General features: G+C 57.5%; 50 protein-coding genes and 1 tRNA gene (2 of these 51 only partly in view). 28 read left to right on the forward strand and 23 right to left on the reverse strand.

What is annotated here, in order from left to right:
* Positions 1 to 536: the final stretch of a nicotinate phosphoribosyltransferase gene (locus AVI_RS00585; RefSeq protein WP_139192434.1), read on the forward strand. Its footprint begins 868 nt before the window's first position; 536 of the gene's 1,404 nt are visible here — the last part of the coding sequence; its start codon lies off the left edge, out of view; the stop codon is at positions 534 to 536.
* A gap of 53 nt (positions 537 to 589) precedes the next feature.
* Here the strand turns inward: AVI_RS00585 and AVI_RS00590 are convergent, their stop codons facing one another.
* Complete coding sequence (locus AVI_RS00590; protein ID WP_139191538.1) at positions 590 to 958, reverse strand: hypothetical protein; 369 nt, start codon at positions 956 to 958, stop codon at positions 590 to 592.
* A 346-nt stretch (positions 959 to 1,304) separates the two neighbouring features.
* On the opposite strand from AVI_RS00590, the gene AVI_RS00595 reads away from it, so the two are divergent.
* The 3 genes from AVI_RS00595 to AVI_RS00605 all read left to right on the forward strand — a co-directional run bounded on the left by AVI_RS00595 (position 1,305) and on the right by AVI_RS00605 (position 3,634).
* Positions 1,305 to 1,664: an ArsC family reductase gene (locus tag AVI_RS00595; RefSeq protein WP_012654606.1), complete on the forward strand. Its 360-nt coding sequence runs from the start codon at positions 1,305 to 1,307 to the stop codon at positions 1,662 to 1,664.
* 48 nt (positions 1,665 to 1,712) lie between these two features.
* On the forward strand, positions 1,713 to 2,186 hold the full coding sequence (gene ybaK, locus AVI_RS00600) for a Cys-tRNA(Pro) deacylase (RefSeq protein WP_012654607.1): 474 nt from the start codon (positions 1,713 to 1,715) through the stop codon (positions 2,184 to 2,186).
* Positions 2,187 to 2,383: 197 nt separating this feature from the next.
* Entirely contained in the window at positions 2,384 to 3,634 is a 1,251-nt protein-coding gene (locus AVI_RS00605) for an aminopeptidase (RefSeq protein WP_012654608.1), read from the forward strand.
* Between the two features lie 161 nt (positions 3,635 to 3,795).
* Here the strand turns inward: AVI_RS00605 and AVI_RS00610 are convergent, their stop codons facing one another.
* From AVI_RS00610 to xseA, 4 genes are all read right to left on the reverse strand, one after another.
* Positions 3,796 to 4,176, reverse strand: coding sequence for a DUF6481 family protein (locus tag AVI_RS00610; protein ID WP_041696065.1), 381 nt, complete (start codon positions 4,174 to 4,176; stop codon positions 3,796 to 3,798).
* Between the two features lie 33 nt (positions 4,177 to 4,209).
* Positions 4,210 to 4,434 (reverse strand): hypothetical protein, encoded by a 225-nt coding sequence (locus tag AVI_RS00615; RefSeq protein ID WP_041697321.1) that lies wholly within the window; start codon positions 4,432 to 4,434, stop codon positions 4,210 to 4,212.
* Between the two features lie 428 nt (positions 4,435 to 4,862).
* Positions 4,863 to 5,072 (reverse strand): cold-shock protein, encoded by a 210-nt coding sequence (locus AVI_RS00620; protein WP_025427963.1) that lies wholly within the window; start codon positions 5,070 to 5,072, stop codon positions 4,863 to 4,865.
* 324 nt (positions 5,073 to 5,396) lie between these two features.
* Complete coding sequence (xseA, locus tag AVI_RS00625; protein WP_012654612.1) at positions 5,397 to 7,028, reverse strand: exodeoxyribonuclease VII large subunit; 1,632 nt, start codon at positions 7,026 to 7,028, stop codon at positions 5,397 to 5,399.
* Positions 7,029 to 7,181: 153 nt separating this feature from the next.
* Here xseA and AVI_RS00630 point away from each other — a divergent pair, with 153 nt between their 5' ends.
* Positions 7,182 to 7,409 (forward strand): hypothetical protein, encoded by a 228-nt coding sequence (locus AVI_RS00630; protein ID WP_139192435.1) that lies wholly within the window; start codon positions 7,182 to 7,184, stop codon positions 7,407 to 7,409.
* A 30-nt stretch (positions 7,410 to 7,439) separates the two neighbouring features.
* Here the strand turns inward: AVI_RS00630 and AVI_RS00635 are convergent, their stop codons facing one another.
* A complete protein-coding gene (locus tag AVI_RS00635; protein WP_012654613.1) occupies positions 7,440 to 9,317 on the reverse strand; it encodes a hypothetical protein in 1,878 nt (625 codons plus the stop codon).
* Between the two features lie 160 nt (positions 9,318 to 9,477).
* Between AVI_RS00635 and AVI_RS00640 the strand changes: the two genes are divergently transcribed.
* Together AVI_RS00640 and AVI_RS00645 are read left to right on the forward strand one after the other, a co-directional pair.
* Positions 9,478 to 10,482 (forward strand): glycosyltransferase, encoded by a 1,005-nt coding sequence (locus tag AVI_RS00640; protein ID WP_012654614.1) that lies wholly within the window; start codon positions 9,478 to 9,480, stop codon positions 10,480 to 10,482.
* Positions 10,479 to 10,853 (forward strand): GtrA family protein, encoded by a 375-nt coding sequence (locus AVI_RS00645; RefSeq protein WP_012654615.1) that lies wholly within the window; start codon positions 10,479 to 10,481, stop codon positions 10,851 to 10,853. The genes AVI_RS00640 and AVI_RS00645 overlap by 4 nt, the downstream gene beginning before the upstream one ends.
* A 19-nt stretch (positions 10,854 to 10,872) precedes the next feature.
* Here the strand turns inward: AVI_RS00645 and AVI_RS00650 are convergent, their stop codons facing one another.
* Complete coding sequence (locus AVI_RS00650) at positions 10,873 to 11,859, reverse strand: Gfo/Idh/MocA family protein (RefSeq protein WP_012654616.1); 987 nt, start codon at positions 11,857 to 11,859, stop codon at positions 10,873 to 10,875.
* Positions 11,860 to 12,003: 144 nt separating this feature from the next.
* On the opposite strand from AVI_RS00650, the gene AVI_RS00655 reads away from it, so the two are divergent.
* Complete coding sequence (locus AVI_RS00655) at positions 12,004 to 12,957, forward strand: aldo/keto reductase (RefSeq protein WP_012654617.1); 954 nt, start codon at positions 12,004 to 12,006, stop codon at positions 12,955 to 12,957.
* Between the two features lie 46 nt (positions 12,958 to 13,003).
* Here the strand turns inward: AVI_RS00655 and AVI_RS00660 are convergent, their stop codons facing one another.
* Entirely contained in the window at positions 13,004 to 13,894 is an 891-nt protein-coding gene (locus AVI_RS00660) for a LysR family transcriptional regulator (RefSeq protein ID WP_012654618.1), read from the reverse strand.
* Positions 13,895 to 13,996: 102 nt separating this feature from the next.
* Here AVI_RS00660 and AVI_RS00665 point away from each other — a divergent pair, with 102 nt between their 5' ends.
* Positions 13,997 to 14,998 carry an aldo/keto reductase gene (locus AVI_RS00665; RefSeq protein WP_012654619.1) on the forward strand — a complete coding sequence of 334 codons (1,002 nt, stop codon included), beginning with the start codon at positions 13,997 to 13,999 and terminating at the stop codon, positions 14,996 to 14,998.
* Positions 14,999 to 15,072: 74 nt separating this feature from the next.
* Here AVI_RS00665 and AVI_RS00670 read toward each other — a convergent pair whose 3' ends face one another.
* Positions 15,073 to 15,630, reverse strand: a complete 558-nt coding sequence (locus AVI_RS00670; RefSeq protein WP_071202353.1) for a DUF992 domain-containing protein — start codon at positions 15,628 to 15,630, stop codon at positions 15,073 to 15,075.
* 179 nt (positions 15,631 to 15,809) lie between these two features.
* A complete protein-coding gene (locus AVI_RS00675) occupies positions 15,810 to 16,427 on the reverse strand; it encodes an MOSC domain-containing protein (RefSeq protein ID WP_012654621.1) in 618 nt (205 codons plus the stop codon).
* A gap of 56 nt (positions 16,428 to 16,483) precedes the next feature.
* Between AVI_RS00675 and recR the strand changes: the two genes are divergently transcribed.
* Both recR and AVI_RS00685 read left to right on the forward strand, forming a co-directional pair.
* Positions 16,484 to 17,089 (forward strand): recombination mediator RecR, encoded by a 606-nt coding sequence (recR, locus tag AVI_RS00680; RefSeq protein WP_012654622.1) that lies wholly within the window; start codon positions 16,484 to 16,486, stop codon positions 17,087 to 17,089.
* Positions 17,090 to 17,140: 51 nt separating this feature from the next.
* On the forward strand, positions 17,141 to 18,397 hold the full coding sequence (locus AVI_RS00685; RefSeq protein ID WP_012654623.1) for a lytic murein transglycosylase: 1,257 nt from the start codon (positions 17,141 to 17,143) through the stop codon (positions 18,395 to 18,397).
* A 42-nt stretch (positions 18,398 to 18,439) separates the two neighbouring features.
* On the opposite strand, the gene AVI_RS00690 is transcribed toward AVI_RS00685, so the two are convergent.
* A complete protein-coding gene (locus tag AVI_RS00690) occupies positions 18,440 to 21,877 on the reverse strand; it encodes a beta strand repeat-containing protein (protein WP_012654624.1) in 3,438 nt (1,145 codons plus the stop codon).
* Positions 21,878 to 22,001: 124 nt separating this feature from the next.
* Between AVI_RS00690 and AVI_RS29410 the strand changes: the two genes are divergently transcribed.
* Positions 22,002 to 22,184, forward strand: a complete 183-nt coding sequence (locus tag AVI_RS29410) for a glycosyltransferase family 61 protein (RefSeq protein WP_071204239.1) — start codon at positions 22,002 to 22,004, stop codon at positions 22,182 to 22,184.
* Positions 22,185 to 22,314: 130 nt separating this feature from the next.
* Here the strand turns inward: AVI_RS29410 and AVI_RS31360 are convergent, their stop codons facing one another.
* A complete protein-coding gene (locus tag AVI_RS31360; RefSeq protein ID WP_012654625.1) occupies positions 22,315 to 26,487 on the reverse strand; it encodes a beta strand repeat-containing protein in 4,173 nt (1,390 codons plus the stop codon).
* A gap of 317 nt (positions 26,488 to 26,804) precedes the next feature.
* On the opposite strand from AVI_RS31360, the gene AVI_RS00700 reads away from it, so the two are divergent.
* Positions 26,805 to 27,854, forward strand: coding sequence for a glycosyltransferase family 61 protein (locus AVI_RS00700; RefSeq protein WP_012654626.1), 1,050 nt, complete (start codon positions 26,805 to 26,807; stop codon positions 27,852 to 27,854).
* A 71-nt stretch (positions 27,855 to 27,925) separates the two neighbouring features.
* Here the strand turns inward: AVI_RS00700 and AVI_RS00705 are convergent, their stop codons facing one another.
* Both AVI_RS00705 and AVI_RS00710 read right to left on the reverse strand, forming a co-directional pair.
* Positions 27,926 to 30,427 (reverse strand): beta strand repeat-containing protein, encoded by a 2,502-nt coding sequence (locus AVI_RS00705; RefSeq protein ID WP_012654627.1) that lies wholly within the window; start codon positions 30,425 to 30,427, stop codon positions 27,926 to 27,928.
* An 83-nt stretch (positions 30,428 to 30,510) separates the two neighbouring features.
* Entirely contained in the window at positions 30,511 to 32,139 is a 1,629-nt protein-coding gene (locus tag AVI_RS00710) for an MFS transporter (RefSeq protein WP_012654628.1), read from the reverse strand.
* Between the two features lie 302 nt (positions 32,140 to 32,441).
* On the opposite strand from AVI_RS00710, the gene rimP reads away from it, so the two are divergent.
* The 9 genes from rimP to AVI_RS00760 all read left to right on the forward strand — a co-directional run bounded on the left by rimP (position 32,442) and on the right by AVI_RS00760 (position 44,054).
* Complete coding sequence (gene rimP, locus AVI_RS00715) at positions 32,442 to 33,056, forward strand: ribosome maturation factor RimP (protein ID WP_012654629.1); 615 nt, start codon at positions 32,442 to 32,444, stop codon at positions 33,054 to 33,056.
* A 58-nt stretch (positions 33,057 to 33,114) separates the two neighbouring features.
* Positions 33,115 to 34,731 (forward strand): transcription termination factor NusA, encoded by a 1,617-nt coding sequence (nusA, locus tag AVI_RS00720; protein WP_012654630.1) that lies wholly within the window; start codon positions 33,115 to 33,117, stop codon positions 34,729 to 34,731.
* Entirely contained in the window at positions 34,731 to 35,426 is a 696-nt protein-coding gene (locus AVI_RS00725; RefSeq protein ID WP_012654631.1) for an RNA-binding protein, read from the forward strand. Before nusA ends, AVI_RS00725 begins: the two co-directional genes overlap by 1 nt.
* 103 nt (positions 35,427 to 35,529) lie before the next feature.
* On the forward strand, positions 35,530 to 38,310 hold the full coding sequence (gene infB / locus AVI_RS00730; protein ID WP_012654632.1) for a translation initiation factor IF-2: 2,781 nt from the start codon (positions 35,530 to 35,532) through the stop codon (positions 38,308 to 38,310).
* A gap of 164 nt (positions 38,311 to 38,474) precedes the next feature.
* Complete coding sequence (rbfA, locus tag AVI_RS00735) at positions 38,475 to 38,888, forward strand: 30S ribosome-binding factor RbfA (RefSeq protein ID WP_012654633.1); 414 nt, start codon at positions 38,475 to 38,477, stop codon at positions 38,886 to 38,888.
* A gap of 4 nt (positions 38,889 to 38,892) precedes the next feature.
* Positions 38,893 to 39,822 (forward strand): tRNA pseudouridine(55) synthase TruB, encoded by a 930-nt coding sequence (gene truB, locus AVI_RS00740; RefSeq protein ID WP_012654634.1) that lies wholly within the window; start codon positions 38,893 to 38,895, stop codon positions 39,820 to 39,822.
* A gap of 204 nt (positions 39,823 to 40,026) precedes the next feature.
* A complete protein-coding gene (gene rpsO / locus AVI_RS00745) occupies positions 40,027 to 40,296 on the forward strand; it encodes a 30S ribosomal protein S15 (protein ID WP_012654635.1) in 270 nt (89 codons plus the stop codon).
* A gap of 423 nt (positions 40,297 to 40,719) precedes the next feature.
* Complete coding sequence (gene pnp, locus AVI_RS00755) at positions 40,720 to 42,864, forward strand: polyribonucleotide nucleotidyltransferase (protein ID WP_012654636.1); 2,145 nt, start codon at positions 40,720 to 40,722, stop codon at positions 42,862 to 42,864.
* 173 nt (positions 42,865 to 43,037) lie between these two features.
* The gene (locus tag AVI_RS00760) at positions 43,038 to 44,054 is read left to right on the forward strand and encodes a class I SAM-dependent methyltransferase (protein ID WP_012654637.1); all 1,017 of its coding nucleotides are present in this window, start codon (positions 43,038 to 43,040) and stop codon (positions 44,052 to 44,054) included.
* A 68-nt stretch (positions 44,055 to 44,122) separates the two neighbouring features.
* On the opposite strand, the gene fabI is transcribed toward AVI_RS00760, so the two are convergent.
* Genes fabI through fabA form a run of 3 tightly spaced genes read right to left on the reverse strand, consistent with a single transcriptional unit; the run spans position 44,123 to position 46,708 of the window.
* A complete protein-coding gene (gene fabI, locus AVI_RS00765) occupies positions 44,123 to 44,929 on the reverse strand; it encodes an enoyl-ACP reductase FabI (RefSeq protein WP_041697335.1) in 807 nt (268 codons plus the stop codon).
* A 5-nt stretch (positions 44,930 to 44,934) separates the two neighbouring features.
* Positions 44,935 to 46,158: a beta-ketoacyl-ACP synthase I gene (fabB, locus tag AVI_RS00770; RefSeq protein ID WP_012654639.1), complete on the reverse strand. Its 1,224-nt coding sequence runs from the start codon at positions 46,156 to 46,158 to the stop codon at positions 44,935 to 44,937.
* 34 nt (positions 46,159 to 46,192) lie between these two features.
* Positions 46,193 to 46,708, reverse strand: coding sequence for a 3-hydroxyacyl-[acyl-carrier-protein] dehydratase FabA (gene fabA / locus AVI_RS00775; RefSeq protein WP_012654640.1), 516 nt, complete (start codon positions 46,706 to 46,708; stop codon positions 46,193 to 46,195).
* 307 nt (positions 46,709 to 47,015) lie between these two features.
* Between fabA and irrA the strand changes: the two genes are divergently transcribed.
* Complete coding sequence (gene irrA / locus AVI_RS00780) at positions 47,016 to 47,432, forward strand: iron response transcriptional regulator IrrA (protein ID WP_012654641.1); 417 nt, start codon at positions 47,016 to 47,018, stop codon at positions 47,430 to 47,432.
* 64 nt (positions 47,433 to 47,496) lie between these two features.
* Here the strand turns inward: irrA and AVI_RS00785 are convergent, their stop codons facing one another.
* Positions 47,497 to 48,132, reverse strand: a complete 636-nt coding sequence (locus AVI_RS00785; protein ID WP_012654642.1) for a trimeric intracellular cation channel family protein — start codon at positions 48,130 to 48,132, stop codon at positions 47,497 to 47,499.
* A gap of 234 nt (positions 48,133 to 48,366) precedes the next feature.
* Here AVI_RS00785 and AVI_RS00790 point away from each other — a divergent pair, with 234 nt between their 5' ends.
* Positions 48,367 to 48,903, forward strand: coding sequence for a hypothetical protein (locus AVI_RS00790; protein ID WP_080516940.1), 537 nt, complete (start codon positions 48,367 to 48,369; stop codon positions 48,901 to 48,903).
* Between the two features lie 81 nt (positions 48,904 to 48,984).
* Here the strand turns inward: AVI_RS00790 and AVI_RS00795 are convergent, their stop codons facing one another.
* The 3 genes from AVI_RS00795 to AVI_RS00805 form a co-directional block, all read right to left on the reverse strand.
* The gene (locus tag AVI_RS00795; RefSeq protein ID WP_012654644.1) at positions 48,985 to 50,364 is read right to left on the reverse strand and encodes an MFS transporter; all 1,380 of its coding nucleotides are present in this window, start codon (positions 50,362 to 50,364) and stop codon (positions 48,985 to 48,987) included.
* 439 nt (positions 50,365 to 50,803) lie between these two features.
* A tRNA-Ala gene (locus AVI_RS00800) sits at positions 50,804 to 50,879 on the reverse strand.
* 151 nt (positions 50,880 to 51,030) lie between these two features.
* Positions 51,031 to 51,417, reverse strand: a complete 387-nt coding sequence (locus AVI_RS00805; RefSeq protein ID WP_012654645.1) for a TIGR02300 family protein — start codon at positions 51,415 to 51,417, stop codon at positions 51,031 to 51,033.
* Positions 51,418 to 51,696: 279 nt separating this feature from the next.
* Between AVI_RS00805 and cmk the strand changes: the two genes are divergently transcribed.
* The 3 genes from cmk to mbfA all read left to right on the forward strand — a co-directional run bounded on the left by cmk (position 51,697) and on the right by mbfA (position 55,358).
* Positions 51,697 to 52,341, forward strand: a complete 645-nt coding sequence (gene cmk / locus AVI_RS00810; RefSeq protein ID WP_041697339.1) for a (d)CMP kinase — start codon at positions 51,697 to 51,699, stop codon at positions 52,339 to 52,341.
* A gap of 168 nt (positions 52,342 to 52,509) precedes the next feature.
* Complete coding sequence (gene rpsA / locus AVI_RS00815; RefSeq protein ID WP_041696077.1) at positions 52,510 to 54,213, forward strand: 30S ribosomal protein S1; 1,704 nt, start codon at positions 52,510 to 52,512, stop codon at positions 54,211 to 54,213.
* Between the two features lie 161 nt (positions 54,214 to 54,374).
* On the forward strand, positions 54,375 to 55,358 hold the full coding sequence (mbfA, locus tag AVI_RS00820) for an iron exporter MbfA (RefSeq protein ID WP_012654648.1): 984 nt from the start codon (positions 54,375 to 54,377) through the stop codon (positions 55,356 to 55,358).
* A gap of 64 nt (positions 55,359 to 55,422) precedes the next feature.
* Here the strand turns inward: mbfA and AVI_RS00825 are convergent, their stop codons facing one another.
* Positions 55,423 to 56,037, reverse strand: a complete 615-nt coding sequence (locus AVI_RS00825) for a transglutaminase-like cysteine peptidase (protein WP_041696079.1) — start codon at positions 56,035 to 56,037, stop codon at positions 55,423 to 55,425.
* A gap of 174 nt (positions 56,038 to 56,211) precedes the next feature.
* Entirely contained in the window at positions 56,212 to 57,021 is an 810-nt protein-coding gene (locus AVI_RS00830; RefSeq protein ID WP_012654650.1) for an alpha/beta hydrolase, read from the reverse strand.
* Positions 57,022 to 57,224: 203 nt separating this feature from the next.
* On the opposite strand from AVI_RS00830, the gene infC reads away from it, so the two are divergent.
* A protein-coding gene (gene infC, locus AVI_RS00835) for a translation initiation factor IF-3 (protein WP_041696081.1) crosses the window boundary here: on the forward strand, positions 57,225 to 57,369 show its start. It continues 392 nt past the right edge of the window; only the first 145 of its 537 coding nucleotides appear in the window; the start codon lies at positions 57,225 to 57,227; its stop codon lies off the right edge, out of view.

Consider the following 57,369-nt stretch of genomic DNA (forward strand, 5'->3'; position numbering starts at 1 on the left):
TGATTGTGCGGCCAGATAGCGGCGATCCGATTGATGTTCCGGTTCAGACGGTGGCCCAGCTTGCCTACCAGTTCGGCACGCGGTTGAATGCCAAGGGCTATAAGGTTCTGGATGACAAGGTGCGGGTCTTGCAGGCGGACGGCGTGTCGCTGCGCGATATCACCATGATCCTTGGTCGGCTGGAAGCCATGGGCTTTTCGGCGGAAAATATTTCCTTCGGCATTGGTGCATCGCAATTGCAGAAGGTCAGCCGCTCGACCTATTCCTTCACGATGAAATGCAGTGCCATCATGGACGGGCAGGAGCGTTGGCGTCCCATTTCCCGCCGTCCGGTCACGATGCAGGAACGCATGCCGGAACCTGGGCGTCGCGCCGTCATCGTGGAAGGAGACGAGTTTGCCTCTATTGCTTTGGAGGATCTAGGCCGTCGCACCAATCATTTGCAGCCGGTTTGGGAAAATGGCCGCCTGCTGAAAGAATGGAGTTTCGACGAAATCAAAGCAAAGGCCAGGACGCCGCATCGCATGGATATGTGATGCGATGGCGTAAATCGGTGGTCAATTCTGAAGTGCTGTTTGGGGTTTCTGCTTCAAACGGTGTCGGGCAGGAACATGCGATAGAGACCATTGTCGTCGGCAAGGAAGCCCGAAGGACGCTCGATGACCGGTGATCCATCCTCCTCGCTTGAGGACATGGCATCGAGCCAATTGGCCGGTAGTCGCTCTTCTTCCTTGACGTCGTCTGCCTTGATCTCGGCAATTTCCTCGATCATTTCGGCAGAAAGAGGTGGAATTTCCTCCCTCGGCAGTTGGCGTTGAGGGGTGGAGAACAGGAACCCGATCTGCTGGCTGTCGTCATGTGCCGCTCCGAGCCGCACAGTCCGTTCCACAGGATAGGTCTGGGCGGAAGGCGCTGAGGAAAGCAAAACACCGTCTCTCGCAATTGATGCAGTATCCATCATGGTCACACAGGTCAGGCGCACATGGCTTCATCCATGGTCGCTATGGCTTCACTTTGAACGGGCAATGGCTTGGATGCGCACACATCGTTGCGCCCGGCCTGTCCCATCGATCTTTGGCAGCCGGCTCGAGCTTTCGTCCGTTCTGCTGCCAGGGCAAAAGCTAGGCCGAAATCTTTAAGGAAATACTGATGAAACCGGCATTGCCGGAAAGATATATTTTACCTTGACGGACGTCAGCCCTCGTTGAGATCGCACCCTTTGAGTGATGAAATCCAGGTGCTGCGGAGCTTGCAACAGCGCCCGTTTTTGATAGGCATGGGCCAACAAGGATGAGGTGGCACCCATGACGATCACGCTTTATGGCATCAAGAATTGCGACACGATGAAAAAGGCGCGGACCTGGCTGGAGACGGCGGGTATCGATTATGCCTTTCACGACTACAAGGCCAAGGGCATAGACCGCGCCAGCCTCCAGGCCTGGAGTGCCAAGCTTGGCTGGGAGGTGTTGCTGAACCGGGCGGGTACGACGTTCAAGAAGCTCCCTGATGAAGCCAAGATCGATATGAATGAAGAAAAGGCTCTGGATCTGATGTTGGCCCAACCGTCTATGATCAAGCGCCCGGTTCTGGACAAGGACGGGACGCTGACGGTGGGGTTCAAGCCGGAGCAATATCAGGCTGTTTTCGCAGGTACCGGGTTTTAAATTTCGGTCCGATGCTCCAGGGTCTACATCGCTGTAACGAGGCAAATAATGTCGAAATCGACCCGCGCCACGCTGGCAATGGAAAAGGCTGGCCTGGCCTTTACCGTGCATCACTACGATTACGATCCGAACGCCGAGCGTATCGGCCTTCAGGCGGCGGAAGCGATTGGCGAGGAGCCGCGCCGGGTGCTGAAAACCCTGATGGCGGAGGTGGATGGCAAGCCTGTCTGCGTCGTCCTGCCCTCCGATCAGGAGGTCAGCATGAAGAAACTGGCCGCCGCCATCGGCGGCAAGCATGCCGCGATGATGAAGCCCGCCGCTGCCGAAAAGCTCACCGGCTTCGTCGTCGGCGGCATCAGCCCTTTCGGTCAGAAAAAATCGGTGCCGACCGTGATCGAGCTCTCGGCGCTCAATGAGTCGCATGTCTATCTAAACGGTGGCCAGCGTGGCTTGCAGGTCCGGTTGGAGCCGAAGGCGGCGCAGGCCGCGCTCAATGCCATTGCAGCATCGGTTATTGCCTGAAGGTAGATTGTCTGGCGGTGTTTTTTGCCTTCAATTCTGTATGAAATGACCTATCTCTGTCTCGTGATCATGTGGGTCTTCAGCTCACCGCTGATCCGGTACCGGTGGGGACCGGATTGACGCAGCCGGAAGCCTCCGCGGCCTCTGCGCGATTGAAAAGCGTAGATGCTTTCGTTTCGAAAACCAGGAAAAAATCTATGACCCTGCCTGATGTCTCAAATTCCATCGATCCGGTAAAGCTCGACAAACTGGCCGAAGTGGCCGTCAAGGTTGGTCTACGGCTGGTGCCGGGCCAGGATCTGGTGATCACCGCACCGCTGAACGCGCTGCCGCTGGTGCGCAACATTACTCGTCATGCCTATATGGTCGGTGCCGGTCTTGTGACGACCTTCTATTCGGATGAAGAGACGACGCTGGCCCGTTATGCCCATGGCGCGGATGCCAGTTTCGACAGGGCTTCCGGCTGGCTTTACGAGGGCATGGCCAAGGCCTATGCGGGGGGTGCGGCGCGGTTGGCGATTTCCGGCGATAATCCCATGTTGCTTGCCAGTCAGGACCCCGCGAAGGTGGCGCGAGCCAACAAGGCCAATTCAATTGCCTTTAAGCCTGCCTTGGAGCCGATTTCCAATTTCGACATCAACTGGAATATCTCGTCCTATCCCAACCCATCTTGGGCCGCTCAGGTGTTTCCGGATCTGCCCCTGGATGAGGCGGTGAAAAAGCTGGCGGATGCGATTTTTGCTGCCTCCCGGGTCGATCAGCCCGATCCGGTCGCGGCCTGGATGGCTCATAATGGTGAGTTGGCCAAGCGTTCGGCCTGGTTGAATGGCGAGCGGTTCTCAAGTCTGCATTTCACCGGCCCCGGCACGGATCTGCGGGTTGGCCTGGCCGATGGCCACGAATGGCACGGCGGTGCCTCCACGGCCAAGAATGGCATTACCTGCAATCCGAATATCCCGACGGAAGAGGTGTTCACCACGCCACATGCGCTGAAAGTGGACGGCGTTGTCTCCTCCACCAAGCCGTTATCGCATCAGGGCACGCTGATCGACAATATCCAGGTGCGGTTCGAAGCGGGCCGGATCGTCGAGGCCAAGGCTTCGCGCGGCGAGGAAGTGCTCAATAAGGTCTTGGACACCGACGAGGGCGCCCGGCGTCTGGGAGAAGTGGCACTGGTGCCGCATTCATCGCCGATTTCGGCGTCCGGCATCCTGTTCTACAACACGCTGTTTGACGAAAACGCCTCGTGCCACATCGCGCTTGGCCAGTGCTATTCCAAATGCTTCCTGGACGGAGCATCGCTGACGCCGGAGCAGATCAAAGCCCAGGGCGGCAATTCGTCGTTGATCCATATCGACTGGATGATCGGTTCCGACAAGGTCGATATTGACGGCGTGAAAGCGGATGGCACAACGGTGCCCGTGATGCGCAAGGGCGAATGGGCCTGAAAATGCATTCGGCCTGCGTTTGATAAACGCAGGCCGGTTTCATCGAAATAGAGACCCGCGCACCAAATGTGGTGCGCGAAAGTCGTCATAAATTTTTAAATTTGTTGCATAATTTTCTCTTTAAGCCGGTTCCGGTCTAAAGAATTATGCAGTAAGGCCGATCAGCCCTGTCTGGCCTTACGGTTGGCATAACGCTGATCGCGTTGCGCCTTGCGGGTGGCTTCGTCTTCAAGCAGACGGGAAATTCTGGCTTTTTCAGCGGCGTCGCGGGCATCGGCTTCAGCTGTTGCTTCAGCGGCAAGTGCGGCTTCACGAGCAGCAGTCTCGGCTGCAAGCTGTTGCTGTTCCTGCAATTTTGTCTGTTCGCGCTCGGCGCGCCGTGCTTCTCTGGCCTCGGCTATCGCCTGGCGCTCTGCCTGGCGGGCGAGACGGGTTGGTTCCGACGCTTCCTGCGCGGCCTTATAGGCCTGAAGGAGAGCGGCCTTTGCGTCGGCAGCGGTTGTACGGCGGTCGACGACTTCATTTTTTCGGCTATTTTTCAAAGAGATGTTCCAGTTGTAGATAGGGCCTGCAAATCAGGCTTTTCGGGTCGTTTTGGCAGCAGTCGCGGCGTCAGCCATCTGCTGGTCCTGCAATTCCTTGGCAAGCCTTGCTTCGCGCAGCCTGAGGGTTTTTTCTTCACGGGCAAGCACGAGCGAATCCTGTTCTTCCACGGCACGACCGCGCGCGAAGAACTGCGACTGCTCCTTGTCAAAAGCGATTTCCGCCTGCTGACGTGATTTACTATAGTTTTCTGCCATGGGGTCGCGCCTTTCTGGGTGGCAGCGCCGCGTGCCGGGCATGGCGCGCAAAAAACGCTACGACATTCTGCGCCGTGTACATCAAGTGTACGTGAGGCCGCTGTGACACTTATTACGAAGGCTCAAAGATGCAGATCACATCCTTGCCCTGAAGACATTTCACATATCTCAAAGACAACAAGGACTTGAGATGTTTGCAAAAGGCATAGGAATTGCCATCTTCACGGTCTCTTCGCATACCATCTGCTGCATATTTCATGTGCGACCCGAACCGGGCGCAAGAGGTTATGCAACAGGAAATCGTGTGAGCGCGGTCTGCGACGGCGCGGCAGGCAATAAAAAAGGCCAGGCAAACTGCCTGACCTTGGTTGGATCATGCTCTCAACAATGCCAGTACATCCGTGGTCAAAGGAAAGCCGAACCTTATATTAAGCAGCCTGGAGATTGCAGGCCGACATCTTGCCGGACTTGTTGTCGCGTTCCATGTCGTAGGCGATCTTCTGGCCTTCGACGATTTCACGCATACCAGCGCGTTCAACAGCAGAGATATGCACGAATGCATCTGGGCCGCCATTGTCAGGCTGAATGAAGCCGAAGCCCTTAGTGGAATTAAACCATTTAACTGTGCCAGTGGTCATGATGAACCCTTTCATAGCATATTGAGTGACCACAGCGCATAACGCCGTGGATGAGGATAGCGATTTTTGAAAGGAAGGTTCGTTCAGGGCGCGGTGCTAATTGCGCGGTAACCAAAGCTCAGCAAGCAAATATCGATGACCAATAGATACCCCCTCAAGGCGGCCATGTCAACCAAAGCTTTGAATTTATTATGATCCGCCTTTTTCCCAAGCCATGGTCAAGGGGTCCAAAGCCTTGTATCCGCACCGTAATCTCTGTCTGTGCGGCACCGCGTTCAAACGTCCATTCTGTCGCTCGTGACTGTGCCGTTTGCACTCTTTTGGTTAGAAAAGACTACCCTGTCCGGCGGGTGGCTCCGACTTTTTCGGCGATTTGGGCAAGGGATTCGGCCTTCCCGGGGCTGGGGTTGTCGTTGCGGAAGCGGCTTGCGGTGGAGGTGACGCCTTATCACCCTCTCCGGTCACAGCGGAAACCCGGCCATCGGCAAATTCGATGGCGATGGCTCGTCCATCCTCAAGTCCCGCCGCACGCGACAGGGGCCGATCATCCTGCCCACGGATTACGGCATAGCCGCGCATCAGGACATTCTTGTAGGACAGCGATTGCAGCATCCGGTCATGGGCCGAGACCGTGGAGCGGGCGCGGCGCAGATCGTTGATAACAGCGCTGTCGGCCCGGCGCGAAAAGCTGTCCAGCCGGTCTCTCGAGCGTCCCGTTTGCGCTTTCAGCCGGGCCGGAACCGCCGTCAATGTTGCATCGATCCGTCCGAGATTGGCTTTTTGCCGCTCGATCAGCCGTTCGATAATCCGGTCAGAAAGGGCGGCGCGTTCGCTGACCCGCTGTCGGCGTTCCACCAGGCGGCGCACCAGCATATCCGGCGACAATTTGGCGGCGGCCCGCTCGAAGCTTTGCCGCTTGGTCATGGTGTTCAGTTCCAGGCTACGGCCAAGACCGCTGGCGGCTTCATCGAAACGGCGGCGCGGCAGCGCCAGCAATTGATCGAGAGAGGGCAGGGCGCGGGCCAGCGCCCGCAGGTTCTGGCGGCGATGATCCATCTGGCGGTTGACGGCGCCTGCCAGTCGGGCAGCAAGCCCGGCCAGTTGCGCTTCCAGATCCGCCTTGACCGGCACCGCCATTTCAGCCGCGCCTGTCGGTGTTGGTGCCCGGACATCGGCTGCATAGTCGATCAGTGTCCAGTCCGTTTCATGGCCGACCGCCGAAATCAGCGGAATGGCGCTGGCGGCGGCGGCGCGCACCACTGCTTCGTCGTTGAAGCTCCACAGGTCTTCAAGGCTGCCGCCACCGCGCGCAACGATCAGCACATCCGGCCTTGGGATGACACCATCAGGCTGAAAGGCATTGAAGCCGTTGATGGCGTTGGCAACTTCGTCGCCGGAGCCTTCACCCTGCACTTTGACGGGCCAGACCAGGACATGCACGGGAAAGCGGTCGGAAATCCGGTGAAGAATGTCGCGGATCACAGCGCCGGTGGGCGATGTGACGACGCCGATGACCTTTGGCATAAAGGGCAGCAATTGCTTGGTGGCCGGATCGAACAGGCCCTCCGCCGTAAAGCGACGTTTGCGCTCCTCGATCAGCGCCATCAGGGCTCCAGCGCCAGCCGGTTCCATCTGCTCGATGACGATCTGGTATTTGGACGAGCCGGGAAAGGTGGTGATGCGGCCCGTGGCGATCACTTCCATGCCCTCTTCGGGCCGGTATTTCAGCTTGGAAAACGAGCCCTTCCAGATCACCGCGTCGATCCGCGCCTTGTCGTCCTTAAGCGAAAAATAGGCATGGCCGGAGGAATGCTGGCCTCGAAAGCCGGAAATTTCGCCGCGCACCCGCACCTGGTCGAAGGCGGTTTCGATGGTGCGCTTGATCGATCCGGAAAGCTCCGAGACGGAAAATTCGGTCAGATTGCTGGGCTGGTCGTCGTCAAAGAAAGAGGCCATGACAGTGTTTTATCCAAGCTTGCAAAAAAACGCATCTTTTTTTGGAAAGACGTTAACAGGCTTTGTTCGGGCCAATTTCATGGGGCCAATCGTTAACTCTCGGATGGCAATATGCCAGACATCACGATTTGTCTGTCATACGGGATTGCATCCATGACCTTTCTCATCGCCATGGCAATTGGCATCGCCACCGGAATGACCCGAAGCATCATGGCGATTGTTGCGGTTTCCCTGGTGCTTTTGACGGCGGGGCTGGTCATGCTGGCTCTTTCGCCTGCGATGACGGCGATGGATCTGCTGACGGCGCTGATTGCCTATAATGTCGGGCTGATCGATTGCCTGATGGTCTCGCTTGCTCTGTCACAGCGCAAGATCGCCTGACCTCACTATTCGTTTGTAAACTCTACCCGTTCACGGCTGCGGTTTGACCAAAAAGATCCGCAGGCCGGACTGGCTGTCAGCGGCAAGCGGCTGAAGATAATCAGGCACCCTGTTGCGGTTCAGGTCGGCATAAAGCCCATCTGGCTTCAAGGCGATCAACTGGCGGGTTTGCGAATCGGAAGGGCAGAAGGCGAGAATGCCGACATGGGCGCCCACCAGAAAAGCACGGGCGTCCGGCGGGGTAGAGAGACCGATATGCAGTTCCGTCAACATGCCTGCCTGGTTGCGATGATAGGGTGCCGTCAATATCCGATGTGGGGTAAAGCGCAGGATGGAAGTGCCGCTTTCCGATGGGGCGGCAACCGTCGTCGGTGCTAAACTCGTCAATTGGACAAGAGCATTTTCAGATGAGCAATCGCGGCTGGCATCCTGGGATGCCGGGCCGGATCGACTCTGTGGTTTCAATCGTGCCGTTCCTTCCACGGCAAGGGTGCCTGCGATTGCCCACACGGAAGGGACCGACAGAAGAATGCTGGCGATATAGGCAAGGCTTGGGATCATGCGGGCTGGTCGCAGCATTGCGCGCCTGCGCAGATCGGCAACCAGCAGCGCGAGCGGCAGGATCGGGATCAGGTTGGAAAACATTGCGCCGCGCACCTGGATCAGCGCGACACCGAGGCTAACCGCCAGCAAGAGCGCTAGCGCCAGATGCGCCTCCACCTGGTTTTTCCGCCAGACCTGGATCAGGCAGACCAGCAGCCCGAACAGGCCGACGGCGTAAAAGCCGCCAAGAGTTCCCGGTTCCTGCTGTGCCATGGCAAAGATCGAGCGAGCCTCGCCGACATTGTTTAGCCAGAGTGTCACCAGCATCGGATCGAGGTTGGCGAGCGGATTGCCGAGGCATTGGGGCGCGACGATCAAGGCTGAGAAACCGACGCTGGCACCGATCACCAGCAGCAGGAACAGCCGAATACCGGCAGGGAACCGGCTGGCAAAGGCAGCAGCGGAAAACAGCAATCCGCCGCCAATGGCTGTCAGGGCGTAAAAGCCGAAGGAGAGATTGTCGCAAGTGACCGTGCGATAGGATTGCGGCGGCACGGTTGCCACAAACAGAAGTGTGACCGACAGCGCCAGGCTGAGAGAATAGGCCATGGCGCAGGCCCGCATAGCTTTGCCATGCCAGGCCCAGAGCAGGGCGACGATAGCGCAGGTCGTGGCAATCAGCGGGGTGGTCTCCGCGCCGATGGCCAGCGCCAGCGCCGCCGCCGCACCAGCCAACGCAAACAGTGTCGATGAGCGTGTCCCGGAGCGGGCGTCAGACTGAGTCGCTGGCGCAGCGGTTGAAAGCACGGCGGTCAGGAAAGCGATCAGGGCGATCTGGACATTGTGATGATCGATTGCGCCGGGCAGGAAACGGTTGGATGTCAGAAGATAAAGGGCGCTCAGGCAAAGCGCCAGATGCATGGTCACCCGGCCGCCCAGCGTCCATCCGGCAGCACCGAGCGACAGCATGACCGGCACGGTCCAGAGGAGCGGCCAAATGGCAAGGGCAACCGCTTCGGCTGTACGCGGCACAAACCAGATGCCCGCCAGCCGGATCAAGGCGGCAATCGGCCAATCGATCAACCGCGACCAATGCATCAGCGTGCCGGGTGCCAGGCCCAGCCGGTATTGCATCATGTCGAACCAGCCCTGACCGGCAAGATAATCCCTTACTTCGATCAGCCGCATGGCATCGTCATTGTCAGCGCCGACATAATCTTTTGCAAAGGGCAGCGTCGTTGCGCAGATGGCGACGATGACCAGCAGGCAATAGCCCAGCATGACCGGCAGGAGGCGCGCGGCGGTCCCGTGCGTCTTCACCAGACAAGTTGCAGAGAATACGGGAAGGGAAGACTTGGACGTCATCGGTATTTCCGGTTGTTCGGGGCCTCCCGTTTTGGAGGGATGCGACCAAGATTCTTCGATTGTTCGGCTTATCCGAAACCTAGCCTTAACCTTCTCAAGAAATAGTAAAATCTCCAGGAGCCGCGTTTCGGCTGCCCGAACATGTGTATCGAGTAAGTTCATGGGCCAGACACCAGTACCGGACGTGGCGGTCCTTATTCCCTGCTATAACGAGGCCAGCACCATTGCCTCCGTGGTGCGCGGTTTCCGTACCGCCCTGCCGCAGGCGCGGGTCTATGTCTATGACAATAATTCCACCGATGGTACGGCGCTGGCCGCCATGCTGGCCGGTGCCGAGGTGTTGCAGGAACGCAGGCAGGGCAAGGGGCATGTGGTGCGCCGGATGTTTGCCGATGTTGACGCCGATGTCTATCTGATGGCCGATGGCGATGGCACCTATGCGCCGCAGGATGCGAATGCGTTGATCCATCTGCTGATGGAAGAGCGCGCCGACATGGTGGTCGCCACGCGCCGCAATGTCCACAATGATGCCGGACGCCAGGGTCATGCGCTTGGCAATCGCCTGTTCAACGGGCTCTACCGCTTTCTGTTCGGGCCGGGCTTTAGCGATATCTTCTCCGGCTACCGTGCCTTTTCGCGCCGCTATGTCAAAACCTTTCCGGCGGTGTCGGCAGGTTTTGAAATCGAGACGGAAATGTCTGTTCATGCCTCGCGGCTGAAATTGCCGGTGGTGGAACTGGAACTGGACTACGGACGGCGGCCAGAAGGCTCCCATTCCAAGCTATCGACCCTGCGCGACGGCGCAAAAATCCTTTGGATGTTCGCCATGTTGTCCAAGGAGACGCGGCCCTTTGCGACGTTTTCGGCGCTGGCCGGGCTGGTCCTGGCGATAAGCCTCGGTTTCATGGTGCCGGTTCTGGGCGAATATTTCACCACCGGCCTCGTTTCTCGGCTGCCGACCTGGGTCCTGTCGGTGGCGCTGCTGTTGATGAGCCAGCTATTGTTTATTGCAGGGTTGATTCTGGATTCGCTGTCACGGGCGCGGGCCGAGCATTTGCGGCTTTCCTACGTCGCCTTGCCCGCCTTTGTCGCTCCTGAAAACGCTGCCTTGTCAGCGGCTGATTCCGCCATCGATCCGGCTCGGTCGGCTGCGGATGCTGCATGAAAAAGCTGGTCCGTTTTGCTCTGGTTGGCAGTACGGGTTTTGCCGTGGATGCCGGGCTTTTATGGCTGCTTCTGTCTTACAGCGCTCTCGGCCCCTTGGCGGCCCGGGCCCTTGCCATTCTGGTGGCCCTGCTCGTCACATGGCGGCTTAACCGGGCCTTCACCTTCGGGGCGTCCCGGCGAAGCCTCGCCGTCGAGGGCTTTCGCTATGGCTCGGTCGGGGTGGTCTCGGCGCTGGTCAATTACGGTCTTTATGCCGGGTTGTTGATCGTCATCCCGGCACTCAATCCTTTCGCGGCGCTGGTTTTCGCATCGCTTGCCGCGATGGCGTTCAGCTTTTTCGGCTATTCGCGGTTTGTGTTTCGCCGTTGAAGCACTGAAATCGGTTGGATCAAACCGGTTCCCAACCATCCTTTTCGCTGGCCCGGTAGATCGCATCGATGAAGCGCTGGTTGGCGCGGGAGTTTTCCAGCGTCACAACATCGCTCTCCTCACCCCGCGCCGCCTTGGCAAACGCCTCAGCCTCCAGACGATATTGGCGGCTGTCGGGAAAGCGGAAGATTTGCGATTCGCTGTGGTTGCGGTTGGTCAGTTCCAGCTCTTCCGCCCCCCAGCGGTCGGCATTGAACGGTGATTTCACCTCGATAAACCCTTCATCCCCATGAAACACCATGGTCTGGCGGGCGGCCATCTGCGTGGCGATGTAAAAGCTCATCTCGAAACTGCCGAAATCGGCTTTGACGCTGGAATAGATATCGGTGCCGAATTCAGCATCGCGTTGCGTCACCGCCTGCACCCGCACCGGCTCAAGGCCTGTCACGAAGCGGGCGGTGATGGTCGGATAGACGCCAATATCCGGCAGCGCGCCGCCGCCGAGTTCCGGGATATTGCGCATATTGCCGGGGTCGCGGTTAAAGTAACTGAAAGACCCCTGCACATGCCGCAGCTTGCCGATGGCGCCATCGGCCAGAAGGGCGCGCACCTTGTGCCAGACAGGCGCATAGGTGACCATGAAGGCTTCCGAAATCAGCACCTTGTTACGGTCGCGCGCGGCGATCAGGCTGTCGATGTCCTCTGCCTTCAGGGCAATCGGCTTTTCGCATAGCACATGCTTGCCCGCATCGGCGGCCTTGATTGTCCATTCCACATGCTGGGCGGTCGGCAGGGGAATATAGACGGCATCGATCAGGTCGGAAGCCAGCATCTCTTCATAGGAGCCGAAAGCATGCGGCACGGAAAAGCGGTCAGCCATCGCCCGGGCCTTGGCAAGGTCACGGCTGGCAATGGCACTGACCACGGCCCCTTCTGCATCCTGAATGGCGGGTACGACCAGTTCACGGCCGATTTTCGCCGTCGATAAAATTCCAAACCGCAGCATGTCCTATCTCCTCCGCAAATCGTATTTCTGTAGACGACACATAACGCCTATGCCCGGATTGTGAACAGGGCTTGGTTGTTATCGGTGCAGTCCGCGTTATGTTCCTGTCGAATTTCCCTTCTCGATTTGTCATGGAGACCTATCATGCAGAAACGAAATCTCGGCCGCTCCGGCCTCACAATCGCCCCCGTCGTGTTCGGCGGCAATGTGTTCGGCTGGACGGCGGACGAGCAAACCTCGTTTAGGCTGCTAGATGCGTTTTTCGATGCTGGTTACAATGCCATCGATACGGCGGATGTGTATTCCCGCTGGATAGACGGTCATTCCGGTGGCGAATCCGAGACCGTGATTGGCAAATGGCTGAAACAGGGCCACGTCGCCCGCGACAAGGCAGTGATTGTCACCAAGGTCGGCATGGATATGGGCCAGGGCAAACCCGCGCTTTCGGCCAAATGGATTGTCGAGGCGGTTGAAAACTCCCTGAAGCGGCTTCAGACCGACTATATCGATCTCTATCTCTCGCATACCTTCGATGCCGATACGCCGCATGAGGAAACGCTGGGTGCCTATGCCAGGTTGAAGGATGAGGGCAAGATCCGCGCCTTTGGCTGCTCGAATTTCGATGCCGTCCAATTGCAGGCATCCTTCGATGCGGCGGCCAAGGCTGGCCTGCCGCGCTATGATGTGATCCAGCCGGAATATAATCTCTATACCCGCGAGAAATTCGAGGGGTCTCTGGCGGAGCTTTGCATCCGTGAAGACATCGGCGTCATCAGCTATTACGCGCTGGCGGCAGGCTTTCTCACCGGCAAATATCGCCAAGTGGAAGATGCAGAGGGCAAGGCGCGCTCCTACCGCGTCACCAACTATCTGAACGACAAGGGCCACCGCATCCTCGCCGCCCTGGACGCGGTCGCAGCCGAGACCGGCACGACGCCCGCCACGGTGGCCATTGCCTGGGTCGCAGCCCGCCCCGGCATTACCGCGCCCATCGCCTCAGCCACCAGCCTGTCGCAGCTTGAAGCGATGGTCAGGGCTGGAACGCTTGAATTGTCTGCGGCGCAGATGCAAAGCCTGAATGAGGCCGGAGCAGACTAACGAGGCATGGCGGATCGATAGGGCTTTGCGCAGGTGCGAATCCGGCTCAACTCCGGTGCCGGAAGAAATCGACAAAGGCGCGCAGGGCCGGTCGCATCTGGCGGCGGGTGGGGTAATAGATGTAAAAGCCGTCAAAGGGCGGGCACCAGTCTTCCAACACCCGGATCAGCCTGCCCTCACGGATATCTTTGTCTACCCGCTGGTCAAAGACAAAGGCCAGCCCGACACCCTTTAGCGCCGCCAGCCGGATCAGTCGCTGGTCGGCCAGTGTCAGAACATCAGGCACATCCACGGCAATCTGCTTGCCGTGTTTTTCCAATTCCCAGCGATAGATCCGCCCGCTGGAAAAGCGGCGGCGAATGCAGCGATGCTCCATCAGGTCATGTGGGTGGACGGGCAGGGGATGCCTTTCGAAATAGCTGGGTGCGCCGATAATCGTGCCGCTGATCGGTCCGCTCGCCTTGACCGCCACCATATCCGTTTCCAGATGTTCGCCAAGCCGAAGTCCTGCATCGAAACCCTTTTCGACAATATCCTCGAACTGATCATTGGTGATCAGTTCGAGTTGGATATCCGGATAGAGGCCGAGAAAGTCTCCAAGGCGCGGTACGATCAGGTCTTCGGCGGCCAGCGCGGGCATGGTGATCCGCAGCGGTCCGGCGGGATTGGATTTGTTTTCCGCCAGTGTTTCCAGCGCAGTGCCGATATCGGCCAGCGCTGGTGCCAGCTTTTGCAGCAATTGCCGCCCCTCCTCGGTCGGAGCGACACTACGGGTGGTGCGCGCCAACAACCGCACGCCGAGGCTTGCCTCCAGCGCCGAGACTGCATGGCTGACAGCGGAAGGCGCGATGCCCAGTTCTTCCGCCGCCTTCCTGAAGCTGGATGTTTCGGCCACCGTTGCCAGCACGGCCAGTTGGGATAATTGAATCCTGTTCATTGTTCTATTTGTTAGAACAGTGCTTGCGCATTTGCATCCATTATCTTTCGCGGCAAAGACGGTATTTTGCTGGTATTGATCCTGATTGAGAAGGTGAAGACCATGAAAACCCGAAAACTCGGCTCCGACCTGTCCGTCTCCGCCATTGGCCTTGGCTGCATGGGGATGAGCCATGCCTATAGTCCGTCTGCCGATGAAAGCGCCTCGCTTGCCACGCTGGCGCGGGCCGTTGAGCTTGGCGTGACATTCTTCGATACGGCGGAAGTCTACGGGCCGTTCACAAATGAAATTCTGGTCGGCAAGGGGTTGAAGCCCTATCGCGACCAGGTGGTGATCGCCACCAAGTTCGGCTTCAAGATCGATCCGGCGCAATCCTCACAAAATGCCATGGTCGGGCTCGATAGCCGGCCTGAACATCTGAAAGCGGTGGCCGAAGCCTCGCTGCAACGGCTTGGTATCGATGTCATCGACCTTTTCTACCAGCACCGTGTCGATCCCGATGTGACGATTGAAGAAACAGTCGGGGCGATGGCCGATCTGGTGAAACAGGGCAAAGTGCGCGCTCTTGGTCTGTCGGAGGCCAGTGCCGAGACCTTGCGTCGCGCTCATGCCGTCCATCCCATCGCCGCCATTCAGAGCGAATATTCCCTCTGGACCCGTGACCCCGAGGAAAACGGTGTGCTGGACACCTGCCGTGAACTGGGTATCGGCTTCGTGCCCTTCAGTCCGCTCGGTCGCGGCACATTGACTGGCGCATTGAAAAACCTGGATGGCCTCTCCGACACCGATTTCCGCCGGGGTCTGCCCCGCTTCCAGCAGGAAAATTTCGACGCCAATCTGGCGCTGATCAATGCGCTTGAAGACATGGCCACGGCAAAGGCTGTCACAGCTGCCCAACTGGCACTGGCCTGGGTATTGGCCCAGGGCGATTTCATCGTGCCGATCCCGGGGACGACGAAAATAGCCAATCTGGAAAAGAATATCGGGGCTGTCGATATCGCCCTGAGCGAGGAAGAGGTGAGCGCCTTGGGAGATCTCTTGTCACCGCAGAAGGTGGCTGGTGGGCGCTATCCCGAAAAAATGGCGGCGATGGCCAATAAGTAACCAAATCACATCGCCATAAAAAATCTCCCCGGCATAGGGTTTTGCCGGGGAGATGAAGACCGTAGACGGGCGGATCAGCCCTTGTAGTGCTTGCCGTGGCGCAGCGGCGGGCCATTATCCAGCGACTTTGGTGTGGACGGCGGCATATAGGCCAACTTCAGCGAGGCGAGTGTCGCTCCGAGATTGACGCCGAGTGTGCTTTCCAGCGCGATAGGCTGCAAGGCAACCGAGCCTTGGAAACCACCCATCAGCAGGTTGACAGCACCGCCAAACCCAACTGCGGCATTGGCGCTTGTGCCGCCATAGCTACCCTGCAAGGCGCCTTCCACCAGACGACCCGGCGCATAGACTGCCCAGGCCATTTTGCCGCCCTGCACATAGCCCAGGTCGATGCCGATCTTGCTGAGGGTACCCTGATAATATTCGACCGGTGCCGATGTGGTCGGCTTGAATTCGCAGGTCAGGTCGCGGCTGGAGCCGACGACCGCACTGATGCCGGGGCTCATTTCGCAGGTGAGCATGCCAACCTGCACGGCTGCATTGGCGCTCGTGGCCGCCAGCGGCACGGCAAGAGCGGCGACAAGCGCCACCGCAGACAGCTTTGCGAGCGATGATTGAGCGAGCGATGACATGAGTTTCTCCTTCATGGATAAATGCTGTGATCGAGCCTAATCGTATAATTCAGGCAGGATCGTGCTGCCGTTAGAAGTCTCACGGTAAATTTTTGTTCCCCTTTGCCATTCGTCAAGGTCATCCCTGATTTTTGACTGAGGCCCGTTTTGACTAAGGAAAGCAAAACCATGACATCGAGTTAACGTGTCTCGGTAATTTCAGCCCTGATCCGCGCCGCGATGGGGAAAGTGAGATAGCGGACCTTTTGGTATGGATCGAGAGATTTGAAAGATTTGCCGATCATCTGCGCCAGCATCAACCTGTCGCCTTCGCTCGCTGTCCACTCGGCAATCATACCCGCTTCTACCACGCCGCCTTGCAGCACCCGGCAATAGGCGCCGGGTTGCGCGGCTCTCGTATAGCGTTTCGCAAAGCCGGAATCCTCCATACTGGCCGAGAATGTGGCGCAGGGAATGCGCGGCGCCGTCACTTCCAACAGCACGTCACCGATAGAAAGCCGGTCGCCGACGGCAAGGTCGCGGTTGTCGAGACCGTCGATGACCAGATTTTCGCCAAACAGGCCAGGTGTCATTTGCCGGTTCAGTTGTGACTCCCACCATTGTAAGGTCAGCGCACCTTCCAGATAAATCGCCTGGTCCGGCCCGCCATGATATTTGCGGTTCAGCACCGCATCGCCGACGAGACCGTGTTCATCGACCATAATCGGACCCGACCGTGACGATTTGAAAATCCCTGTCCTGTAGCTTTTGCCGGGCAAGGTTTGTGGTTGACCAAGGCAGACGGCGAGGATTTTCATGGGGCCGTTCTCCTTCGGCGATTCCGTTTCCGATAGATATGGGCTAAGAACGCGCCATGGCAAAGCGAGTCACTGGTCCCGAAATCGAAAAACTGATCCAGCTCCTGGCGAAAGTTCCGGGGCTCGGCCCCCGTTCGGCCCGAAGAGCAGCGCTGCATCTGATCAAGAAGCGCGAGCAATTGATGGGGCCGCTGGCGCTGGCCATGGGCGAGGCCCACGCGAAGGTGAAGATCTGCTCCTGTTGCGGCAATGTCGATACGATTGATCCCTGCACCGTCTGCACTGACGAACGGCGCGACCAATCGATGATCATCGTTGTGGAGGATGTCTCCGATCTCTGGGCGTTGGAACGGGCAGGCGCGATGAATGTCGCCTATCATGTGCTGGGCGGCACGCTGTCGCCGCTCGATGGCGTCGGGCCTGACGATCTCAACATCAAGGGCCTGATCGACCGGGTGGCAAAAGGCGGCGTGCGGGAAATCATCATCGCCGTTAATGCCACGGTGGAAGGCCAGACCACGGCCCATTATATTACCGATCACCTGGCCGGGCTAGGAGTGAAAACCACCCGGCTTGCTCATGGCGTGCCTGTCGGCGGCGAACTGGACTATCTGGACGAGGGTACGCTCTCGGCGGCGCTTCGTGCCCGCACGCTGATATAGATCGATGCTGATAATAGACATCTGACCGATAATTTCTGACCGGGAGACGACATGCCCCATTTTCGCCGCCCCCTGATGGCTGCGCTTGCAGCAGCCTTATGCTTTCTGGCGATCAAATCTGCGATGGCAGCACCATCGAAAGCAGAAATCGAGAGCCGATTTCAGTCGTGGATCAGCCGGGATCTCTGGCCGCAAGCCAAAAAGGCCGGAATTTCGCAGGCAACCTTTACCTCGGTGATGAAGACGGTGAAGCTCGACTGGTCGCTTCCCGATCTGGCGCCCCCCGGCTTTCCGCCACCCAAGCAGCGCCCGCAGAGCCAGGCGGAATTTTCCTCTCCCGGGCCGTATTTCCGTGAGGCCCGCATGCAGGCGCTGGCCGCGAGCGGCAGGGCGCTGGCTGATCAATACGCCTCGACATTGAAGAAAATCGAGGCCAAATATGGCGTTCCCGGTCCAATTCTTCTGGCGCTTTGGGGTCGGGAAACCGGCTATGGCCGGGCGAAGCTGCCCTATGAAGCGGTTGATGTTCTGGCCACCAGCGCCTTCATGTCCACACGGCAAGAGCTTTTCACTCGCGAGCTGATTGATGCGCTGCATATTATCGACGGCAAGGATATTGCTGCCGACGCCATGCTGAGTTCAAGCGCGGGAGCGCTGGGCCAGCCGCAATTCATGCCCTCGAGCTTTCTGCAATATGCGGTGGATTTTGACGGGGACGGTCATCGCAATATCTGGACCTCGGTGCCGGACAGCCTGGCTTCCATGGCGAATTTTCTGGTGCAGAAAGGCTGGCAGCGCGGCCGCGATTGGGGGTTTGAGGTTACGATACCGTCCGGCGTCTCCTGTGCGCAAGAAGGGCCGGATCTGGCAAAGCCGATGTCGGCTTGGGCGGCAACCGGCATTAGCCGTATTGGCGGGAAAGCCTTTCCGAAACAGGATCTTTCCGCTGCGACCATGATGCTGGTCCCCGCCGGAACCCATGGCCCGGAATTTCTGGTGACACCGAATTTCTATGTGTTGAAGGAATATAATAATTCCGACCTGTACGCTCTGTTCATCGGCAATCTTGCCGACCGGATCGCCTATGGTTCAGGCAGCTTTTCGGCGCCATGGGGCGATGTCGGCCATATGCTGCGCTCCGACGTGCAGTCCATGCAGCAGACACTGGTGAAAAAGGGCTATGATGTCGGCAAGGCCGATGGTCTCGCAGGCTTCAAGACCCGACGGTCGCTGGGCGACTGGCAGGCGAAAAACGGGCTGAAACCGACCTGCTTTCCCGATGAGGGCCTGAAGGCGAAATTGAAGTAAGAAAATGCCGCCGAGACAGGGATCTCGGCGGCATTTCGATTTTTACATCAATGTGTCGCTGGATGTCAGACTTGCATAGCTCAAGCCATGCACCGCCAGCGTATCCCCGTTGCCGAAGTTGAACAGCACGCCGTCCTCGATCTCGCTGGCATAGGCGGCGGCATCGCTGACGGTGGCAAAGCCCATGCCGGTCAGATCGATTGTGTCCGACGAGGCCTGGAAGTCGAAAACGACATCATTGCCATAGCTGGCGTTGAACACGAACACATCGCTGCCTTCACCGCCGTAGAGGGCGTCATTGCCTGTGCCACCGTCCAGCACGTCATCACTAGCACCGCCCGATAGCACGTTGGCGCCGGTGTCTCCCGTCAGCGTATCAGCATAGGCCGATCCTTCAACGTTTTCGATGCTGGTGAACACATCGCCTGTTGCGTAACCGCCGGAGATCGTTTTCGTGAGGAGATTAATGGTCACCGCTGCGGTGGAATCGCTGTAGCTTGCCGTGTCGCTTCCGTCGCCACCATCAATGGTATCACCACCGCTGCCGCCACGGATCGTATCGTTGCCGGCATAGCCATAGAGCTTATCGACGCCACCCTGACTGACGATGACATTGTCGGCACTATTGCCGTAACCGAGAAAATTGGTCGAGTCAGTGTGGGTGAGGTTTTCGAAATTGGTTTTCAGCGTGTAGCTGGTCAAGGTTGTTTCAACCGTATCCGTGCCAGCGCTGGCCTCTTCGACCAAAACCGTCGTGGTGGCAATCTGGCTGACGACATAGGTATCATCTCCTTTGCCGCCCGCCAGGGTGATGGAGCTCGATGCGGTGAATGTGTCGTTGAAGTCAGAGCCGATGATCTTGTCGATGCCGGTCAGCGTATCATCTGCTGCCTCACCGCCCGTATTCGTGCCGGTGACGAGATTGATTTTGATGGCGGCTAACGAACTGGCGTAGCTTGCCGTGTCAGTACCAGCGCCACCGCTCAGCGTGTCGGCACCCTCGCCACCTACGAAGGTGTCATCGCCATCACTGCCGGTCAGCGTGTCGGCACCTTCGCCACCTACCAAGGTGTCATTACCAATACCACCGTCCAGTTTATCGGCACCCTCGCCACCTTCCAAGGTGTCATCGCCATTCCCACCGGTCAGCGTATCGGCTCCTTTACCACCTGCCAGCGTATCATTGCCATCGCCACCTTTGAGAACGTTGTTGTTGTCATTACCCGTCAGCGTGTCGGCATTGCTGGTGCCCGTGAGGTTTTCGATGCTGGTGAATGTATCGCCAGCCGCTTCGCCGCCGGTCGCTACATTGCTCTTGAGGTTGATATTAACCGCCGAACTTCCCTCATAGCTCGCCGTGTCGGAGCCGTCGCCGCCGTTCAGGATGTCGGCACCCGCCTTGCCGATCAGCGTATCGTTGCCAGCACCACCGATGATCGTGTTATCCTGTGTGTTGCCGGTGCCGGTAAAGTAGCCAGCTCCTATGTATTCCAGCGTTTCGACATAGTCTGACAGCGTGTAGTTCACCGAGGCCCGGACCGTGTCACTGCCCGCACCTGTGCTTTCGGAGACGGAGACGTTGCTGTTGCCCACGACATAGGTGTCATCTCCTTTGCCGCCTGCAAAGGTTATTGTTGAGTTTGCAGTAAATGTGTCGTTGAAGTCAGAGCCGATAATCTTGTCGATGCCGCTCAGCGTATCATCTGCGGCATCACCGCCCGTATTCGTGCCGGTGACGAGATTGATTTTGATAGCGGCTAACGAACTGGCGTAGCTTGCCGTGTCAGTACCAATACCACCGTTCAATGTATCGGCTCCCTCGCCGCCTACCAAGCTGTCATCGCCATCACCGCCGTTCAGCGTGTCTGCTCCGTTGCCGCCTGCCAGCGTGTCATTGCCGCCACCACCGTTGAGAACGTTGTTGTTGTCATCCCCCGTCATCGTGTCGGCATTGTTGGTGCCTGTGAGATTTTCGATGCTGGTGAATGTATCGCCAGCGGCGTCTCCACCGGATGTTACACCGGTTTTGAGATTGACATTGACTGCTGCACTTCCTTCATAACTCGCCGTGTCGGAACCGTCGCCGCCGTTCAGGATGTCGGCACCAGCCTTGCCGATTAGCGTATCGTTGCCAGCACCACCGATGATCGTGTTATCCTGCGCGCTGCCGGTACCGGTAAAGTCGCCAACTCCTATGTATTCCAGCGTTTCGACATAGTTCGACAGCGTGTAGTTCACCGAGGCCCGGACCGTGTCACTGCCCGCACCAGTGCTTTCGGAGACGGAGACGTTGCTGTTGCCCACGACATAGGTATCGTCCCCTTTGCCGCCTGCCAAGGTAATCTCGGAATTCGAGGTGAATGTGTCGTTGAAGTCTGAGCCGATAATCTTGTCGATACTGCTCAGCGTATCACCTGCTGCCTCACCGCCCGTATTCGTGCCGGTGACGAGATTGATTTGGATAGCGGCTAACGAACTGGCGTAGCTTGCCGTGTTAGTTCCAGCGCCACCGCTCAGCGTGTCTGCTCCCTCGCCACCTATCAAGGTGTCATCGCCATCACTGCCGGTCAGCGTGTCGGCACCTTCGCCACCGACCAAGGTGTCAGTACCAATACCACCGCTCAGCGTATCGGCACCCTCGCCACCTTCCAAGGTGTCAGCACCATTCCCACCGTTCAGCGTGTCTGCTCCATTGCCGCCTGCCAGCGTATCATTGCCATCGCCACCGTTGAGAACGTTGTTGTTGTCATCCCCCGTCAGCGTGTCGGCACTGCTGGTGCCTGTGAGGTTTTCGATGCTGGTGAATGTATCGCCAGCGGCGTCTCCACCGAATGTTACCCCGGTTTTGAGATTGACATTGACCGCTGCACTTCCCTCATAGCTTGCCGTGTCGGAACCGTCGCCGCCGTTCAGGATGTCGGCACCAGCCTTGCCGATTAGCGTATCGTTGCCAGCACCACCGATGATCGTGTTATCCTGCGCGCTGCCGGTACCGGTAAAGTCGCCAACTCCTATGTATTCCAGCGTTTCGACATAGTTCGACAGCGTGTAGTTCACCGAGGCCCGGACCGTGTCACTGCCCGCACCAGTGCTTTCGGAGACGGAGACGTTGCTGTTGCCCACGACATAGGTATCGTCCCCTTTGCCGCCTGCCAAGGTAATCTCGGAATTCGAGGTGAATGTGTCGTTGAAGTCAGAGCCGATAATCTTGTCGATGCCGGTCAGCGTATCACCTGCGGCATCACCGCCCGTATTCGTGCCGGTGACGAGATTGATTTTGATAGCGGCTGACGAACTGGCGTAGCTTGCCGTATCAGTACCAGCGCCGCCGTTCAGTGTATCGGCTCCCTCGCCACCATCTAGCGTATCGTTACCATCGCTACCGTTTAATATGTCGTCGCCAGCTAGGCCCGAAATTGTATCTGCCGCTGTTGTTCCGTTTAAAGTATTATTTCCAGAATCGCCCGTTAAAGTCGCCATGTGATATACCCCTGATTGCACCCCGATTTATAAATTGCACATCAAAATATAATCGCATAGAGGGAATTTTTTCGTCTAATTTAGTAAAGTAAAATCCTAGGTTGTCGCCTCGCATGGCACCGGCTTGGCAAATCTTGTCTATTGCCAGCCGGGCGTCAAAACCAGGGTTATCGAACTGTTGCAGGCGAGTTGCATCAATGCCTGCTATGCAAGAGTTTGTCAGGCGAAAGGGCTGGATTATACGGCAATCATCAATCCTGACAGGCCCGGGCAGGACGCGGATGGGACGCTGAAAGAGATCAGATGAGAAACGACATGTGGCAGATCGTTGATCTTGCCCTGCTGGAAAAAGTCTTGATTGAATGATCGGCCAATGAAATCAAATTGACGCAGGAGCTTGTAGCCGGGATGAAAGCATCCCGGCTACAAGTCGATTTTTACATCAATGTGTCGCTGGATGTCAGGCTTGCATAGCTCAGGCCATGCACCGTCAGCGTATCGCCGTTGCCGAAGTTGAACAGCACGCCGTCCTCAATCTCGCTGGCATAGGCGGCGGCGTCGCTGACGGTGGCAAATCCCATGCCGGTCAGATCGATCGTGTCCGACGAGGCCTGGAAGTCGAAAACGACATCATTGCCATAGCTGGCGTTGAACACGAACACATCGCTGCCTTCACCACCGTAGAGGGCGTCATTGCCGGTGCTGCCATCCAGCACGTCATCGCCAGCACCGCCGGTCAACACATTGTCGGCGCTGTTGCCGGAGCCGGTGAAGTTGGCCGTGCCGGTATAGGTGAGGTTTTCGAGATTGTCGCCCAGCGTATAGCTGGCACTGCTGGTCTTGACGAGATCAGTCCCGGCATCGGCATTTTCCGTAATAGCGCTTGCCGAACTGCCGATGTCATAGGTGTCATCACCAAGGCCGCCCAGCAGGGTCTTGTCGGTGCTTGAGGTGAACGTGTCGCTATAGTCTGACCCGACAACGACCTCAATGCTGCTATACTGGTCGCCCTCGGCGTAACCTCCGCTGCCGACATTCGTCACCAGGTTGACGGACACGCCTGCTGTGGAAAGCGCATAGCTTGCCGTATCCGTCCCCGCGCCACCATTGATTTTCTCGGCGCCGGAGCCCGCCAACACAGTGTCATTGCCTGCACCGACATTATATTCGGCAGCGTAGGTGCTGCCGGTATAGGTGTCACCGTAAATGCTGCCGGTGAAGGCCTCGATCCCGGTAAATGTATCGCCCGCCGCGTAGCCGGAGCCGGTTCCTGTCGTCAGATCCAGCGCTACCGCCGATGTGGCGGCAGAGTAGTTGAGCGTATCGTAATTTCCCGCACCGCCATCAAGGACATCGGCGCCCCCTCCACCGTTCAGGACGTCATTGCCACCGCCGCCGATCAGAATATCATCGCCAGCGCCGCCCGTTAACATTTCCGCTACGCTGCTTCCAATCAGCGTGTCGTTGAAACTGGAGCCGATGACACGTTCGATGCTGCTGAGTTTATCACCTTGCGCATCGCCACCTGTTGCTGTCCCAGTGCTGAGATCAACCTTGACCGCCGCAGACGAGGCTTCATAGGTGATCTTGTCTTGGCCAGCGCCGCCATTGAGCGTGTCAGCACCCGCGCCGCCCACCAGTATGTCATCGCCCGCGCCGCCCGATAGCACGTTGGCCCCGGTGTCTCCCGTCAGCGTATCGGCATAGGCCGATCCTTCAACGTTTTCGATGCTGGTGAATACATCGCCTGTTGCGTAACCGCCGGAGACAGTTTTACTGAGAAGATTAATGGTCACCGCTGCGATGGAATCGCTGTAGCTTGCGGTATCGCTTCCGTCGCCACCGTCAATGGTATCGCCACCGCTGCCGCCACGGATCGTATCGTTGCCGGCATAGCCATAGAGCTTATCGACGCCGCCCTGACTGACAATGACGTTGTCGGCGCTATTGCCGTAACCGAGAAAATTGGTCGAGTCGGTGTGGGTGAGGTTTTCGAAATTGGTCTTCAGCGTGTAGCTGGTCAAGGTTGTTTCAACCGTGTCCGTGCCAGCGCTGGCCTCTTCGACCAGAACCGTCGTTGTGGCAATCTGACTAACCACATAAGTGTCATTGCCACCCCCGCCTGAAAGCGTTCCTGTTGATGCCGACGTGAACCGATCATCATATTGAGAACCGATCACGCCTTCGATGCTGCTCAGTGTGTCATCTGCGGCATCACCGCCCGTATGCGTACCAGTCACGAGATTGATCTGGATGGCTGCAAAGGAATCGGCGTAGTTTGCCGTGTCGGAGCCGTTGCCACCGTTCAGCGTATCGGCTCCTTTGCCGCCTGCCAAGGTGTCATTGCCACCACCACCGTTGAGAAGGTTGTTGCTGTCATTGCCCGTCAGCGTGTCGGCATTGCTCGATCCCGTCAGGTTCTCGACGCTGGAGAATGTATCGCCTTCCGCTTCGCCGCCGGTCGCCAAGTTGGTCTTGAGGTTGACATTGACCGCCGCACTTCCAGCATAGCTTGCTGTGTCGGAACCCGACCCGCCAATCAGAACGTCGGCGCCTGCTTTGCCGATCAGCGTGTCGTTGCCGGAGCCGCCGGTGATGGTGTTGTTTAGCGCGTTACCGGTACCGATGAAATCATTGGAGCCTGTGTATACGAGATTCTCTAAATTGTTCGAGAGTGTGTAATCCATTGATGCACGGACAGTATCGCTGCCCTCATTTGCTACTTCAGTAATGGTGACGCTGGTGCTGCCAACGTAATAGGTGTCATCTCCTTTTCCACCTGCGAAGGTGATGGAGCTTGATCCAGTGAATGTGTCGTCGAAGTCTGACCCAGCGATTTTTTCGATTGAGATCAGCGTATCGCCCGCCGCGTCGCCACCGGTGTAGACGCCCGTGATGAGATTGATTTGTACGGCTGCGTCCGACGAGACATAGCTTGCTGTGTCAGAACCAGTCGCCCCATTGAGGACGTTGGCAAGGCTATTTCCGGCGAGAGTGTCGGCATTGCTGGAGCCAGTGAGGTTTTCAATGCTATAGAATTTGTCTCCCGCCGCTTCACCGCCGGTCGCAACATTGGTCTTGAGGTTGACATTTACTGCTGCATTTCCACCATAGCTTGCCGTGTCGGAGCCGTCGCCTCCGATGAGAGTATCTGCCCCAGCCTTGCCAATGAGGGTATCATTGCCAGAGCCGCCAACAATGATGTTGTCTTGCGCGCTGCCGGTGCCAGTAAAGTCGCCGGTTCCTGTGTATTTCAGTATTTCGACATAGTCCGAAAGAGTGTAATTTACGGAACTCTGGACCGTGTCGTTGTCGCCTGCGCCTTTTGCTTCGGAAATGGTGACGCTGGTGCTGCCAACGTAATAGGTGTCATCTCCTTTTCCACCTGCGAAGGTGATGGAGCTTGATCCAGTGAATGTGTCGTCGAAGTCTGACCCAGCGATTTTTCGTATGTTGTCGAGTATATCGCCCTCAGCATCGCCCCCGGCGTTGACGCCCGTGACGAGATTGACTTGTACGGCTGCATCGGAATTGGCATAGCTTGCCGTGTCTGCTTCCGTGCCTCCGATTAGAGTATCGGCCCCTTTGCCTCCGTCCAGCGTATCATCGCCGCCGCCGCCATGGATAACGTTGTCACCATCGTCGCCCGTCAATATATCGGCATTGCTCGATCCTGTCAGGTTCTCGATACTGTCGAACGTATCCCCAACGGCGTCTCCACCGGATGTTATGCCGGTTTTGAGGTTGACATTGACCGCCACACTTCCGGCATAGCTTGCCGTGTCGGAGCCGTCGCCTCCGATGAGAGTATCTGCCCCAGCCTTGCCAATGAGGGTATCATTGCCAGAGCCACCAACAATGATGTTGTCTTGCGCGCTGCCGGTGCCAGTAAAGTCGCCGGTTCCTGTGTATTTCAGTATTTCGACATAGCCCGAAAGAGTGTAATTTACGGAACTCTGGACCGTGTCGTTGTCGCCTGCGCCTTTTGCTTCGGAAATGGTGACGCTGGTGCTGCCAACGTAATAGGTGTCATCTCCTTTTCCACCTGCGAAGGTGATGGAGCTTGATCCAGTGAATGTGTCGTCGAAGTCTGACCCAGCGATTTTTCGTATGTTGTCGAGTATATCGCCCTCAGCATCGCCCCCGGCGTTGACGCCCGTGACGAGATTGACTTGTACGGCTGCATCGGAATTGGCATAGCTTGCCGTGTCTGCTTCCGTGCCTCCGATTAGAGTATCGGCCCCTTTGCCTCCGTCCAGCGTATCATCGCCGCCGCCGCCATGGATAACGTTGTCACCATCGTCGCCCGTCAATATATCGGCATTGCTCGATCCTGTCAGGTTCTCGATACTGTCGAACGTATCCCCAACGGCGTCTCCACCGGATGTTATGCCGGTTTTGAGGTTGACATTGACCGCCACACTTCCGGCATAGCTGGCCGTGTCGGAGCCCGATCCACCGTTGAGAGCGTCGGCGCCTGCCCCACCTTTCAGCGTATCATTCCCGTCGCCACCGTTTAATATATCGTCGCCGGCCAGACCTGAAATTGTATCGTCTGAAGATGTTCCTGCTAAAGTGTTGTTTCCAGAATCGCCCGTTAAAGTCGTCATATAATCTACCCCTGATTGCGTCCCAGGATATAGTTGGCATATCAAAATATAATCGCATAGAGGGAATTTGATTGTCTAATTTAGGAAAATACAATCAAAAGATGAAGGCAACGCTTGTAGTATCGTACATGCAATAGTTTGGCGCAAAAATGCGAGAGTAATGTCGAGCGGCCTAGCTGCGCAATCATGAAAACCTGGCCAAGCGCCCCTTTATTTCATGGCCTATAAGCCCTATCACTCCCCATCGGGGTAGGAATATGCTCGGTTGGCGCGCATTCAAATTTTCCGAGATTTTTTGAAAATAAAAGGATGTAAATATGACGCTGAATGTCGCGTCCGCTGAAGTGCGTTCCTGGATACCTGTAATTCAAGTTGCCGCCGGTGCTACGGTTGGCAAAGTTCTTGATGCATTTCGTCTGCAAATTCCACTTGGCTACAATAGCCCGGAAATCACATTTCGCAGACTTGGGAGATCCTTCATTCTGGGCTGGTGTGCTGCGATAAAGTCGGAAAATTTCGGTGAAATCGAAGACACATTGTATGCCGTATATCCACCTATATTTGATGAATTGATTCCTAAGAATGCAAATATATCACGCATATCTGATATATCGCCACTTATCATTGGTAATGGTTGGTACAAAAACTATTATCATTGGACGTTACAGGCTATCGGCTGTCTGTTGATTTATAAAAAACATCGCGATGACGGTAATATTTTATTGGCAATGCCGCGTCTGAATGGGTGGAGGAATGAAGCCCTTTCGCTCACCGGATTTAATGGGCAATTGCTTGAGATGGACTATCACCATTTTCTGCATGTAGACGACTGCATCACCAGCAATCTGACCGGCGGCGGCTTTGCCCACCTCCCCCATCCAGCCGTTATGGCTGAATTCGAGGCCCTTGCGGCACGTGTCACGATTGAGCGCCGGTTCAGCCGCAAGATCTATGTTTCGCGCCTGGATGCGGGCGATGTGCGTCGGGTTGTCAATGAGAAGGCCGTCTGCACGTTGCTTGAAAGCCGTGGATTTGAAATCATCACACCTGGTGAGCTTTCCGTAAAGGAACAGGTCGTGGCTTTCCGCGATGCCGAGGTCATTGTTGCCCCGCATGGCGCGGGCCTGGCAAATCTTGTCTATTGCCAACCGGGTATCAAAACCAGGGTTATTGAACTGTTCCAGGCGAGTTGCATCAATGCCTGCTATGCAAGAGTTTGTCAGGCGAAAGGGCTGGATTATACGGCAATCATCAATCCTGATAGGCCCGGGCAGGACGCGGATGGGACGCTGAAAGAGATCAAGACCAGAAACGACATGTGGCAGATCGTCGATCTTGCTCTGCTGGAAAAAGTCTTGATTGAATGATCGGCCAATGAAATCAAATTGACGCAGGAGCAGGTGGCCGGGGCGAAAGCACCCCGGCCACACGTCGATTTTTACATCAATGTATCGCTGTATGTCAGGCTTGCATAGTTCAAGCCATGCACTGTCAGCGTATCCACGTTACTGAAGGTGAACAGCACGCCGTCCTCGATCTCGGTTGCATAGGCGGCGGCATCGCTGACGGTGGCAAAGCCCATGTCGGTCAGATCGATCGTGTCCGCCGACGAGTCAAAGTCGAAAATCACATCATTGCCATAGTTTGAGCTGTACACGAACACATCGCTACCTTCACCGCCGTAGAGGGCATCGTCGCCTTCACCACCGGCAAGCGTGTCATCGCCAGCGTCCGCATAAAGGACGTCATCACCGCCATCGCCATGAAGCGAATCGTCACCTTCAAGACCAAAGAGCGTATCAGCGTCCTCGCCACCCTTAAGAACGTCCGCATATCCGCTTCCCGAAAGAGTGTCGGCGTAAAAGGAACCTTCCAACGCTTCTATGGAGATCAGCACATCACCTTCTGCCGAACCGCCGACGCCTGCGTCTCCGGAGAGGCTTGCGCTGATACCAACGGAAGAGTCGGCGTAACTTGCGGTATCGCTGCCGTCGCCGCCATCCAGAATGTTCGCGCCGCTGCCTGCGTTCAGCAGATCGTCGCCGCCGCCACCGATCAGATGGTCATCGCCTTCTCCACCTGAAAGCACATTGCTACCATCATTGCCCGTCAGGTAATCGGCTTCGCCGGAACCCGTGACGTTTTCTATCGAGACGAGGACGTCGCCCTCTGCCGAGCCACCGGCTGTTTGACCAGTTACGAGATTGATGATTACACCTTCGGTGGAGTCGCTGTAGTTTGCCGTATCGGAACCGGCTCCGCCATCCAGGATGTCCGCTCCCGTTCGACCGGTCAAAACGTTGGCCTGATCGTCTCCCGTCAGGCTGTCAGCATAGGTTGAGCCTTCCAGATTTTCGATAGAGATGATGGTATCTCCATTCGCATATCCACCGGATAGCGTGCGGGTTTGGAGGTTAACTGTGACCGCACTGGTCGAATCCAGGTAACTCGCCGTATCGCTGCCCGCCGCGCCGTCCAATACATCGCCGCCATCGCCGCCGCGCAGTGTATTGCTTTCTCTGTTGCCGGTCAGCGTATCATTATATGCAGAGCCTTCCAGGCTTTCTATAGAGATAAACGTATCTCCTTGTGCAAATCCACCTTGCGCAAGACCCGTAGCCAGATTGACAGTAACCGCTGACGTCGAGTCACGATAGCTGGAGGTATCATTGCCACCGCCACCGCTTAACTTGTCTGCGCCGGCACCACCGATCAGCGTATCATTACCGTTGTTTCCAAACAGGTAATCCGCACCGGCCCCGCTGATCATCACGTTATCGGCCACCGTTCCAGATCCAGTGAAATTGGCCGTACCGGTGTAAGTGAGGTTTTCAAAATTCCTGGTCAGAGAATAGCTGTTTAACCCGGTCGTCACGGTGTCGATGCCCTCGCCCTCCTGTTCGATCAGATAAACGGAGGAGCTGTTGACAATGTAGTGATCATCACCCAGGCCGCCTGCAAATCGGGCATCTTTCGAGGCGGTGAATGTGTCATTGAAATCAGAGCCATAGACCTGAAGTATTTTCTCGAAAACATCGCCTTCTGCATAACCGCCGGTGTTAATACCGGTGTCGATGTTGATCTGCACGGCTTCGTTCGAATAGGTGTAGACTGCCGCTCCACCATCCGCCCCGCCCTTGAGGGTGTCGGCGCCCAAACCGCCATCCAAAAGGTCCCAACCGTAATATCCATCGATAACGTTATTGCCGTCGTCACCGGTAAGGGTGTCGTCATAGTAGGAGCCCATGAGGTTTTCGATGTCGATCAGGACATCACCTTGGGCATCGCCGCTCATCTCGCCGGTTTTGAGGTTGACCACCACAGCCATGTTGTCGACAAAACTTGCTGTGTCGGAGCCGTTCCCGCCATTGATCACATCCGCATCGAAGCCGCCCGCTAACGTGTCATCGCCGTCACCACCATGAATGGTATCACTGCCATCGCCGCCCTTGAAGATATTGTCATTATCGTCGCCGACAAGAACATCGTCTTGGCTCGATGCACTGATGACCTCAATGCTGACAAAGGTATCGCCTTGCGCATCGCCTCCACTCGCCACTCCCGTTGCGAGGTTTATATTGATCGCATCGCTTGACGTATAGTTGACAGTATCCGTGCCATCGCCGCCGTTAAGAATATCGGCCCCGGCTCCCCCATTCAGAACATCGTTACCGGCATCGCCGGAAAGGCTGTCATTACCGGCTTCGCCATAAAGAGTATCAACTCCATCGCCGCCGGAGAGGCTGTCGTTGCCTGAGCCTCCCCGAATGGAATCGGAGCCGTCTTCTCCCGAAATTGCATCATTTCCCCCATTCCCTGAGAGCACATCGTTGCCTGCGCCGCCATTGATGGTGTCATCGCCCAGGCCTCCGCTGAGGTTGTCATAGTCAGACGTGCCTGTGATTGTATCGTTGCCACTTCCACCCAAAATATATACCATTTTAACCACCCCTGATTGAAACAGGAATAGTTTGCATGTTTAAATTCGGTTGTGTAGTGTGAAAATTACATACTAAAAATAATTCAATGATGATCGATATGCGGTTTGTGAAATATGTCGTCGGCAGGCGGAATGGTTTGGCGTTCGATCATCCGGTGGACATGCGGTGGTTTTGAGCCTTTGTGCAGGTCTCCCAGCCGGTCGGTGATTTCGGCATCGGCCTTGGTGCGGCGATGGTTGTGGCGCACGTAATCGACCCAGGTCGGGGTGTGATAGGTTTCCGTCCAGATATCCGGATTTTCCAGGTCGCGCATCAGCGCCCAGTTCTGCGCACCATCTCGCAGGCGGATGCGCCTGCGCTCAACCATAACCTCCAGGAATTCCGGCACGTCCTTGTCGTCGATCTCGAAATCGATCTGGATAACGATTGGGCCGCTGCGTGGGCGGATATCCAGCCGCAGGGGCGGCTCGTTGAAACGGTTGAGCGGGTTGAGATCCAGCGTCGCAAAGGCAGGCATCGGCAAGGCGAGACCAATGCCGACACCGAGAGCCATCAGCCCGGCCGCCATCACCAGGGCATGACCTGCGCTGCCGGATTCGGCCAGCAGGCCCCAGATCCAGGCACCGCCCGCCATACCGCCGAAGGTGGCGGTCTGGTAGAGCGACAATGCCCGGCCCACTACCCAACGCGGGGTCGAAAGCTGCACCACCGTGTTGAACAGCGACAGGGACAGCACCCAACAGGCTCCGGCCAGCACCAGGGCAGGGGCTGTCAGCCAGAAATGATGGCTGATGCCAGTCAGAACGGAGGCCAGCGCGAAGCCGGCGAAGGAACAGCTGACGATCTGCTCGCTGCTCAGCTTTTCACGAATACGTGCATTGGAAATCGCGCCTGCGATGGCGCCAATCCCGAAAGCGCCGAGCAATCCGCCATAGGCGAGTGGACCGCCGCCGAGATTGTCCTTCACCACCAGCGGCAATAGCGACAGGATCGCAGTTGCGCAAAAGCCGAAGAAAAAGCCGCGAAACAGCACTTTCATCAAGTTGGGCGACATGGCCATGTAGCGCAGGCCAGCGGCGATGGCGTGGCCGAGATTTTCGCGGGGCAGGGTGTTTTTCGGATAGACAGGCTTCCAGCGAAACAAGGCATAGATCATCGCCAGGTAGCTGACAGCGTTGATGGCAAAGGCTGTGGCAGCACCTGCAACGGCAACGATCAGGCCGCCAATGGCTGGGCCGACGCTGCGGGTGATGTTGAAGCCCATGCTGTTGAGCGAGACGGCGGATGGTAGGTCTTCGCGCCCGACGATATCGCCGACCGAGGCTTGCCAGGCCGGGCTGTTCAAGGCCGTTCCGCAGCCGATCAGAAAGGTGAAGGCCAGAAGCGACCATGGGGTCAAGAGGCCAAACCACGTAAAGAGCGACAGAAGCGCCGAGACGGTCAACAGAAAGACCTGCGCAAACAGCATGACCCGGCGGCGGTCGAACCCATCGGCCAGCGCCCCGGCCACCAGCGAAAACAGCATGATCGGCGCGGTATTGGAGGCCTGAACCAGCGCCACCATGCTTTCCGAAGAGGAGATTGATGTCATCATCCAGGCGGCACCGACATCCTGGATCAGGCCGCCGAAGTTGGAGGTGATGCTGGCCAGCCAGATCGTCAGAAAGATCTGGTTCTTGAAAGGCGCCAATGATGATTTTCTGTCCGGCACGGTTTTCCGCTCGATCGGTTGCAGGCTGGGATGGGCGATGAAGGGCAGCCGACCGAGAGGCGACTCGCTTGTTGCACAACCTAGTCTCTTGAAACCAAGAAAACAGTCCTTATTTGGGCAAAATCAGCTCACATCTGCGTTTAAAGGCGATTGGATCGTCTTTTCTGAAATGCTTGCATTGTTGGCGCTAAGGGCGTATACGGCATTCAAATTCTTGATCGCCAGATGAAGAGTGGGCCCGCAAGGACCCGCTCTTTTTTGTTGGCGATGGACCATGAAGCTCCATACCGAGGAGGACAGGTTTGTCCGAACACGTGCCAGCCGATGAGGCGCCCGAGCCACGTCTGATTACCGAAACCGGCCTCGACCGGCGCATCGCCGATATTATCGAGCCTGTTATTGTCGAACTTGGTTTCGAGCTCGTTCGCGTGCGGATCCTCAACCAGAACGGCATGACGCTGCAAATCATGGCTGAGCGCAAGGACGGTACGATGACCGTCGAGGATTGCGAAGAACTGTCCATGGCGATTTCTCCGGTTCTGGATGTGGAAGATCCGGTCGATAAGGAGTATCATCTGGAAGTCTCGTCGCCCGGTATCGACCGTCCGATGGTGCGCGCATCCGATTTCACGCGTTGGCAGGGCAACCTGCTGAAATGCGAAACGTCCATTCTGATCGACAATCGCAAGCGTTTTCGTGGCAAGATTGCCGATGTCACCCCTGACGGTTTCATTCTGGAGCGCGATCAGGTTGCTTACGGGGAAGAGCCGCGGCTCACCATCCCGTTTACGGCATTGGCCGAGGCCAAGCTGATCCTGACGGATGATCTGGTCCGCGATGCGCTGCGCGCCGACAAGCAGGCAAAGGCAGCGGCTGAAGCTGCAAACCAGAACGACGAAACCGGCGAAGACCAATAACCGATAACGCGCCTGGCAGGCGAGCATGCCCCAGGCAGGAAGACGGAGACTTTAAACAATGGCAGTCAGTGCTAATCGGCTCGAGCTGTTGCAGATCGCGGATGCGGTCGCACGCGAAAAAGTCATCGACCGCGAAATCGTGCTTGCTGCGATGGCTGACGCCATCCAGAAGGCCGCGCGTTCGCGTTACGGTTCCGAGACCAATATTCGCGCCGACATCAACTCCAAGACCGGCGAGATTCGTCTGCAGCGCCTGCTCGAAGTGGTCGAAACCGTCGAGGATTACGGCACCCAGATCGCACTCGAACTGGCGCGCGACCGCAATGTTGACGCCAAGCTCGGTGATTACATTGCCGATCCGCTGCCGCCGATGGATTTCGGTCGGATCGCCGCCCAGTCCGCCAAGCAGGTTATCGTGCAGAAAGTGCGCGAAGCCGAGCGTGATCGGCAGTTCGATGAGTTCAAGGATCGCGTCGGCGAAATCATCAACGGCACGGTCAAGCGCGTCGAATATGGCAATGTCATCGTCGATCTCGGTCGTGGCGAAGGCATTATCCGCCGCGATGAAATGATCCCGCGCGAAACCATGCGTTATGGTGACCGCGTTCGCGCCTATGTCTATGACGTGCGCCGCGAACAGCGTGGCCCGCAGATTTTCCTGTCGCGCACCCATCCGCAGTTCATGGTGAAACTGTTCACCATGGAAGTGCCGGAAATTTACGACGGCGTCATCCAGATCAAGTCGGTGGCCCGTGACCCGGGTTCTCGCGCCAAGATCGCAGTGATTTCCAACGACAGCTCGATCGATCCGGTCGGTGCTTGCGTCGGTATGCGCGGTTCGCGTGTTCAGGCCGTGGTTGGTGAATTGCAGGGCGAAAAGATCGATATCATTCCGTGGTCGGCAGACCCGGCATCCTTCATCGTCAACGCGCTTCAACCGGCAGAAGTTGCCAAAGTGGTGCTGGACGAAGATGCCGAGCGCATCGAAGTGGTTGTTCCCGATGAGCAGCTGTCGCTGGCCATCGGCCGTCGCGGCCAGAATGTCCGCCTGGCGTCGCAGCTGACCGGCTGGGATATCGACATCATGACGGAAGCGGAAGAATCCGAGCGCCGCCAGAAGGAATTCAACGAGCGCACCAACCTGTTCATGGATGCGCTCGACGTCGATGAAATGGTTGGCCAGGTTCTGGCGTCGGAAGGCTTTGCCCAGGTTGAAGAGCTTGCCTATGTCGATCTGGAGGAAATCGCTTCCATCGATGGTTTTGACGGCGATACCGCAGAAGAAATCCAGACCCGCGCCCGCGAATATCTCGAAAAGCTGGAAGCCGAACTTGATGCCAAGCGCAAGGCGCTCGGCGTGTCCGACGAGCTGCGCAGCATTGATGGCATGACAACGCAAATGTTGGTTGCGCTCGGGGGAGACGGCATCAAGACGGTCGAGGATTTCGCCGGCTGCGCTGCTGACGACCTGATCGGCTGGAGTGAGCGTAAGGATGGCGAGACCAAGAAATTCGAGGGCCTGTTCTCGAAAATCGACATTTCTCGCACCGAAGCGGAACAGATGATCGTTCAGGCTCGCCTGGCGGCTGGCTGGATCACCGAAGCGGATATTGCCGCCGAGGCTGAGGCAGAAGTCGTCGAGGATGAGGCGCAAGAGGCTGAGCAGGGCTCGTGATGGCCTCCGATCCATCTTTGGAGGACGGGCGTCCGGCAAAGCCGGTGAAGGCGGTAAAGGACGGTCAGAACGACCGGACGTGCATCGTCACCCGCCAGCCGGGAACGCCAGATACACTGATCCGGTTCGTGGCAGGCCCTGATGGGACGCTCGTGCCGGATCTGAAACGGGAATTGCCTGGCCGTGGCTGCTGGGTGTCTGTTTCCCGCGAGGCCGTGGACAAGGCTGTGGCGAAAAAGCTTTTCGCCCGTGCCTTGAAGATGGATGTCACCGTCGATCCCGAAATGGGAGCGCGTGTGGACAGGCTGCTTGTCCAGCAGCTGGCGGGAATGATGAACCTGGCGCGCAAGGCGGGCCAGTTTGTAACCGGGTCGGCCAAGGTCGATCTCGCGATCCGCAGCGGTGCCGCGCTCGGCGTGTTTCACGCCACCGATGCCGCCGCAGATGGCGTTCGAAAACTGGACCAGGCCCGCAAGGCCTGGCATCTCGGAATGGAAACGGACGAGGAAATTCCCTCTTATCGGCTCTTTTCCGAGGCGGAAATGCAAGAACTGATGGGCCAGAACGCTTTTATCCATGCCTGCGCGCTTGCAGGACAGGCGGGTGAAGGTGTAGTGAAGCGCGCAACTCTGCTTGAAACCTATCGTGGCCTTTCGCCGCGGATGGCGAGTAGCGCTGGCCGTAAACCACAATGACGCGGTCACCGGTGAAAACCGGCCTCCGTGGTGTAGGACAGTATGTGAACGGCGTGGTCTGATGCGGTAGTCATCCGGCCTCGCTCGAAGGAACGGGAACGGAATGACCGACAGCAAAGACGACAAGACACTCAGCGTTACGGGCAAGAAGACACTCACGCTCAAGCCGACGGGAGTGAACCAGGGTACCGTGCGCCAAGATATGGGTCGCGGTCGCACGAAGGCCGTTGTGGTCGAGACGCGCAAGCGCCGCCCGACCCGTCCTGAAGACGAACGCGCAGGCCAGCCGCAGGGCCGCGTTGGCGACGATGCACCGGCAACGGCAGCTGCTGCCCCCGTGCAGACGCCAGCCCCAGTGCAGGCTCCGGCGCCAGTCGCCGCCGCACCGCAGGCACCGCGCCCAGCGGCTCCTGCGCAGCGCGTTCAACAGACAAATCAATACTCGCAGCAGCGCCATCCAGGCCAGCAGAACCGTCCGCAGGCGTCGAGCCAGCCGAGCCGCCAGCCTGACCGGCCGCGTGGCGCGGTACTGCACGATCTGTCCGCCAGCGAAATGGATGCGCGCCGCCGCGCTCTGGCCGAGGCCCAGGTCCGCGAAGTCGAGGACGCCAAGCGTCGCGCCGAGGAAGAGGTTCGCCGTCAGGCTGAAGAGGTCGAGCGTCAGCGTCTTGCCGCTTTGGAAGCCATTCGCCAGGCCGAAGAGGACAAGGCCCGAGCGCTTGAAGCCAAAAACGCCCCTGAGCCTGTTGCAGAGCCCGTCGCTCCGGTGGCAGAAACGCCACGCGCCGCCGATCCAGCGCCCCGTGCGCCATCGCCTGCTGGTGCAAAGCCGGCTGCCGGTGCACCCGCTCCGAGCTTCGTGCGCGGTCGCAAGCCTGAAGGTGAAGACGATGAAAATCGCGGCCCCGCCCGTGGTGGTCCGGTGCGCGGCAAGGTCGTGCGTCCTGAGCCCGCCAAGGTTCCGGCGCGCCCCAAAACCGAGGATGAGCGCCGCCGTGGCAAGCTGACCGTCACCACCGCCGCTGTCGATGAAGACGGCAATGCGCGTGGCCGTTCGCTGTCGGCCATGCGCCGTCGCCAGGAGAAATTCCGCCGCAGCCAGATGCAGGAACCGCGCGAAAAGGTCATGCGCGAAGTGGTTCTGCCGGAAACCATCACCATTCAGGAATTGTCGCAGCGCATGTCCGAACGGGCCGTCGATGTGATCAAGTACCTGATGAAGGAAGGTCAGATGATGAAGCCGGGCGACGTCATCGACGCCGATCTGGCCGAGTTGATCGCCACCGAATTCGGCCATACCGTCAAGCGCGTTTCCGAATCCGACGTTGAAGAAGGCATTTTCGACGTCAAGGACGACGCAGGCGAAATGGTGTCGCGTCCGCCGGTCGTCACCATCATGGGTCACGTCGACCACGGCAAGACCTCGTTGCTCGACGCCATCCGCCAGACCAGCGTTGTTTCGGGTGAAGCCGGTGGCATTACCCAGCATATCGGCGCCTATCAGGTGGAGCAGAACGGCCACAAGATCACCTTCATCGACACCCCCGGCCACGCCGCCTTTACGGCCATGCGTGCTCGTGGCGCTCAGGCGACCGACATTGCCATTCTGGTGGTTGCCGCCGATGACAGCGTCATGCCGCAGACGATCGAGTCGATCCACCACGCCAAAGCGGCCAATGTGCCGATCATCGTGGCGATCAACAAGATCGACAAGCATGAGGCCAACCCGGAAAAAGTGCGCCAGCAATTGCTCCAGCACGAGGTGTTCGTCGAATCCATGGGCGGTGAAGTGCTCGACGTCGAAGTGTCGGCGAAGAACAAGCTCAATCTCGACAAGCTGCTGGAAGCTGTGCTTCTTCAGGCCGAAATTCTCGACCTGAAGGCCGATCCAAGCCGGACTGCCGAAGGTCTGGTTATCGAAGCCCAGCTCGACCGCGGTCGTGGCTCCGTTGCCACTGTTCTGGTGCAGAAGGGTACGCTGCGTCCGGGGCAAATCATTGTGGCTGGCGATCAGTGGGGCCGCGTGCGCGCCCTCGTTAACGACAAGGGCGGTCACGTCAAGGAAGCAGGACCTGCCATGCCGGTCGAGGTTCTCGGCCTGTCGGGTACGCCTGCCGCCGGTGACAAGTTCGCCGTGGTTGAAAGCGAAGCCCGCGCCCGTGAAATCTCGGAATACCGTCAGCGTCTGGCCCGCGACAAGGCCGCTGCCCGCCAGTCCGGTCAGCGCGGTTCGCTCGAGCAGATGATGAGCAAGCTGCAGGATACCGGCTTCAAGGAATTCCCGCTGGTCATCAAGGCCGACGTTCAGGGTTCTGTCGAAGCGATCGTCGCAGCGCTCGACAAGCTGGGAACCGACGAAGTGCGGGCCAGGATCGTCCATTCGGGCGCCGGTGCCATCACGGAATCGGATATTTCGCTTGCCGAAGCATCCAACGCTGCGATCATCGGCTTCAACGTTCGTGCCAATGTTCAGGCGCGGGCCGCGTCTGAGCGTACCGGCACCGAAATCCGCTACTACAACATCATCTACGATCTGGTGGATGACGTGAAGGCAGCGATGTCGGGTCTGCTGTCGCCGGAACGCCGCGAAACCTTCCTCGGAAATGCCGAGATCCTCGAAGTGTTCAACATCACGAAAACGGGCAAGGTTGCCGGTTGCCGTGTTGTCGAGGGCAAGGTCGAGCGTGGCGCAGGTGTGCGTCTGGTGCGCGACAACGTCGTCATTCACGAAGGCAAGCTCAAGACGCTCAAGCGCTTCAAGGACGAAGTGGCAGATGTGCCGATGGGCCAGGAATGTGGCATGGCCTTCGAAAACTACGAAGACATCCGCGCTGGCGACACCATCGAGTGCTTCCGCGTCGAGCATATCACCCGTACGCTGTAATCAGCGGTTACCATCCAGAAAGGCCGCTTTTCGGAGCGGCCTTTCTGTTCACATACGTGAAAACGACAGCTGTTTGAGGCCCCTATCTTCTTGAGGAAGATGAGGTTCATCAGTCCCAGGGTTCGATCCCCACCCGCCTGTTTGAAGGCAAATGAGAAACGATAATGAGCAAACCAACAAATTCCGCGCCATCGCAGCGCATGCTGCGCGTTGGCGAACAGGTCCGCGCCGCCATTACCCAGGTCTTGCAACGCGGTGAAGTGCGTGACGACCTGATTGAGAAGACCGTCATTTCGATTTCCGAAGTGCGGATGTCGACCGATTTGAAGGTCGCTACCGCCTATGTCTCGCCGCTCGGTGTCAGCGACCATGACACGGTGATCGCTGCATTGAACCGCCACGCGAAGTATATTCGCGGCCGGATCGGCGGCCAGCTACGGCAGATGAAATATATGCCGGAAGTGCGGTTCCGCGACGATACCAGCTTCGACAATTATCAGAAGATCGATGCGCTGCTGCGCTCGCCGGAAGTGGCGCGCGATCTGGGGCCAGACGAAGACAAGCAAGAAGACGAATAAGACGATGTCCAAACCCAGAAAACCCAAGGGCCGTCCGGTTTCCGGCTGGCTGATCCTCGACAAGCCGGTGGATTACGGCTCGACCGAGGCCGTCGGCAAGATCAAGTGGCTGTTCAATGCCCAGAAAGCTGGTCACGCCGGAACGCTTGATCCGTTGGCCTCCGGCATGTTGCCGATTGCGCTGGGCGATGCCACCAAGACGGTTCCCTACGTCATGGATGGCCGCAAGATCTACGAATTTACCGTCACCTGGGGCGAAGAACGCTCCACCGACGATCTTGAAGGTGAGGCAACCCAAACCTCCGACCAGCGCCCGACCGAAGAACAGATCCGCGCTTTGCTGCCGGATTATACCGGTGTGATCAACCAGATCCCCCCGCAGTTTTCGGCCATCAAGATTGCCGGGGAGCGCGCTTATGATCTGGCCCGCGAAGGCGAGGTGGTTGATATTCCCTCCCGCGAGGTGGAAATTCATCGGTTGACCCTGTTGAGGGCCGACCATGATTGCGCTGATTTCGAAGTTGAATGCGGCAAGGGCACCTATGTGCGCTCGCTGGCGCGTGATATGGGCCGGGATCTTGGCTGCTACGGCCATATTTCGGAGTTGCGACGCTCCTTCGTCGCGCCGTTTGCCGAAGACATGATGGTGCCGCTCGAAGATCTGGTGGAGCTGGAAAAGATCGAGGATCGTGACGAGCGGCTGGCAGCCCTCGATGCTTTCCTGTTCGATACCGGCGAGGCGCTGATGGCGCTGCCGCAGATCCGGATCAGCGACGATCAGGCCCATCGGTTGCGGATGGGCAATCCGATTATCCTGCGGGGCCGGGATGCGCCGGTAGCCGAACCGGAAGCAGTGGCACTGGCCGGTGGCAAGCTGGTGGCGATCGGCGAGATCGGCGAGGGCGAGTTTCGCCCGAAGCGGGTTTTCGCCTGAAATTCAGCTTTTCCGTTCGTCGTTGGACGGGAAAGCCCCATGCTTGCGGCGCGGTCAGGTGGCTGAGCGCGCCTCTTCCCTTGGCTGCGGGAATAGTATATAGGCGGCCCCAGCATTGCAGAACTATGCGTGCATTCATGGCCTCCGCTGGACGACATCCCGGCCGCAGGCGTCCGAATCCTCCCTTTTAAGAAAGGACATACGATGTCGATTACCGCAGAGCGCAAGTCAGCCCTCATCAAGGAATACGCAACCAACGAAGGCGACACTGGTTCGCCGGAAGTCCAGGTCGCTATCCTGACCGAGCGGATCACCAACCTGACCGAGCACTTCAAGGGCCACAAGAAGGACAACCACTCTCGTCGTGGCCTTCTGACGCTGGTATCCACCCGCCGTTCGCTTCTTGATTATCTGAAGAAGAAGGACGAAGGCCGTTACAGCAAGCTGATTGCGAGCCTCGGCATTCGCCGCTAAAGACTGGACCGGCGGGCTTCCGATAAGGAAGGACCCGCCGGTACTTTTTCCGGGGCGCTGAAAAGGCTCCGGCTTGAAAGGTTTGCGCGGCAATATTGCCCGCTGACAGACTGAATGAAACCTGGGTCATATGGATCCGGGAAAATCCATGCGATGCATGGAGATGTTGCAACTTGCCAGGGGCTTTGAAAAGCGCAAGGCGTTGCAAAACAGGCAGTCCGGATGGGCCGGTACTGCCGACGACAACCGATGGCCTGTCATGGGGCAGGATTGTTGGACGCTTCCGCCGAAAGGCGCCGGACGGTCCGCATGGATCGATAGAAGCCTCCCACTGTCTTGCCCGTGATGGTTCAGCACGATGCGTCTGACTGCGGCTTTGATGTCTTTGGCAGAAAAGCCGCCAGCGCATATGAAGGACAAGATATGTTTAATGTTCACAGCGTTGAAATCGAGTGGGCCGGCCGGCCGCTGAAGCTGGAAACCGGCAAGATCGCCCGTCAGGCTGACGGCGCCGTTCTCGCCAGCTACGGCGAGACCGTTGTTCTGGCCACCGTCGTTTCCGCCAAGTCGCCGAAGCCGGGTCAGGATTTCTTCCCGCTCACCGTCAACTATCAGGAAAAGACCTATGCCGCCGGTAAGATCCCGGGTGGCTATTTCAAGCGCGAAGGCCGTCCGAGCGAAAAGGAAACCCTGGTTTCCCGCCTGATCGACCGCCCGATCCGCCCACTTTTCCCGGAAGGTTACAAGAACGACACCCAGGTCGTCGTGACCGTTATTCAGCACGACCTTGAAAACGATCCGGACGTTCTGTCGATGGTTGCCGCTTCGGCTGCCCTGACACTGTCTGGCGTACCGTTCATGGGCCCGGTCGGCGGTGCGCGCGTTGGCTATATCAATGGCGAATACGTTCTCAACCCGCATCTCGACGAGATGGATGAATCCGTTCTCGACCTCGTGGTTGCCGGTACGCAGGATGCCGTCCTGATGGTTGAATCCGAAGCCAAGGAACTGAACGAAGACGTCATGCTCGGCGCCGTGATGTTCGGTCACCGTGGCTTCCAGCCGGTCATCGACGCGATCATCAAGCTCGCCGAAGTGGCTGCCAAGGAGCCGCGCGAATTCGAACCGGAAGATCATTCCGCTCTCGAAGCCGAAATGCTCTCGATTGCCGAAGCCGAACTGCGCGACGCCTACAAGATCACCCAGAAGGCTGATCGTTATACGGCCGTCGATGCCGTAAAGGCCAAGGTCAAGGCACACTTCTTTCCAGAGGGTGCAGAGCCTAAATACACCAACGAAGTGATCGGCGCGGTCTTCAAGCACCTGCAAGCCAAGATCGTTCGCTGGAACATTCTCGACACCAAGAGCCGTATCGATGGCCGTGACCTCGAAACGGTTCGTGCGATTGTCTCCGAAGTCGGCATCCTGCCGCGTACGCACGGTTCGGCGCTGTTTACCCGTGGCGAAACCCAGGCGATCGTGGTTGCCACGCTCGGCACTGGCGAAGATGAGCAGTATGTTGACAGCCTGACGGGCATGTACAAGGAACGTTTCCTTCTGCATTACAACTTCCCTCCTTATTCGGTTGGTGAAACTGGCCGCATGGGCTCCCCGGGCCGCCGCGAAATCGGCCATGGCAAGCTGGCATGGCGCGCCATTCGCCCGATGCTGCCTTCGCCTGAACAGTTCCCCTACACGCTGCGCGTCGTCTCCGAGATCACCGAATCGAACGGCTCGTCCTCGATGGCAACGGTTTGCGGCACCTCGCTGGCGCTGATGGATGCGGGCGTTCCGCTGGCCAAGCCGGTTGCTGGTATCGCCATGGGCCTGATCCTGGAAGGCGAGCGTTTTGCTGTTCTCTCCGACATTCTCGGCGATGAAGATCATCTCGGCGATATGGACTTCAAGGTGGCTGGTACGGAAGCCGGTATCACCTCGTTGCAGATGGACATCAAGATCGCCGGTATTACCGAAGAGATCATGAAGGTTGCCCTGGCGCAGGCCCAGAACGGCCGCAAGCACATTCTCGGCGAAATGGCCAATGCCATCACCGAAGGTCGCTCGCAGCTCGGCGAATTCGCACCGCGCATCGAAGTCATGACCATCCCGGTCGATAAGATCCGTGAAGTCATCGGTTCCGGTGGTAAGGTTATCCGCGAAATCGTCGAAAAAACCGGCGCCAAGATCAACATCGAAGACGATGGTACGATCAAGATCGCCTCTGCTTCCGGTAAGGAAATCGAAGCCGCCCGCAAGTGGATTCACTCGATCGTTGCTGAGCCTGAAATCGGCGTTGTCTATGAAGGCACGGTCGTCAAGACCGCTGACTTCGGCGCTTTCGTCAATTTCTTCGGTTCGCGAGACGGTCTCGTCCACATCAGCCAGCTGGCTGTAGACCGTGTTGCCAAGACCCAGGATGTGGTCAAGGAAGGCGACAAGGTTTGGGTCAAGCTGATGGGCTTTGACGAGCGCGGCAAGGTTCGCCTGTCCATGAAGGTTGTCGATCAGGCAACCGGCAAGGAAATCGTCGGCGACAAGAAGGCCGAAGGCGACGCTGCCGCTGAATAAGCGGGGTTGATCCTATGACAAGGCGCGGGAGATTTTCCGCGCCTTTTTTTATCCGGGAGTTTGTCAGGGAAACGTGAAAACCGGTTCTCTCAAGGCAAACGAAAACAAGAGAAAATAGAGACTGTCTGTTTCGCCATGAAACCGACAGAGTCTAATCACGAGATTGCCGAGCCATGAGCCGCGAAACACTGAAGACCATTTTTCATCCCTTTGTCACCGAAGCTGTAGCTCTTCCAGGCGAAGACGAACGCTTCCTGTTTCTCGGTGCTGAGGCCGGTTTCGTGAAGCCGGAAGGCTTTGGTGCCGAATTGACGGTGGTCCAAAGTTTCCGCCCCGATTTTCGCCGCCTGGAGGCAGCCCGTCAAACGCCGGTTGCTGTTGTGACAGGTGAGGATTATAACGGCGCGCTGGTTTTGGCTGGCAAGCACAAGGGTCTCAACGAAAACCGTGTTGCCGAAGCGCTGGCGCGTGTCCGGGCCGGTGGCGTTATCATTGTGGCCGGTGCCAAAGAAGACGGGATTCAGCCGCTGCGCAAGCAGATCGATCGCCTTGGCCTTGAGCCGCAATCGCTGCCAAAATATCACGGCATTGCCGTGTGGTTCACCGTGCCGGAGGATAAGGCTGCGGCGATTGCCGCGCTCGCTTCCAAGCCGGTCATGGTCGAGGGCCGGTTTGAAACCTATGCCGGGCAGTTTTCTCATATGCATGCCGATCCCGGTTCTGAACTGCTGGTCAGCCGGTTGCCGGACGATTTCGATGGCAATGCCGCCGATTTCGGCGCTGGTTGGGGCTATCTGTCGGTGATGCTGGCCGAGAAGGCACGGCGCACCAACCGCATCGACCTATTCGAGGCCAATTACGACGCGCTGGAACAGGCCAAGAAAAACCTGGCCCGTAACTGCCCTCATCTGACGGCACGGTTCTTCTGGCAGGATCTGGGTACTGAATCGCCCAAGGAAAAATACGATTTGGTCATCATGAATCCTCCTTTCCATGAGGGTCATGCGACGGAGCCATCGATTGGCGAGGCAATGATCAAAGCGGCGGCGGATGCTTTGCGCGGTGGCGGAGATCTGCTGATGGTGGCCAATCGTGGTCTTGCCTATGAGCCAGTTCTGGCCGCCAATTTTCGTCAGCATGGCGAGACCTGCCGCAATGCACGCTACAAGGTGCTGTGGGCGAAGAAATAAGCCGAACGATTACAAAAAAGGCGCCGGGAGAGATCCTGGCGCCTTTTTTGTTCAATAGTCATTATACTCTATTCAGCGTCGTTGCTGCGCAGCACGCCCAGAGCTGGCAGTGACGTGATATTATAGCCACCATCGACGTAATGGATTTCGCCCGTCACACATCTGGACAGATCCGACAGCAGATAGAGAGCCGACCCGCCGATATCCTCGATGGTGGGTGTGCGGCGCAGCGGCGCATTCTTCTGGTTCCAGCTGAAGATGGCCCTTGCATCGGAAATGCCTGCACCGGCAAGCGTGCGGACCGGGCCAGCCGAAAGGGCGTTGACGCGAATGCCGCGCGGGCCATAATCGCTGGCCAGATAGCGCATGGAGGATTCCAGCGCCGCCTTGGCAACGCCCATAACGTTGTAATTGGGAATGACCCGCGTGGAGCCGCCATAGGTGAGCGTCAGCAGCGATCCGCCGTCTGGCATAAGGTCGGCTGCACGCCGGGCGATTTCCGTGAAGGAGAAGCAGGAGATCACCATGGTGCGGGTGAAATTTTCCCTCGATGTGTCGGCATAGAGGCCTTTCAGCTCGTTCTTGTCGGAAAAGCCGATGGCATGCACGACAAAATCAAGCTTGCCCCAGCGCTCTTTAAGCGCGGCGAAGGTCGCATCAACAGAGGCAAGGTCCTCGACATCACACGGCAGAACAAAATCCGAGCCGAGCTGGGCGGCTAGCGGCTTGACGCGCTTGCCAAGCGCTTCGCCCTGATAGGTGAAGGCCAGTTCGGCACCAGCGGAGGCGAGAGCCTGGGAAATGCCCCAGGCAATCGAGTGATTGTTCGCAACGCCCATGATGAGCCCGCGTTTACCTTGCATGGAAGCGATCATCGCTGTCATCCGTTATGACGCTGGAACACCAGCGTCGCATTCGTTCCACCAAAACCAAAGGAATTGGACAGGACTGTGTCGATCTTGGCATTGTCGATTCGTTTGCGCACGACCGGTACGCCTTCGAATTCTGGATCGAGCTCAGTAATATGGGCGCTTTCGCCAATAAAGCCTTCCTGCATCATCAGCAGGCCGTAGATCGATTCCTGTACGCCTGCCGCTCCCAGCGAATGGCCGGTCAGCGACTTGGTGGACTGGATCGGTGGGATTTTGTCGCCAAATACGGTGCGGATCGCGCCGATTTCCTTGCTGTCGCCCACCGGTGTCGATGTGCCGTGGGTGTTGATGTAATCCACGTCGCCTTTAACGGTTGAGAGCGCCTGGCGCATGCAGCGGATGGCGCCCTCGCCAGACGGAGCGACCATGTCGTAACCGTCCGAGGTCGCGCCGTAGCCGGTGAGTTCGGCATAGATCTTGGCGCCACGCGCCTTGGCATGTTCCAGTTCTTCCAGAACCAGCACACCGGCGCCGCCAGCGATGACGAAGCCATCGCGGTTGGTGTCATAGGCACGCGAAGCCAGAGCTGGCGTCTCGTTGTATTTGGTAGACATTGCGCCCATGGCATCGAACAGGTCGGACATCGACCAATCGAGATCCTCATGACCACCTGCGAACATGATGTCCTGCTTGCCCCATTGAATCATTTCAGCGGCATTGCCGATGCAATGGGCCGAGGTCGAGCAGGCCGACGAGATCGAGTAGTTGACGCCGTGGATCTTGAACCAGGTGGCAAGCGTCGCAGATGCCGTCGATGACATGGCTTTCGGCACGGCGAACGGCCCGATGCGCTTCGGGCTTTTGTTCTGGCGAGTAATATCGGCCGCCTCGACGATCTGCCGGGTCGAAGGACCACCCGAGCCCATGATGATGCCGGTGCGCTCGTTGGCGGAATAATCCTTTTCCTCCAGGCCCGAATCGGCAATCGCCTGTTTCATCGCCACATGGTTCCAGGCGCCGCCCTGTGACAGGAAGCGCATGGCACGACGGTCGACAAGGTCGGTCGTATCCAGCGAAGGCTGACCCCAGACCTGGCATTTGAAGCCATGCTCGGCAAAATCGGGAGAAAAGGAAATGCCGGACCTGGCGTCGCGGAGAGATGCTGTGACTTCCGCGGCATTGTTGCCGATAGAGGACACAATGCCCAGACCCGTAACTACTACCCGTCTCATGTAATCGACCTTTTGCTTGATGGGGGTGATGCGCTCAGTCGGCCTTTTCCTTGAAAAGCCCGACACGCAGATCAGTTGCCTTGTAGATGACCTCGCCATCGGCCTTCATCCAGCCGTCGGCAATGCCCAGCACCAGACGCCCGCGCATGACGCGCTTGAAGTCGATGCCATATTCCACCAGCTTGGTGGAGGGCGTAACCATGCCGGTGAATTTCACTTCGCCTGTCGAGATCGCCCGGCCCTTGCCGGGTTCGCCCAGCCAGCCGAGGTAAAAGCCGGTCAATTGCCACATGGCATCCAGGCCAAGGCATCCCGGCATGACCGGATCGCCCTGGAAATGGCAGGGGAAGAACCAGAGATCGGAGGTGATGTCAAACTCGGCGCGGATATAGCCCTTGTCATGTGGGCCGCCGGTTTCCGAAATATCGGTGATGCGATTGAACATCAGCATGGGCGGCAGCGGCAATTGCGCATTGCCCTGGCCGAACAGTTCACCCCGACCGCAGGCGAGAATCTCGTCGTAATTATAGCTTGTCTGTTTTTCGTTCATCGGTCTTTCAATTCCCCCCTTCAGGCGTTCCGCTTAGGAGACTTAAAGCAAGATGGCGACGAATTGAAGCCGATGCCAATTCATTCCAACGCTTTACGCAGTGTCGTATGGCCTCTGTCCTGGCCGCTTTCCGCCGACCGAATACAGGAAGCGTCCATACTCCACCAGTGCTAAAATCGGTCAACCGCCTCAATATAAGGGCTTTCACTGGATTTACCCGCCGTCAAACTATTGAAAGCGGGCCCGTCAGCAGGTATATCAGTACGATGACAGTGAGATTTCAAGGGACAATGCGGAGATCGCCGGTATGATGGCGCAAGCCTCTAGGGACGTGGAAGCAAAACTGCGTCGGTCGGGCCTCAGGCCGACACGGCAGAGGGTTGCCTTGGCTTCGCTGTTGTTTGCCAAGGGAGACCGGCATCTGACTGTCGAGGAACTGCACGAAGAAGCGGTTGCCGCCGACGTGCCTGTGTCCCTCGCCACGGTCTACAATACGCTTCATCAGTTTACCGAGGCCGGCATGATCCGGGTTTTGGCTGTTGAGAGCAACAAGACCTATTTTGATACCAATGTGTCGGACCACCACCACTTTTTTGTGGAGGGCCGCAACGAGGTTCTCGATATTCCGGTCAGCAATATCGAAATCGGCAATCTGCCACCTCCGCCCGAAGGCATGGAAATATCGCATGTTGACGTTGTCATCCGGCTGCGTCCCAAGGCCTGATCTAAAGGCGGCCTGATCTCCTAGCTTGTTGTGGCGACCATGATCGGCTCAGACCATATCCGGTTCACATCACGTCATCAGGATGGCGCCCGGCCTGGTGCCCATATCGCGGAAATGTCCAGCCAAAATACAGTGCGCCGCCGCGCACCATAAATGCTGCCAGGACGCCACCGGCGGATGCCCAGTATAAGGGCGCGGCCAGCATGAAAGCCCCGGTAAACACGCAGGCACCGATCAAGGCTGCGGTGATGTAAATTTCCGGACGCAGCAGCACCGAAGGCTCATTGGCCAACAAATCGCGCAACACGCCGCCCAAGGTGGCCGTCATCATGCCTGTGACGATGGCGATGGTGGGCGAGCCTGTCGCGGCCATGCCCTTGGCGGCTCCCATCACGCAATAGGCGGAAAGCCCGATAGCATCGAGCCAGATCAGCAGCTTGTAGCGCGATTCCACCAGATGTGCGGTGAAGAACACCAGCACGCCAACAGCGCAGCAGATCAGAATATAGCTTGGGTTGACTACCCAGAACACCGGCAGGCGTCCAAGAATGATATCGCGCACCGTGCCGCCGCCTGTGCCAGTCACCGTGGCAAAAAACAGGAAGCCGATCAGATCCAGCTGTTTGCGTGAGGCGGCCAAAGCTCCGGTGGCGGCAAACAGCGCAACGCCTGCATAATCCAGATAAAGAAGAAGCGACATAGTGGCCCTGACGTTGCGATGATCTGCCGATGAATGGACGCGAAATGTGCGGCGCTGGGGTGGATGCGGACTATTTTACAATATCATGCGTTACCCAAGGCATAAGGATTGCGGTTTCAATAAGTGTCGCCCTTGCCTGCGCCAACCAATCACCGCCAACCTGGCCGTCGCAAACAAGATTGATGGCAAGGGCGACGCAAGCTGATTGCGCTATCGGGATCTTTGGCAGTGCGGATGGTCCGTAATGCGCTAGATTTTCGTTCTCGCCATAGGGCTGCAATCCTATCGAAGGTTCATGCCGTGAAATTGCTTTTTCGCCTGCTCCTGTGCCTGTTGTTGTCCCTGTCTGCCTCGGTCGCCCTGGCGCAACAGCAATTGGTCAGTGACCCGGAAATCTACGAGAAGGATCATTTCCGTAAGGTCTGCAAGACAGCTGAGTTCGATGACAACTACGTCACCCGGTTGGATATCAACAATGATGGCATTGTCGATGCGATCGTCAACGAAGGCGCGCTGACCTGCGATGGCAAGCGCGGCCCCGACTGCGATGCCGAAGGCTGCCCCTATAATTTCTATGTGCAGGTCAAGGAAGGCGGCTATCTGATGATCGCCACCGCCAAGATCTTTGGCTATGACTTCATCCAGCGTTACGGCAACAAGGTTTTCGTGCTGAAAATGCCGCCGCATTTCTGCGACCGCACCGATGGTCCGCAATGCGAAATGACGGTGCGGGTGCGCGGCGTGATGTTCGTGACGATCGTCAAGAAATAGTCTGAAACAGCGACAGCACGGTGGATTTGGCAGAGTGCATCATGCTGTCGCAACGTTTGTCTGAGCGCGGTTGCGCTTGGGCTACGCCTTCGCCATGGATTGCGCACGCATACGATCGTACTCGTCCTTGGTGATCGGCTTTGCCGTTTTGTTGCCCAGCTCATTGATACTGATTCGGTAGGTTTCCCGGGCCGAGAGGGCGGCCAGCGCTGAAATCACGGTAATGGCCAGCGTCCAGCAGCCGATGACGATGGGGATATTCAGCGAGCCGGGCGGTGCAACGGCTGTGAACAGGGCAGGGAACAGGGCCGTGATTGCCGTGCCGACATTCTGCGCGATGGCCATTGAGGAGACGCGGATGCGGCTCTGGAACAATTCCGGATAGAATGACGGGAAGACGGCGTTATATCCCTGATAGATCACGCCCCACATCAACAGCGACATCACTATGGCCATCGGGACATTGTGAATGCTGATCGCATAGAGATAGCCAAACGACAAAGCGCCAGACAGCAATGATCCGATGATGATCGGTGGTTTGCGGCCAATACGGTCGGAAAGTCCGCCGATAAAGGGAATGACCAGAACGGCAACAATATTGCCGAGAACCGGAATCCACAGATAGACGTCCTTGCTGAAGCCGATACCGTATGCTGGCTGCACCGCATAGGCTGCGCCGAACACTGTTGTCACGGTTGGAATGACGTTCATAAGCGACATGCACATGACGCGGATGATATCGGCCCAACCATGACGGAAGGCCTCGACGATGGGCGCTTTCGAGACCGCGCCACTTTCGCTGGCGTTGACGAAGGTTGGTGTTTCCTCAACCAGACGGCGGATGACAAAGCCGACGATTACCACGAAGATCGACAGCAGAAAGGGAATACGCCAGCCCCAGCTGTTGAATGCCGCAGGCTCCATATAGTGGGCGAGCGGCAAAAACACGGCGGCAGCCAAAATTTGTCCGGCCTGGACGCCCTGAAGTGCGAAGGAGGCGAAAAAGCCCCGTCGGCCGGTTGGTGCATGTTCCAGAATCATTGACGACGCACCTGAAATTTCACCGGCGACAGCAAAACCCTGGATCAGGCGAAGCACGACCAGAAAAATCGGAGCCCAGATGCCGATTTGCGCATACGTGGGCAACAGGCCGACCATCAGTGTCGAAAAGCCCATGAGAAACAGGCAGGTCAGCATCATTTTCTTGCGACCGTAAACGTCGCCCATATGCCCCAGAACAAACGCACCGATTGGGCGGCTGACATAGCCCACGCCGTAGGTTGTCAATGATGCGACAATCGCTGTCGTCGGATCTACAGATGGAAAAAACAGCTGAGGAAAAACCAGTGCCGCAGCTGTGGCGTAAATGAAGAAATCATAATATTCCAGCGCGGAGCCAATCCAGCCGCTGGCAGTGGCGACACGAGATTGTCTGTGTGCCTTTTCACGATCAAAGGACATGGATATTCCCTCCCAACAAGCATTTCATCAGTGGGAAGAGGAACAGCCACATTGCCAACCCTCCGTTGACAATTCAATGAACGCAATTTTACCCACCAATGATAGTAGATTTACTTACTACAACCAAAAAACCGTTCGACCATAATAAGGTCAACGCCGATGTACAACCCAAAAGCACCAATGTGTTTCAGGCCAATGATGGAGCATCAAGCCGAATGTGTAATTCTACGGGGCCTGGTTGATCTTGACTTTGAATGGGTGAACTGGACGCTCGGATTATTGCTTTTGCCGAATCCCCGTTGGCAGAATGGATAATCGTTAACAAGCGCTCTGATGGAGAAAGCGTCAATTTCAGAAAATTCGATTCGCTGAATATTCATAGCGAGACTGTCTCACGATACAGATCGCAAAATAGACAAACATATACATAAAGGAGATTTGGTGGAGCTAAGCGGGATCGAACCGCTGACCTCTTGCATGCCATGCAAGCGCTCTCCCAGCTGAGCTATAGCCCCATAAGGGTCCGGCATTTGCCGGGTCCGGGAACCGTGTGAAGCAGTGCTTCGTTCGGTGTGGCGGCTTCATACGTGCTGCTTTTGCACATGACAAGCCAAAAAATGCGCCCCCGGATGTTTTTTTATCATCCGGGCGCGCAGAGCTGTTGAATCAGACTTCGTCGTCGTCGCCGGTCACGCCGATAATGCCGGACATGTCGTCGTCTTCGTCGTCTTCATCGGCTTCCAGGAAGGTGTCGTCATCGTCATCGCCGATTTCGACATCGTCATCGCCAATGTCAGGAATGTCGTCGCCACCGGCTGCATCGTCCGCGTCTTCCAGCGAAACCAACTCGACATCGGTGTTCTCGGTATCGACTTCCGCGACCTCTTCCTCTTCAGCCTTTTCCATGATGGCGGCTACCGAGGTCTCTTCGAAGTAAGAGAGAGGCCAGGATTTCTTCGTATAGGGGGATACGACCGGATCATTGTTCAGATCGTAGAATTTCTTGCCGGTGTCGGGGCAAGTGCGTTTGGTTCCAAGTTCTGCATTCGCCACTGTCAAAGCCTCATGAAATCGTTGGAAAAGAGGGCATGCGCCGAGGACCCGGGCCCGAAGGCCGGTCCAACTATCGTCGGTCCCTTAATCGTTGTGCCGGCTTCTGTCAAAGGCAAACTGGCTGTTCGATCCGCAGCTTTGCCGCTTTCGCCCCGGTAAAGACTGGTCAGAGGGAGGAATGTCGAGCGATGGAGCGGGGATGACCTTGAGCATCTGGTGTGCTACGGGGCCGTGCAACACGAGGTATGCAGACAGGAAGAGGATGGCCGTTTGACTGAGGTGACGGAAAACACGTTTGTAATCGCCATCGATGGTCCTGCGGCTGCGGGCAAGGGAACGCTGTCACGCCGGATCGCCGACAGTTACGGCTTTCATCATCTGGACACGGGCCTGACCTACCGCGCCACAGCCAAGGCGCTTTTGGAAAAAAGCCTGCCGCTCGATAATGAGGCTGTGGCCGAGCAGGTGGCGCTGGGGCTCGATCTTTCCGGTCTGGACCGGGAGGTTCTGGCCAAGCACGATATCGGTGAGGCGGCGTCGAAAATCGCCGTCATGCCCGCGGTGCGTCGCGCTCTGGTCGAGGCGCAGCGACGGTTTTCGCTGAAAGCCCCCGGTGCGGTCCTGGACGGGCGCGATATCGGCACGGTTGTCTGCCCGGATGCGGCGGTTAAGCTCTATGTCACGGCCTCTCCGGAGGTGCGCGCCCGGCGTCGCTTTGACGAGATTGTCGCCCATGGTGGCGTGGCTGATTATCCCGCAGTTTTTGAGGATGTGAAGCGGCGCGACGACCGCGACATGGGCCGCGCCGACAGTCCGTTGAAACCTGCTGAAGACGCGCACTTGCTAGATACGTCCGAAATGAGTATAGAGGCGGCGTTTCAGGCCGCGCGTTCCTTGATCGATGCGGCATTGAAAAACAATTAGCATGCATTCAGCAGACAGGACCGACCACCGGTTTTGTCTGGACCAGCCGAAACCAGCGTCCTTGCGCCGGGTTGTCCTTGTTATAAGGGCGGACGCGGGATCGGCCGTTATCAACACCAACCCACCGGCGCACTGCGCATTCCCAAGGGGATGCGATTAGGAGATTTCATGTCTGTTTCTACCCCGACACGGGACGATTTCGCGGCCCTGCTGGAAGAATCCTTCGCAAAGACCGATCTGGCCGAAGGCTATGTTGCCAAGGGCATCGTTACGGCCATCGAGAAGGACGTCGCGATCGTTGACGTTGGCCTCAAGGTCGAAGGCCGCGTTCCGCTGAAGGAATTTGGCGCCCGCGCCAAGGACGGCCAGCTGAAAGTTGGCGACGAAGTTGAAGTTTACGTCGAGCGCATTGAAAACGCGCTGGGCGAAGCTGTTCTGTCGCGCGAAAAGGCCCGTCGCGAAGAAAGCTGGATCAAGCTCGAAGCCAAGTTCGAAGCTGGCGAGCGCGTCGAAGGCGTTATCTTCAACCAGGTCAAGGGTGGCTTCACCGTCGATCTGGATGGTGCCGTTGCCTTCTTGCCGCGCTCTCAGGTGGATATCCGCCCGATCCGCGACGTGACCCCGCTGATGCACAACCCGCAGCCCTTCGAAATCCTCAAGATGGACAAGCGTCGCGGCAACATCGTGGTTTCGCGCCGTACGGTTCTGGAAGAGTCCCGCGCCGAGCAGCGTTCTGAAATCGTTCAGAACCTCGAAGAAGGCCAGGTTGTTGAAGGCGTCGTCAAGAACATCACCGATTACGGTGCGTTCGTTGACCTCGGCGGCATCGACGGCCTGCTGCATGTCACCGACATGGCATGGCGTCGCGTGAACCATCCTTCGGAAATCCTGTCCATCGGCCAGTCGGTCAAGGTTCAGATCATCCGTATCAACCAGGAAACCCACCGTATCTCGCTCGGCATGAAGCAGCTCGAGTCGGATCCTTGGGATGGCATTGCTGCCAAGTACCCGGTTGGCAAGAAGATCTCCGGTACTGTGACCAACATCACCGACTACGGTGCATTCGTTGAGCTGGAGCCGGGCATTGAAGGCCTGATCCACATTTCCGAAATGTCCTGGACCAAGAAGAACGTACACCCCGGCAAGATCCTGTCCACAAGCCAGGAAGTTGACGTGGTTGTTCTCGAAGTCGATCCGTCCAAGCGTCGTATCTCGCTTGGCCTGAAGCAGACCCTCGAAAACCCATGGCAGGCATTTGCCTACAGCCATCCGGCTGGCGCTGAAGTCGAAGGCGAAGTCAAGAACAAGACCGAATTCGGCCTGTTCATCGGCCTCGAAGGCGACGTTGACGGCATGGTTCACCTGTCGGATCTCGACTGGAACCGTCCAGGCGAGCAGGTCATCGAAGAATACAACAAGGGCGACGTCGTTCGCGCCGTTGTTCTCGATGTGGATGTCGAAAAGGAGCGTATCTCGCTCGGCATCAAGCAGCTCGGCAAGGACGCGGTTGGTGATGCCGCCGCTTCCGGCGATCTGCGCAAGAATGCTGTTGTTTCCTGCGAAGTGATCGCGGTCAATGACGGTGGCGTCGAAGTCAAGCTCGTCAACCATGAAGACATCGTGTCCTTCATCCGCCGCGCCGACCTCGCTCGTGACCGTGATGACCAGCGCCCTGAGCGTTTCTCCGTTGGCCAGGTTTTTGACGCTCGCGTCACCAACTTCTCCAAGAAGGATCGCAAGGTCATGCTGTCGATCAAGGCGCTGGAAATCGCTGAAGAGAAGGAAGCAGTTGCTCAGTTCGGTTCGTCCGATAGTGGCGCTTCGCTCGGCGACATCCTGGGCGCAGCCCTGAAGAACCGCAGCAACGACTAATCGTCGCGGTTTAGAAGATTAAAAACCCGCCGGGCAGCGATGTCCGGCGGGTTTTTCTTTGGCTTGATGGTTGCGGGCGTGATGATTGCTGAAAACGGCTCTTGCCGCCCATCGAGCAATGCTCTAAATTTAGAATTATTCTAAATTGGAGAGCGGCCATCATGTTTCGCACCTTATTCGCCTCTGCGAAGCGGCGTCTGGATAGTCTGAACGAACAGGAAGTTCTTGCGCTGGCGATTTCGTCTGAGGAAGACGATGCGCGGATCTATCTGGCCTATGCGGAGCGGTTGAAAGAGCAATATCCCCAATCCGCCAAGGTTTTCCAGGATATGGCGGAGGTGGAGCACGCTCACCGGAACATGCTGATCGACATGCACCGCCAGCGGTTTGGCGAGCACATTCCTCTGATCCGCCGGGAGCATGTCCAGGGGTTCATGACACGCAAGCCCGATTGGCTTCAGGCCCAGCTTTCCGTCGATCAGGTGCGCGAAGAGGCGGAAGCCATGGAGCGTTCTGCGTATAATTTTTATGTCGAGGCCCAGAAACATGTCTCGGACGCCCGCACAAGAGCGCTTCTCGGCGATCTGGCGATGGCGGAGCAGGGTCACGAGGATGTGGCCCATATGCTGGGCGAAAAGCATCGGCCGGAGGACGTCCAGAAGCTGGAACAGGAAACTGCCAAGCGGCAGTTCGTTCTCACTTATGTGCAGCCGGGCCTCGCCGGATTGATGGATGGTTCGGTTTCGACGCTCGCGCCGATCTTTGCGGCAGCCTTTGCTACCGGCGATACCTGGCAAACCTTTTTGGTCGGCCTCTCGGCCTCGGTGGGGGCGGGTATTTCCATGGGCTTCACAGAAGCCTCTCATGACGATGGCAAGATTTCCGGCCGAGGTTCACCGATCAAGCGCGGCCTGGCCTGCGGCATCATGACAGCGTTGGGTGGCCTTGGCCATGCGCTGCCTTATCTCATTCCGCATTTCTGGACGGCGACAGCGACGGCGGGTGTGGTGGTGTTCATCGAATTATGGGCCATCGCCTTCATCCAGAATAAATATATGGAAACGCCGTTCTGGCGTGCGGCCATGCAGGTGGTGCTAGGCGGTTCGTTGGTTCTGGCCGCCGGTATCCTGATCGGCAATGGTTGAAATAGTCCATGAAAAAGGCCTGGAGCGTTTCCACATCCAGGCCTTTTGCCGATTGTCTGTTACCCTATTTCAACGCCGCGACCGGAACATCCTTGCCGCTTTCAATCGTGACCCAACGACCGGTATCGAAGCTCGCCTGCCGTTTCAGATAGGTATAGGAGGTTTGGCTCCAGAGTTTGACGTCATCAACTAGATTGTCGAGAATATAATCGCCTGCGGATGTGCGCAGCGTCAGTACCGCATGGCCTTCGCCATCGGCTTTGCGCACGACGGTAATCAAAAGATCCGCTTCAGAAAATCCGGCCTGGAGAAGGCGCTTGCGCTTCAAGAGAACGAAATCTTCGCAATCGCCGGCGTCAACGGGGTATTCCCACCATTCTTCGCGGCCATAGACGTCCATATCGGTCATCGGGGTGATGGATTTGTTCACATCCATGTTGACGGCGTGAACAATATCCCAACCGTGTTCCGTAACCTGGCGGGCAGGGGCGGGCTTGCTGCGCACTTGGCATTCGGCCTTGTAGCGCAGGCAAAATTCGTAATGGCCAATGGGCTGCGAGGTGATGCCACCGGTAACCATCGAGGCTGGAACAGCCGATGTCATATCCGCAGCCGCATTGCCCGCGAAAAACAGCGGAAGTGCCAGAAATGCTGCCAGAGCTGAAAGCCTGAAGGTCATGAGACGTCCCTTGAATTCTTAACAAAGAGTTAAGATTACCAAGGGCAGAGAGTCAATCGTTCCAAGGTCGAGGGGCGGCTCAATTGGCCAATATGGTTAAAATCCGTTAATGAGTGTGAAGTTTTTGTCGCATTTTGCCGAATGGCTCAAGAGGCTTGGGTTTGGCCTCAGCCTTCATGGCCGTGGTTCGATCATGGCGCGAATGGCGTTGCGCATCCGGTCGATGTCCTGCGGACGCGACAGGCGATGATCGCCGTCACGCACCAATGTCAACACAACATCGTCGGCGGGCAGGTGTTCAACCAGTTTCAGCGCATGCTGGTAGGGGACATCAGGATCGGCCATGCCTTGCAGGATATGGACGGGGCAGCCGGTGTCGATCATGCCGGCCATGACCCGATTAGCGCGCCCGTCTTCCATGAGCGCACGCGTGAAGATATTCGGCTCCGGGCTATACTCAGAGACCTCCTCGAAATAGCCATTCTCGGCCAGCTCTGCCCGCTCCCGGTCGCCAAGCAGTGGCTCGATCAAGTCCGACGTGAAGTCGGGCGCTGGTGCGATCAACACCATTCCGGACACCTGGGTCGGATTGTCGTGGCGGGCTTTCAGTTCCTGGATCAGTCGCAATGCAATCCACCCACCCATGGAGGAGCCGACCAAAATGGCCTTTTCCGGTTTGAAGTGATCGAGAACGGCAAGAGCCTCTTCCAGCCAGCGGGAAATAGTGCCGTCGCGAAAGGCCCCACCAGAGGCGCCATGCCCGGAATAATCGAAGCGGATTGCTCCAACTCCAAGAGACGCGGCCAGATCGTCCATTTCCAGTGCCTTGGTGCCCGTCATGTCGGACCGGTAGCCGCCAAGCCAGATGCAGGTGGGCCGTTCGTCTTGCGCTGGCGCCCGTACCAGCGCGGCTATGCTGCGCGCATCGCTTCCCTGTCCCACGGTGATGGCATGGGTTTCTATTGGGCGTCCGACATTGGTCATGATTGTCTCCTGCTTTGGCCTATAAGGTATAAAACAGATTCTTCTCTTCACGACAGCAGGTGATTTTTTTAAAAAACTATGCTATCAACCTCTGAACAGTGGTCCGAGAGCGTGCCCAGCCTTGCAAGGCGGGGCAATCGGGCCTATCTGACGTTCCAAAATCGCCTATATGACTATCCGAAATTATTGAGGAGAATACGACCATTCGCAGACCGTTCAAAGCCGATGCCCCCGTTAAGGACGGGCCGCGCTCCAACCGGGAGATCCGGGTTCCAAAGGTCCAGTTGATTGACGCAGAAGGCCAGAATCTCGGCGCCGTGCCGACGGACCAGGCGCTCCGCATGGCGG

The organism is Allorhizobium ampelinum S4 (assembly GCF_000016285.1).
In the GTDB taxonomy this organism is placed as follows: Bacteria; Pseudomonadota; Alphaproteobacteria; order Rhizobiales; family Rhizobiaceae; genus Allorhizobium; species Allorhizobium ampelinum.

Bases quoted from the DNA above. Each gene is read 5' to 3' on its own strand.
- AVI_RS00665 (WP_012654619.1), top strand. From the start codon at position 13,997: ATGAAAACCCGAAAACTCGGCTCCGACCTGTCCGTCTCCGCCATTGGC.
- AVI_RS00595 (WP_012654606.1), top strand. From the start codon at position 1,305: ATGACGATCACGCTTTATGGCATCAAGAATTGCGACACGATGAAAAAG.
- AVI_RS00660 (WP_012654618.1), bottom strand. From the start codon at position 13,894: ATGAACAGGATTCAATTATCCCAACTGGCCGTGCTGGCAACGGTGGCC.
- AVI_RS00700 (WP_012654626.1), top strand. From the start codon at position 26,805: ATGACGCTGAATGTCGCGTCCGCTGAAGTGCGTTCCTGGATACCTGTA.
- AVI_RS00620 (WP_025427963.1), bottom strand. From the start codon at position 5,072: ATGACCACTGGCACAGTTAAATGGTTTAATTCCACTAAGGGCTTCGGC.
- AVI_RS00615 (WP_041697321.1), bottom strand. From the start codon at position 4,434: ATGGCAGAAAACTATAGTAAATCACGTCAGCAGGCGGAAATCGCTTTT.
- fabI (WP_041697335.1), bottom strand. From the start codon at position 44,929: ATGATCGCTTCCATGCAAGGTAAACGCGGGCTCATCATGGGCGTTGCG.
- AVI_RS00630 (WP_139192435.1), top strand. From the start codon at position 7,182: ATGACCTTTCTCATCGCCATGGCAATTGGCATCGCCACCGGAATGACC.
- AVI_RS00640 (WP_012654614.1), top strand. From the start codon at position 9,478: ATGGGCCAGACACCAGTACCGGACGTGGCGGTCCTTATTCCCTGCTAT.
- AVI_RS00655 (WP_012654617.1), top strand. From the start codon at position 12,004: ATGCAGAAACGAAATCTCGGCCGCTCCGGCCTCACAATCGCCCCCGTC.
- AVI_RS00635 (WP_012654613.1), bottom strand. From the start codon at position 9,317: ATGACGTCCAAGTCTTCCCTTCCCGTATTCTCTGCAACTTGTCTGGTG.
- AVI_RS00605 (WP_012654608.1), top strand. From the start codon at position 2,384: ATGACCCTGCCTGATGTCTCAAATTCCATCGATCCGGTAAAGCTCGAC.
- AVI_RS00790 (WP_080516940.1), top strand. From the start codon at position 48,367: ATGGTCCGTAATGCGCTAGATTTTCGTTCTCGCCATAGGGCTGCAATC.
- mbfA (WP_012654648.1), top strand. From the start codon at position 54,375: ATGTTTCGCACCTTATTCGCCTCTGCGAAGCGGCGTCTGGATAGTCTG.
- AVI_RS00705 (WP_012654627.1), bottom strand. From the start codon at position 30,427: ATGGTATATATTTTGGGTGGAAGTGGCAACGATACAATCACAGGCACG.
- irrA (WP_012654641.1), top strand. From the start codon at position 47,016: ATGATGGCGCAAGCCTCTAGGGACGTGGAAGCAAAACTGCGTCGGTCG.
- AVI_RS00645 (WP_012654615.1), top strand. From the start codon at position 10,479: ATGAAAAAGCTGGTCCGTTTTGCTCTGGTTGGCAGTACGGGTTTTGCC.
- ybaK (WP_012654607.1), top strand. From the start codon at position 1,713: ATGTCGAAATCGACCCGCGCCACGCTGGCAATGGAAAAGGCTGGCCTG.
- AVI_RS00785 (WP_012654642.1), bottom strand. From the start codon at position 48,132: ATGTCGCTTCTTCTTTATCTGGATTATGCAGGCGTTGCGCTGTTTGCC.
- fabB (WP_012654639.1), bottom strand. From the start codon at position 46,158: ATGAGACGGGTAGTAGTTACGGGTCTGGGCATTGTGTCCTCTATCGGC.
- nusA (WP_012654630.1), top strand. From the start codon at position 33,115: ATGGCAGTCAGTGCTAATCGGCTCGAGCTGTTGCAGATCGCGGATGCG.
- AVI_RS00690 (WP_012654624.1), bottom strand. From the start codon at position 21,877: ATGGCGACTTTAACGGGCGATTCTGGAAATAATACTTTAAACGGAACA.
- AVI_RS31360 (WP_012654625.1), bottom strand. From the start codon at position 26,487: ATGACGACTTTAACGGGCGATTCTGGAAACAACACTTTAGCAGGAACA.
- fabA (WP_012654640.1), bottom strand. From the start codon at position 46,708: ATGAACGAAAAACAGACAAGCTATAATTACGACGAGATTCTCGCCTGC.
- xseA (WP_012654612.1), bottom strand. From the start codon at position 7,028: ATGGCCTCTTTCTTTGACGACGACCAGCCCAGCAATCTGACCGAATTT.
- AVI_RS00830 (WP_012654650.1), bottom strand. From the start codon at position 57,021: ATGACCAATGTCGGACGCCCAATAGAAACCCATGCCATCACCGTGGGA.
- AVI_RS00725 (WP_012654631.1), top strand. From the start codon at position 34,731: ATGGCCTCCGATCCATCTTTGGAGGACGGGCGTCCGGCAAAGCCGGTG.
- AVI_RS00590 (WP_139191538.1), bottom strand. From the start codon at position 958: ATGGATACTGCATCAATTGCGAGAGACGGTGTTTTGCTTTCCTCAGCG.
- AVI_RS00685 (WP_012654623.1), top strand. From the start codon at position 17,141: ATGCCCCATTTTCGCCGCCCCCTGATGGCTGCGCTTGCAGCAGCCTTA.
- rpsO (WP_012654635.1), top strand. From the start codon at position 40,027: ATGTCGATTACCGCAGAGCGCAAGTCAGCCCTCATCAAGGAATACGCA.
- recR (WP_012654622.1), top strand. From the start codon at position 16,484: ATGGCAAAGCGAGTCACTGGTCCCGAAATCGAAAAACTGATCCAGCTC.
- rpsA (WP_041696077.1), top strand. From the start codon at position 52,510: ATGTCTGTTTCTACCCCGACACGGGACGATTTCGCGGCCCTGCTGGAA.
- rbfA (WP_012654633.1), top strand. From the start codon at position 38,475: ATGAGCAAACCAACAAATTCCGCGCCATCGCAGCGCATGCTGCGCGTT.
- AVI_RS00795 (WP_012654644.1), bottom strand. From the start codon at position 50,364: ATGTCCTTTGATCGTGAAAAGGCACACAGACAATCTCGTGTCGCCACT.
- AVI_RS00760 (WP_012654637.1), top strand. From the start codon at position 43,038: ATGAGCCGCGAAACACTGAAGACCATTTTTCATCCCTTTGTCACCGAA.
- AVI_RS00675 (WP_012654621.1), bottom strand. From the start codon at position 16,427: ATGAAAATCCTCGCCGTCTGCCTTGGTCAACCACAAACCTTGCCCGGC.
- AVI_RS00825 (WP_041696079.1), bottom strand. From the start codon at position 56,037: ATGACCTTCAGGCTTTCAGCTCTGGCAGCATTTCTGGCACTTCCGCTG.
- truB (WP_012654634.1), top strand. From the start codon at position 38,893: ATGTCCAAACCCAGAAAACCCAAGGGCCGTCCGGTTTCCGGCTGGCTG.
- infB (WP_012654632.1), top strand. From the start codon at position 35,530: ATGACCGACAGCAAAGACGACAAGACACTCAGCGTTACGGGCAAGAAG.
- AVI_RS00670 (WP_071202353.1), bottom strand. From the start codon at position 15,630: ATGTCATCGCTCGCTCAATCATCGCTCGCAAAGCTGTCTGCGGTGGCG.
- pnp (WP_012654636.1), top strand. From the start codon at position 40,720: ATGTTTAATGTTCACAGCGTTGAAATCGAGTGGGCCGGCCGGCCGCTG.
- AVI_RS00650 (WP_012654616.1), bottom strand. From the start codon at position 11,859: ATGCTGCGGTTTGGAATTTTATCGACGGCGAAAATCGGCCGTGAACTG.